Annotated in this window: 52 protein-coding genes and 2 pseudogenes (1 of these 54 running past the window's edge); 33 read left to right on the top strand and 21 right to left on the bottom strand. The window is 69.2% G+C overall.

What is annotated here, in order from left to right:
• Together flhA and A2790_RS13260 are read left to right on the top strand one after the other, a co-directional pair.
• Positions 1-1,162: the 3' portion of a flagellar biosynthesis protein FlhA gene (gene flhA, locus A2790_RS13265; RefSeq protein ID WP_293392606.1), read on the top strand. It extends 905 nt beyond the left edge of the window; 1,162 of the gene's 2,067 nt are visible here — the last part of the coding sequence; its start codon lies beyond the left edge, outside the window; it ends in the stop codon at positions 1,160-1,162.
• Between the two features lie 83 nt (positions 1,163-1,245).
• On the top strand, positions 1,246-1,605 hold the full coding sequence (locus A2790_RS13260) for a DUF4282 domain-containing protein (protein ID WP_293392383.1): 360 nt from the start codon (positions 1,246-1,248) through the stop codon (positions 1,603-1,605).
• Positions 1,606-1,672: 67 nt separating this feature from the next.
• Here A2790_RS13260 and A2790_RS13255 read toward each other — a convergent pair whose 3' ends face one another.
• From A2790_RS13255 to A2790_RS13240, 4 genes are all read right to left on the bottom strand, one after another.
• Positions 1,673-2,821, bottom strand: a complete 1,149-nt coding sequence (locus A2790_RS13255) for a P1 family peptidase (RefSeq protein ID WP_293392379.1) — start codon at positions 2,819-2,821, stop codon at positions 1,673-1,675.
• A gap of 80 nt (positions 2,822-2,901) precedes the next feature.
• Positions 2,902-3,309: a flagellar export protein FliJ gene (locus tag A2790_RS13250; protein WP_293392376.1), complete on the bottom strand. Its 408-nt coding sequence runs from the start codon at positions 3,307-3,309 to the stop codon at positions 2,902-2,904.
• A complete protein-coding gene (gene fliI / locus A2790_RS13245) occupies positions 3,306-4,643 on the bottom strand; it encodes a flagellar protein export ATPase FliI (protein ID WP_293392373.1) in 1,338 nt (445 codons plus the stop codon). The genes A2790_RS13250 and fliI overlap by 4 nt, the downstream gene beginning before the upstream one ends.
• A 65-nt stretch (positions 4,644-4,708) precedes the next feature.
• A complete protein-coding gene (locus tag A2790_RS13240) occupies positions 4,709-5,071 on the bottom strand; it encodes a hypothetical protein (RefSeq protein ID WP_293392370.1) in 363 nt (120 codons plus the stop codon).
• A gap of 285 nt (positions 5,072-5,356) precedes the next feature.
• Between A2790_RS13240 and ctrA the strand changes: the two genes are divergently transcribed.
• The 5 genes from ctrA (at position 5,357) to A2790_RS13215 (ending at position 10,769) form a co-directional block, all read left to right on the top strand.
• Positions 5,357-6,058 carry a response regulator transcription factor CtrA gene (gene ctrA / locus A2790_RS13235; RefSeq protein ID WP_068879128.1) on the top strand — a complete coding sequence of 234 codons (702 nt, stop codon included), beginning with the start codon at positions 5,357-5,359 and terminating at the stop codon, positions 6,056-6,058.
• 105 nt (positions 6,059-6,163) lie between these two features.
• Complete coding sequence (locus tag A2790_RS13230; RefSeq protein ID WP_293392365.1) at positions 6,164-8,548, top strand: M20/M25/M40 family metallo-hydrolase; 2,385 nt, start codon at positions 6,164-6,166, stop codon at positions 8,546-8,548.
• Between the two features lie 23 nt (positions 8,549-8,571).
• A complete protein-coding gene (arsC, locus tag A2790_RS13225; protein WP_293392362.1) occupies positions 8,572-8,922 on the top strand; it encodes an arsenate reductase (glutaredoxin) in 351 nt (116 codons plus the stop codon).
• A 127-nt stretch (positions 8,923-9,049) separates the two neighbouring features.
• Positions 9,050-10,369, top strand: a complete 1,320-nt coding sequence (locus A2790_RS13220; protein WP_293392359.1) for a M23 family metallopeptidase — start codon at positions 9,050-9,052, stop codon at positions 10,367-10,369.
• Positions 10,370-10,421: 52 nt separating this feature from the next.
• Positions 10,422-10,769, top strand: a complete 348-nt coding sequence (locus A2790_RS13215; protein ID WP_293392357.1) for a cytochrome c — start codon at positions 10,422-10,424, stop codon at positions 10,767-10,769.
• A gap of 56 nt (positions 10,770-10,825) precedes the next feature.
• On the opposite strand, the gene A2790_RS13210 is transcribed toward A2790_RS13215, so the two are convergent.
• On the bottom strand, positions 10,826-11,908 hold the full coding sequence (locus tag A2790_RS13210; RefSeq protein WP_068877239.1) for a Zn-dependent alcohol dehydrogenase: 1,083 nt from the start codon (positions 11,906-11,908) through the stop codon (positions 10,826-10,828).
• A gap of 118 nt (positions 11,909-12,026) precedes the next feature.
• On the opposite strand from A2790_RS13210, the gene chrA reads away from it, so the two are divergent.
• Positions 12,027-13,232 (top strand): chromate efflux transporter, encoded by a 1,206-nt coding sequence (gene chrA / locus A2790_RS13205; RefSeq protein ID WP_293392354.1) that lies wholly within the window; start codon positions 12,027-12,029, stop codon positions 13,230-13,232.
• On the opposite strand, the gene A2790_RS13200 is transcribed toward chrA, so the two are convergent.
• The 4 genes from A2790_RS13200 to ubiG all read right to left on the bottom strand — a co-directional run bounded on the left by A2790_RS13200 (position 13,229) and on the right by ubiG (position 17,536).
• Complete coding sequence (locus A2790_RS13200; RefSeq protein WP_293392351.1) at positions 13,229-14,155, bottom strand: alpha/beta hydrolase; 927 nt, start codon at positions 14,153-14,155, stop codon at positions 13,229-13,231. The two genes, chrA and A2790_RS13200, sit on opposite strands and share 4 nt — an antisense overlap.
• 88 nt (positions 14,156-14,243) lie before the next feature.
• Positions 14,244-15,857, bottom strand: coding sequence for a long-chain fatty acid--CoA ligase (locus A2790_RS13195; RefSeq protein WP_293392348.1), 1,614 nt, complete (start codon positions 15,855-15,857; stop codon positions 14,244-14,246).
• Between the two features lie 70 nt (positions 15,858-15,927).
• Positions 15,928-16,731 (bottom strand): FkbM family methyltransferase, encoded by an 804-nt coding sequence (locus tag A2790_RS13190; RefSeq protein WP_293392345.1) that lies wholly within the window; start codon positions 16,729-16,731, stop codon positions 15,928-15,930.
• A gap of 46 nt (positions 16,732-16,777) precedes the next feature.
• Complete coding sequence (gene ubiG, locus A2790_RS13185) at positions 16,778-17,536, bottom strand: bifunctional 2-polyprenyl-6-hydroxyphenol methylase/3-demethylubiquinol 3-O-methyltransferase UbiG (RefSeq protein ID WP_293392342.1); 759 nt, start codon at positions 17,534-17,536, stop codon at positions 16,778-16,780.
• 120 nt (positions 17,537-17,656) lie between these two features.
• Between ubiG and A2790_RS13180 the strand changes: the two genes are divergently transcribed.
• Entirely contained in the window at positions 17,657-18,904 is a 1,248-nt protein-coding gene (locus tag A2790_RS13180) for an aspartate kinase (protein WP_293392341.1), read from the top strand.
• Here the strand turns inward: A2790_RS13180 and A2790_RS13175 are convergent.
• Positions 18,901-19,800 carry a hypothetical protein gene (locus A2790_RS13175; protein WP_293392338.1) on the bottom strand — a complete coding sequence of 300 codons (900 nt, stop codon included), beginning with the start codon at positions 19,798-19,800 and terminating at the stop codon, positions 18,901-18,903. The two genes, A2790_RS13180 and A2790_RS13175, sit on opposite strands and share 4 nt — an antisense overlap.
• A 58-nt stretch (positions 19,801-19,858) precedes the next feature.
• A complete protein-coding gene (locus tag A2790_RS13170) occupies positions 19,859-21,277 on the bottom strand; it encodes an MFS transporter (RefSeq protein WP_293392335.1) in 1,419 nt (472 codons plus the stop codon).
• Positions 21,278-21,328: 51 nt separating this feature from the next.
• On the opposite strand from A2790_RS13170, the gene A2790_RS13165 reads away from it, so the two are divergent.
• Positions 21,329-22,012, top strand: coding sequence for a metalloregulator ArsR/SmtB family transcription factor (locus tag A2790_RS13165; RefSeq protein ID WP_293392332.1), 684 nt, complete (start codon positions 21,329-21,331; stop codon positions 22,010-22,012).
• On the opposite strand, the gene A2790_RS13160 is transcribed toward A2790_RS13165, so the two are convergent.
• Positions 21,939-23,663 (bottom strand): alpha/beta fold hydrolase, encoded by a 1,725-nt coding sequence (locus A2790_RS13160; RefSeq protein WP_293392329.1) that lies wholly within the window; start codon positions 23,661-23,663, stop codon positions 21,939-21,941. The genes A2790_RS13165 and A2790_RS13160 overlap by 74 nt on opposite strands.
• 135 nt (positions 23,664-23,798) lie before the next feature.
• Between A2790_RS13160 and A2790_RS13155 the strand changes: the two genes are divergently transcribed.
• The gene (locus tag A2790_RS13155; protein ID WP_293392326.1) at positions 23,799-24,473 is read left to right on the top strand and encodes a M24 family metallopeptidase; all 675 of its coding nucleotides are present in this window, start codon (positions 23,799-23,801) and stop codon (positions 24,471-24,473) included.
• Between the two features lie 4 nt (positions 24,474-24,477).
• Here the strand turns inward: A2790_RS13155 and A2790_RS13150 are convergent, their stop codons facing one another.
• Positions 24,478-25,824: a cytochrome P450 gene (locus A2790_RS13150; protein WP_293392323.1), complete on the bottom strand. Its 1,347-nt coding sequence runs from the start codon at positions 25,822-25,824 to the stop codon at positions 24,478-24,480.
• A gap of 181 nt (positions 25,825-26,005) precedes the next feature.
• Between A2790_RS13150 and ptsP the strand changes: the two genes are divergently transcribed.
• From ptsP to A2790_RS13130, 4 genes are all read left to right on the top strand, one after another.
• Positions 26,006-28,267: a phosphoenolpyruvate--protein phosphotransferase gene (gene ptsP, locus A2790_RS13145; protein ID WP_293392320.1), complete on the top strand. Its 2,262-nt coding sequence runs from the start codon at positions 26,006-26,008 to the stop codon at positions 28,265-28,267.
• A 48-nt stretch (positions 28,268-28,315) separates the two neighbouring features.
• Complete coding sequence (locus A2790_RS13140) at positions 28,316-29,455, top strand: helix-turn-helix domain-containing protein (protein WP_293392317.1); 1,140 nt, start codon at positions 28,316-28,318, stop codon at positions 29,453-29,455.
• A 45-nt stretch (positions 29,456-29,500) separates the two neighbouring features.
• A complete protein-coding gene (gene ispG, locus A2790_RS13135; RefSeq protein ID WP_293392314.1) occupies positions 29,501-30,643 on the top strand; it encodes a flavodoxin-dependent (E)-4-hydroxy-3-methylbut-2-enyl-diphosphate synthase in 1,143 nt (380 codons plus the stop codon).
• 84 nt (positions 30,644-30,727) lie between these two features.
• Positions 30,728-31,021 (top strand): hypothetical protein, encoded by a 294-nt coding sequence (locus A2790_RS13130; protein WP_293392312.1) that lies wholly within the window; start codon positions 30,728-30,730, stop codon positions 31,019-31,021.
• 71 nt (positions 31,022-31,092) lie between these two features.
• Here A2790_RS13130 and A2790_RS13125 read toward each other — a convergent pair whose 3' ends face one another.
• Positions 31,093-31,404, bottom strand: a complete 312-nt coding sequence (locus tag A2790_RS13125; protein ID WP_293392309.1) for a hypothetical protein — start codon at positions 31,402-31,404, stop codon at positions 31,093-31,095.
• 58 nt (positions 31,405-31,462) lie between these two features.
• Positions 31,463-32,041 (bottom strand): pyridoxamine 5'-phosphate oxidase family protein, encoded by a 579-nt coding sequence (locus A2790_RS13120; protein WP_293392306.1) that lies wholly within the window; start codon positions 32,039-32,041, stop codon positions 31,463-31,465.
• A gap of 86 nt (positions 32,042-32,127) precedes the next feature.
• Here A2790_RS13120 and prfA point away from each other — a divergent pair, with 86 nt between their 5' ends.
• Positions 32,128-33,204: a peptide chain release factor 1 gene (gene prfA, locus A2790_RS13115; protein WP_293392303.1), complete on the top strand. Its 1,077-nt coding sequence runs from the start codon at positions 32,128-32,130 to the stop codon at positions 33,202-33,204.
• Here the strand turns inward: prfA and A2790_RS13110 are convergent.
• Complete coding sequence (locus tag A2790_RS13110; protein ID WP_293392301.1) at positions 33,197-34,450, bottom strand: YihY/virulence factor BrkB family protein; 1,254 nt, start codon at positions 34,448-34,450, stop codon at positions 33,197-33,199. The two genes, prfA and A2790_RS13110, sit on opposite strands and share 8 nt — an antisense overlap.
• Before the next feature lie 122 nt (positions 34,451-34,572).
• On the opposite strand from A2790_RS13110, the gene A2790_RS13105 reads away from it, so the two are divergent.
• The 4 genes from A2790_RS13105 (at position 34,573) to A2790_RS13090 (ending at position 38,842) form a co-directional block, all read left to right on the top strand.
• A complete protein-coding gene (locus tag A2790_RS13105; RefSeq protein WP_293392299.1) occupies positions 34,573-35,895 on the top strand; it encodes an acetylxylan esterase in 1,323 nt (440 codons plus the stop codon).
• A 31-nt stretch (positions 35,896-35,926) separates the two neighbouring features.
• Positions 35,927-36,694, top strand: coding sequence for an MOSC N-terminal beta barrel domain-containing protein (locus A2790_RS13100; protein ID WP_293392297.1), 768 nt, complete (start codon positions 35,927-35,929; stop codon positions 36,692-36,694).
• Complete coding sequence (gene prmC / locus A2790_RS13095; protein ID WP_293392295.1) at positions 36,691-37,560, top strand: peptide chain release factor N(5)-glutamine methyltransferase; 870 nt, start codon at positions 36,691-36,693, stop codon at positions 37,558-37,560. Before A2790_RS13100 ends, prmC begins: the two co-directional genes overlap by 4 nt.
• A 241-nt stretch (positions 37,561-37,801) precedes the next feature.
• Positions 37,802-38,842 (top strand): DUF4167 domain-containing protein, encoded by a 1,041-nt coding sequence (locus A2790_RS13090; protein ID WP_293392292.1) that lies wholly within the window; start codon positions 37,802-37,804, stop codon positions 38,840-38,842.
• 35 nt (positions 38,843-38,877) lie between these two features.
• Here A2790_RS13090 and A2790_RS13085 read toward each other — a convergent pair whose 3' ends face one another.
• Together A2790_RS13085 and A2790_RS13080 are read right to left on the bottom strand one after the other, a co-directional pair.
• Positions 38,878-39,954, bottom strand: coding sequence for an alpha/beta fold hydrolase (locus A2790_RS13085; protein WP_293392289.1), 1,077 nt, complete (start codon positions 39,952-39,954; stop codon positions 38,878-38,880).
• A gap of 62 nt (positions 39,955-40,016) precedes the next feature.
• Positions 40,017-42,014, bottom strand: a complete 1,998-nt coding sequence (locus tag A2790_RS13080; protein WP_293392286.1) for a TonB-dependent receptor — start codon at positions 42,012-42,014, stop codon at positions 40,017-40,019.
• Between the two features lie 110 nt (positions 42,015-42,124).
• Between A2790_RS13080 and A2790_RS13075 the strand changes: the two genes are divergently transcribed.
• Positions 42,125-42,607 (top strand): Fur family transcriptional regulator, encoded by a 483-nt coding sequence (locus A2790_RS13075; protein WP_293392283.1) that lies wholly within the window; start codon positions 42,125-42,127, stop codon positions 42,605-42,607.
• A gap of 26 nt (positions 42,608-42,633) precedes the next feature.
• Complete coding sequence (locus A2790_RS13070; RefSeq protein WP_293392280.1) at positions 42,634-43,104, top strand: hypothetical protein; 471 nt, start codon at positions 42,634-42,636, stop codon at positions 43,102-43,104.
• On the opposite strand, the gene A2790_RS13065 is transcribed toward A2790_RS13070, so the two are convergent.
• A complete protein-coding gene (locus A2790_RS13065) occupies positions 43,101-43,889 on the bottom strand; it encodes an RcnB family protein (protein ID WP_293392277.1) in 789 nt (262 codons plus the stop codon). The two genes, A2790_RS13070 and A2790_RS13065, sit on opposite strands and share 4 nt — an antisense overlap.
• Positions 43,890-44,011: 122 nt before the next feature.
• Between A2790_RS13065 and A2790_RS13060 the strand changes: the two genes are divergently transcribed.
• Positions 44,012-44,569 (top strand): DUF924 family protein, encoded by a 558-nt coding sequence (locus tag A2790_RS13060; protein WP_293392275.1) that lies wholly within the window; start codon positions 44,012-44,014, stop codon positions 44,567-44,569.
• Between the two features lie 7 nt (positions 44,570-44,576).
• Here the strand turns inward: A2790_RS13060 and A2790_RS13055 are convergent, their stop codons facing one another.
• A complete protein-coding gene (locus A2790_RS13055) occupies positions 44,577-44,834 on the bottom strand; it encodes a hypothetical protein (RefSeq protein WP_293392272.1) in 258 nt (85 codons plus the stop codon).
• Positions 44,835-45,000: 166 nt separating this feature from the next.
• Here A2790_RS13055 and A2790_RS13050 point away from each other — a divergent pair.
• From A2790_RS13050 to A2790_RS13010, 9 genes and pseudogenes are all read left to right on the top strand, one after another.
• A pseudogene (locus A2790_RS13050) lies at positions 45,001-45,591 on the top strand (thymidylate synthase); the annotation flags it as partial.
• A 228-nt stretch (positions 45,592-45,819) separates the two neighbouring features.
• Entirely contained in the window at positions 45,820-46,728 is a 909-nt protein-coding gene (gene thyA / locus A2790_RS13045) for a thymidylate synthase (protein ID WP_293392270.1), read from the top strand.
• Between the two features lies 1 nt (position 46,729).
• Positions 46,730-47,968, top strand: coding sequence for a hypothetical protein (locus A2790_RS13040; RefSeq protein WP_293392267.1), 1,239 nt, complete (start codon positions 46,730-46,732; stop codon positions 47,966-47,968).
• Positions 47,969-48,065: 97 nt separating this feature from the next.
• Positions 48,066-49,247, top strand: coding sequence for a hypothetical protein (locus A2790_RS13035; RefSeq protein WP_293392264.1), 1,182 nt, complete (start codon positions 48,066-48,068; stop codon positions 49,245-49,247).
• Between the two features lie 217 nt (positions 49,248-49,464).
• Positions 49,465-50,202, top strand: a complete 738-nt coding sequence (locus A2790_RS13030; RefSeq protein WP_293392261.1) for a hypothetical protein — start codon at positions 49,465-49,467, stop codon at positions 50,200-50,202.
• A 205-nt stretch (positions 50,203-50,407) separates the two neighbouring features.
• Positions 50,408-50,878 (top strand): hypothetical protein, encoded by a 471-nt coding sequence (locus tag A2790_RS13025; protein ID WP_293392259.1) that lies wholly within the window; start codon positions 50,408-50,410, stop codon positions 50,876-50,878.
• 193 nt (positions 50,879-51,071) lie between these two features.
• Positions 51,072-51,341 (top strand): annotated as a pseudogene (gene thyA, locus A2790_RS13020) (thymidylate synthase); the annotation flags it as partial.
• A gap of 2 nt (positions 51,342-51,343) precedes the next feature.
• The gene (locus A2790_RS13015; RefSeq protein ID WP_293392256.1) at positions 51,344-51,655 is read left to right on the top strand and encodes a phosphoribosyl-ATP pyrophosphohydrolase; all 312 of its coding nucleotides are present in this window, start codon (positions 51,344-51,346) and stop codon (positions 51,653-51,655) included.
• A gap of 43 nt (positions 51,656-51,698) precedes the next feature.
• Positions 51,699-52,217, top strand: coding sequence for a dihydrofolate reductase (locus tag A2790_RS13010; RefSeq protein WP_293392253.1), 519 nt, complete (start codon positions 51,699-51,701; stop codon positions 52,215-52,217).
• Between the two features lie 54 nt (positions 52,218-52,271).
• On the opposite strand, the gene A2790_RS13005 is transcribed toward A2790_RS13010, so the two are convergent.
• Positions 52,272-54,716 (bottom strand): TonB-dependent receptor, encoded by a 2,445-nt coding sequence (locus tag A2790_RS13005; protein ID WP_293392251.1) that lies wholly within the window; start codon positions 54,714-54,716, stop codon positions 52,272-52,274.
• Positions 54,717-55,053: 337 nt separating this feature from the next.
• On the opposite strand from A2790_RS13005, the gene A2790_RS13000 reads away from it, so the two are divergent.
• Complete coding sequence (locus A2790_RS13000) at positions 55,054-55,965, top strand: SMP-30/gluconolactonase/LRE family protein (RefSeq protein WP_293392247.1); 912 nt, start codon at positions 55,054-55,056, stop codon at positions 55,963-55,965.
• Positions 55,966-56,060 lie beyond the last annotated feature (95 nt).

Raw genomic sequence — 56,060 nt, 5'->3', positions numbered from 1 at the left:
CCCCGGCATGCCGATCATCCCGTTCGCCTTGCTCTCGGTGGGCGCGGGCGTCCTCGCCTGGCGGCGGTCCCACGCCCCGCCCGAGACCGAGGTGGTGGACATCGCCCCCGCGCCGGCCGAGGCCGAGGATGAGCCGATCGCGCAGACGCTCGCCATCGACGAGATCAAGATCGAGCTGGGCTACGGCCTGCTGCCGCTGATCAACGACCTGGAGGGCCGCCGGCTCACCGACCAGATCAAGGCCCTGCGCCGCACCCTGGCCACCGACTTCGGCTTCGTGATGCCCAGCGTCCGCATCCTGGACAACATGCGCCTGCCTTCGCAGGGCTACTGCCTCAGGATCAAGGAGATGGAAGCCGGCGCGGGCGAGGTGCGCATCGGCCAGCTCATGGCCATGGATCCGCGCGGGGCCCAGGTGGAGCTGCCCGGCGAGCACATGAAGGAGCCGGCGTTCGGCCTGCCCGCCACCTGGATCGACGACGGCCTGCGCGAGGAGGCCACATTCCGCGGCTATACGATCGTCGACCCGGCCACGGTTCTCACCACGCACCTGACCGAGGTGCTGAAGGAGAACATGCCGGACCTGCTGACCTACGCCGAGGTCCAGAAGCTGATCAAGGACCTGCCGGCCGAGCAGAAGAAGCTGGCCGACGATCTGATCCCCAGCGTGGTCACCGCCACCACTGTCCAACGCGTGCTGCAGTCGCTGCTGCGCGAGCGCATCTCGATCCGCGACCTGGGCGCCATTCTGGAAGGCATCGGCGAGGCCGCGCCGCACACCAGCTCCATCACCCTGCTGGTCGAGCAGGTCCGTGGTCGCCTGGCCCGCCAGCTCTGCTACGCCTACCGCGGCGACGACGGCGCCCTGCCGATCGTGACCCTGTCGGCGGACTGGGAGAACGCCTTCGCCGACGCCCTCGTGGGGACGGGCGACGAGAAGCAGCTGGCGCTCGCCCCCTCGCGGCTCCAGGAGTTCATCCGCGGCGTGCGCGAGACCTTCGAGCGCGCGGCCCTGGCCGGCGACAGCCCCGTGCTGCTGACCAGCCCCACCGTCCGCCCCTATGTCCGGTCGATCATCGAGCGGTTCCGCGGCCAGACGCCCGTGATGAGCCAGAACGAAATCCACCCCCGCGCCCGCCTGAAGACGGTCGGGTCGATCTGACCGACGTTGCAGCCCGCCCGTTCGGCTGATAGCGGTTCGGGCCTGACCGGCGCCTCGCCCGGTTTTTGAGTCTCGGATTTCGGATGCGCCGACCCCTCCAGCGACCCCAGAGCACGAACGGCCAATTTCTCTGGGACCTGCTGACTTTCGAGCGCCTGATCACAGGCAATGTCGTCCACCTGGTCTACTGGGCGGGCCTGGGCATCATCGGCGTGATGGCGTTCGGGGTGCTGGGCGCCTCGGTGGGCGTGGCGATCCGCGAGGGCGGCTGGGGGATCCTGCTAGCCGTCGGCGTCCTGGGCGTGGGCATGCTCGGCGTGTTCATCGCCGTGCTGCTGTGGCGGGCGTTCTGCGAGTTCTACGTGACGATCTTCAAGATCAGCGAAGACCTCCACGTCCTGCGCCAGGACGTGGAAGCCGAACGCGCCCGCCAGGGGAAATAGGCCGCTATCTATTTGATTTGAGCGCAATCTCTTCGCCGAACTGGCTTCCACTTCGGCGGATTGCGCTCTAGCGCCGACGGATCGGCCCCGGGTCCAGCGCTTCGCCCCGCACGGGCTTGCCGTCCAGGTCGCGGCTTTCGATGGTGCGGGCCTTCAGCAACGAGTTGTAGATCGCTTCCTCCGTCGCGTCGGCCACGGCCACGAAGAGCGGCGAGAGCTGGTCGTTCGGAATGTCCGCCGTCGTCGAGGTCGCCCGCCGCCGGGCCGGGGTGCGCCGCACCTGGTCCGCCGTCGAGAAGGCGATGGCGTAGTCGCCCGATCCGTTGGTGAAGGCCGACCCGGTGCGGGCCAGGCCCGCAAAGCTGCGCTTGGCCAGGCGCTCGAGGTTGCGGTCGCTGAGCGGCGCGTCCGTGGCGATCACGATCATGATCGACCCGTCGGCCACGGACGGCGGGGCGCCCCCCGGCGCCGGGGCGTGTTCGTGCAGGTAGTAGCGGCCCGACCGCCGGCCGACGGGATCGCCGTCCACCGCCAGCGTTCCGCCGTAGTTGGACTGGACCAGCACGCCCACGGTGTAGCCGCCAAGCGCCGCGGGCAGCACCCGTGAGCTGGAGCCGACGCCGCCCTTCCAGTCGAAGGCCATCGTTCCGGTCCCGGCGCCCACCGCGCCCTGCTCCACCGGCCCAGGCTTGGCGCTGCGCAGGGCTTCCAGCACGTCCTCGGCGGTGATGGCGCGCTTGCGGATGTTGTTGAGGTAGCCGTCGTTCGTCTCGCCGACCACCACATTGACCGACCGCACCTGCTCGTTGCCCGGCTGGCCCAGGGTCCAGGTCACCAGGGCGTCGGCCGCGCGCCAGACCGACAGGGTGTTGGTGAGCACGATGGGCGTCTCGATCTCGCCCAGCTCCAGGATCTGGGTCGTGCCCGTGAGCTTGCCGAAGCCGTTGGCCACCGCGACGCCGGCCGGGACCTTGTCCTGGAACAGGTTTCCGCCGTGCGGGAGGATGGCGGTGACGCCCGTGCGGACATCGGCGCCTTCGATGCGGGTGACCTGGCCGACCTTGACCCCGGCGACATCGGTGATGGCGTTGGCCGGGCCGGGGGCGAACACGCCGGGCGCGACGCCGAGGTCGCGCGCGCTGGGCCGCTCGGCCGCCTGAGCGCTGTTCGCCATGAGGACAGCCGCCAGCACCGCGGCCTTCACGCCGTATCTCATCGAAACCTCGCCTGTGGGCTCAGTCCCGCAACGGATCGGGATTCGCCGGCGCCGTCACCGCGGCCCGGGGGGCGAGCGGCCTAGCCGGCCTTCTTGCGGAGGCCCAGTTCGTCCAGCGCCGCGGAATCCAGCCGGCCCTGCGCCTTGCGCGCCTCCAGCTTGAGGTTCTCGGCGATGTGCTCGTACTTCTTCTGGGTCTCGAAGGCTTCGGAGAGCGCGTCGCGGGCGCCCTGCTCCTCGATCAGGATGACGTCGATCTCGGACTGGATCTTGGCCTTGCGGAGCTTGAGGCCTTCGAAGAAGCCCGCGCGGTAGATGCCGGCGGTGGCCTCCTGGGCCGAGAACATGGCCTCCGCCTCGCCCTCCGCCTCCAGCATCGCCAGCCGCAGCTCGACGGCGACGCGGCGATCCACGATCTCGGCGAGGCGCTTCTGCAGGACCTCCGCCTCATAGGTGGAGAGCTTGATCAGCGACTCTGCCCAACTCACGCGGCGGCTCCGTTCAGGATATCGGCAAGGCCGGCGAAGGACTCTTCGAGGCCGGTGGCGTCGTTGGGATCCTGCGAGAGGAACCCTTCGACCGCCGGATTGAGGGCGATGGCCCGATCGATCAGCGGATCGGCGCCGGCGCGATAGGCGCCGATGCGGATCAGCTCTTCCATATTCGAATACGCAGACAGCGCTTCGCGGGCCTGTCTGACGACGAGCCGCTCCTCGGGCGTCTGGCAGCCGGGCATGGTGCGGCTGATGGACTTCAGGACGTTGATCGCCGGGAAGCGGCCGCGCTCGGCGATGGCCCGCTCCATGACGATGTGGCCGTCGAGAATACCGCGGACGGCGTCGGCGATGGGCTCGTTATGGTCGTCGCCGTCCACCAGGACGGTGAAGAGGCCGGTGATGGGGCCGGCCTTGGTGCCGTCGGGGCGGATGGGGCCGGGGCCGGCCCGCTCCAGTAGCTTCGGCAGCTCGGTAAAGACGGTGGGGGTGTAGCCCTTGGTCGTCGGCGGCTCGCCGGCGGCCAGGCCGATTTCGCGCTGGGCCATGGCGAAGCGGGTCACCGAGTCCATCAGGCAGAGGACTTCCATGTCCTGGTCGCGCAGGAACTCGGCGATGGCCATCGTCATGTAGGCGGCTTGGCGCCGCTTCAGAGCCGGTTCGTCGGAGGTGGCGACCACGACGATGGCGCGGCGCAGGCCCTCCTCGCCGAGCGTCTCCTCGATGAACTCGCGGACCTCGCGGCCCCGCTCGCCGATCAGGCCCACCACGACCGCGTCGCAGTCGGCGTTCTTGGCCAGCATGGAGAGCAGCACCGACTTGCCCACGCCCGACCCGGCGAAGACGCCAAGGCGTTGGCCGCGGCAGCAGGTGGTGAAGACGTTCATGGCCCGCACGCCCAGGTCCAGCCGCTCGCCGACGCGGGCGCGGGCGTGGGCCGAGGGGGGCGAGGCGCGGAGCGGATAGGCGGCGATGCCCTGCGGCAGCGGCCCCTTGCCGTCGATCGGTTCGCCGAAGGCGTCGACGATGCGGCCCAGCCACGCCTTGGTGGGGCGCACGGCCGAGCCCAGGGGCTGGATGCGGATCTCGGCGCCGGGCGCGACGCCCTCGACGGGGCCGAACGGCATCAGGAGGGCGCGGTTCTCGCGGAAGCCCACGACCTCGGCGGCCACGGGCTTCTCGGCGAAACGGTCGATTTCGGCGCGCGCGCCGACGGCCAGGCGGGACAGGCCGCCACGGGCCTCGATGAGGAGGCCGTTAACGGCGGCCACCCGCCCGGAAACCGTCAGAGGATCAAGCCGCTCGACCGCGGCCACCAGGCTCTTCACGCACGCCCCTCAGCTACGCTGGGGACATTGCCTCTTCAGGCTTAAGGGGGTGTGAAGAACAGGCTTCAGTGTAGCTCTGGCGTGGTCGTTTCGGCTGCGGCGCGACGACGCGTCTTCGCCTTGGCGACCACGGCTTCGCCGGTGGACTTGGCCTGTTCGATGAGCTCCTCGCCCTTGGTCCGGGCCTCTTCGATCAGGGCCTGGCCCTTGGCGCGGGCGTCGTCGATCACCGGGCTGGCCGCGGTGGCGATCCGCTCGCGGTTGCGCCAGGCCATGACGCCGGCCACGCCGACGACGGCGGCGCCGATCAGAAACAGGGGATTCTTGGGAACATACCTAAGCATCGGGGTTAGCGCGCCGAGCTGCTTCATCTGGTCGCGCCGCCACGGCATCCGGTACGGGGCAAGGGTTTCGGGATGGTCGGTCATGGGGATCTCCGGCCTCTATTGTCCCGGTCAGAACCCCTCGTAGCGCAAGGCGTTCCCACCCTCGCTTCGCGCGTCACGTCCAATCACAAAAGATTCAACGCGCCCAAGACTCGCCACGGAGCCGGCTCAGCTTGAGTCGGATTCCGAAATCAGATTAACGATTCGGAGGTCGGGACCAGCGACCATTAACCTGTCTTAAAGGACGGTAGGGCAGGTTAACGGCGAGGCATAACGCGGATTCACCAGAATTCGTGGGGGAATGCGGGGACGCGGCAGGAGAGGCCAATGCGCGTATTGTTGATCGAGGACGACAGCGCCACCGCGCAGAGCATCGAATTGATGCTCAAGTCGGAAGGTTTCAACGTCTATACGACGGACCTGGGCGAGGAAGGCGTCGATCTGGGCAAGATCTACGACTACGACCTGATCCTCCTCGACCTGAATCTGCCCGACATGAGCGGCATGGACGTCCTGCGGACGCTGCGCGTCGGCAAGATCAATACCCCGATCATGATCCTGTCGGGCACCGCCGAGATCGAGACCAAGGTGAAGACCTTCTCGGGCGGCGCCGACGACTACATGACCAAGCCGTTCCACAAGGACGAGCTGGTGGCCCGCATCCACGCGGTGGTGCGCCGCTCGAAGGGCCACGCCCAGTCGGTCATCAAGACCGGCGACATCGTGGTGAACCTGGACGCCAAGACCGTGGAAGTGAACGGCATCCGCGTTCACCTGACGGGCAAGGAATACCAGATGCTGGAGCTGCTCTCGCTCCGCAAGGGCACGACGCTCACCAAGGAAATGTTCCTGAACCACCTCTACGGCGGCATGGACGAGCCCGAGCTGAAGATCATCGACGTCTTCATCTGCAAGCTGCGCAAGAAGCTGGCCGCGGCCGCCGAGGGCAAGCATCACATCGAGACGGTCTGGGGCCGCGGCTACGTGCTGCGCGATCCGCAGGACATGGGCGCGACCATCGCCGCCTGATCCGGCTCGACCCGCGAATACCGAACGCCCGGCCTTACCGCCGGGCGTTTTCGTTTCCGGCGATACACTCTAGCGTAGCTCCAACGAGACTCGGGGGAGACGCGGATGGGTCGCTACCTGGCGCTGCTGATCGCGCTGATGCTCGGGTCGTGGATCGCCTTCAACGAGCAGCTCCTGCCGGAATCCCGGCCGGTCGGCGCCCCAGCCAGCGAGTTCTCCGCCGAGCGGGCGTTCGCCGACGTGACCCTGATGGCCGCCGCGCCCCACCCGACGGGCTCGCCCGCGAATGCGCGCGTCCGCGACGCCCTGGTCGGCCGGATGGCGAAGCTGGGCCTTTCGCCCCAGGTGCGTCCGGGGGTCGGCGTCCAGACTCCCCGGCGCGCGACGGACCGCATCTATGCCGGCGCCGTGGAGAACATCGTGGGCGTGCTGCCCGGACGGGACCGCAGCGCCCCCGCCGTCGCGCTGATGGCCCACTACGACAGCGTGCCCGCCTCGCCCGGCGCGGCCGACGACGCCATGGGCGTCGCGGTGGCGCTGGAAACGGTGCGGGCGATCAAGGCGCGCGGGACCCCCGCGCGCGACGTCATGGTGGTGATCACCGACGGCGAGGAAGCGGGGCTCCTGGGCGCCAACCACTTCTTCCGCCGCGACCCGCTGGCCAAGCGTATCGGGCTCGTCATCAACGCCGAGGCGCGCGGCTCGAGCGGCCGGGTCAACATGTTCCAGACCAGCGCCCAGAACGGCGAGCTGGTGCGGATGTTCGCGCGGACGGCCCGGGCCCCGTCGTCCTCGTCGCTGTCGGTGCTGATCTACGAGAAGATGCCGAACGACACCGACCTGACGGAGTCGCTGAGAGCCGGCATCGCGGGGCTGAACTACGCCATCATCGGTCGCCAGTTCGACTATCACAGCCCCACATCGACCCCGGCGAACCTGGAGCGGGGCTCGCTCCAGGACATGGGGACCCAGGTGCTGGCGGCGACCGCCGAGACCGCCTTCGCCGCACAGCTTCCAGGCCGGGCGCCGACGGTCGTCTATTCGAACCTCTTCGGCGACGTGGTGATCGCCTACCCCGTCTGGTTCGGCTGGGTGATCCTGTTGGCCGCAGCGGTGCTGCTGGCCTTCGCCGTCCGCTGGGCGCGGCACTCGGGCGAGTTCCCCGCCAGCGATATCGTCCGGGGCATGGGGGCGCTGGCCTTCGCCGGCGGCGGGACGGTGGCGGTCTTGGAGTTCGCCCGGCGGCTGACGGGCGCGGGCTTCGGCTTCATCGAGCAAAGGTTCCTGCTGGCCCAGTCGGCGCCGTGGGAATGGGCGATCATGATGCTTTCGCTCGGCTTCCTCATGCTGGCGGCCGGCGACATGGCGCGCGGCCGACGGTGGATGGCCGCGATCCCCCTGGTGCTGGGGCTGGCCGCCTCGGCGTTCGGCGAGATCGACTGGATCGGCATCGTCGCGGGCGTGGTCGCCGGCGCCATCGGGGCCTTCGTCTACAGCCGCCCGGCCAGCCGCAAGGGCGCCTGGGCCGGCGCGCTGATCCTGGGCCTGATCCTGGCCGCGATCCTCCAGATCGTCGCGCCCGGCGCGGCCTACGTCATCGCCTGGCCACTGCTGGTGGCGGCGACCGGCGCCGCCGCCACGGCCCTCAGCGCCCGGCGGGGCATCCTGCCCATCGGGCTTCTCGTGGTGCTGGCCGCCGCGACGCTGGGCTGGCAGGGCGGCATCTCGCACTTCGCCTACGAGGGCATGGATCTGATGCCCCTGTTCGCGATCCAGATGATCACCGCGGGCCTGGTCCTCTGGCCGCTGGCGCAGCCCGACACCGGGGCCCAGAAGGGCCTGGTGATCGGCGGCCTGCTGCTGGCCGGCGGGCTGGCCATGACGCTGATCATCCGGGCGGAGGATCCCTGGACGCCCCGCTACCCGCAGGTCAGCTACGTGGGCTACCACGTCGACCAGGACACCGGCCGGGCCTGGCGCTACAGCCCGCCGACGATGGGCGGCCCGTGGACCGACGCCGTGCTCAGGGCGGAAGGCGGGCCCGTCGAGCGGCTCTCGCATTGGGCCTGGCGCCAGCCGATGCTGGCGGCCAGCGCACCGCCCGTGGCCGAGGCGCCGCCAAGCCTGGAGCTCGGCAGGGCGCCGGACGGCAGCCTGCTGCTTTCGGCCGCGCCGCCGTCCGGCGCACGGACGCTGGAGTTGCGCCTGCGCTCCAGCGTTGGCGGCCAAGTGACGCGGGTCGCGGGCGTTCCCGCCGAGATGGCCCTGCCGCCCGGCCAGTGGGTCCGCGTTTACTGGCTTTCTGCGGGGACGGGGGTGGACATCGGCGTGCGACCCGCCGGGGCCGGCCGGCTCGACGTGCGCTATGTGGCCGGGTTCGACCGCTGGCCGGCGGGGGTCGCCCCCCTGCCCGCGCGGCCGGCCGACCTGATGCCGTGGGACAGTTCGGACTCCACCTTCGTCTCCGGGACCCGTTCCTTCACTTGGTGAACCGAACGGGCTAATGGGGCGGCATGACGAGCGTCACGATCTACCACAACCCAAGCTGTGGAACCTCGCGCAACACGCTGCAGCTGCTGCGCGACAAGGGCGTCGAGCCGACCGTGGTCGAATACCTGAAGGCCGGCTGGACCAAGCCCCAGCTCGAAGATCTGCTGAAGAAGATGGACGTCGGCGCGCATGCGATACTTCGCACGAACGGCACCCGCGCGGACGAGCTGGGCCTCACCGATCCCAGCGCGTCGGACGAGGCGCTGATCGCAGCCATGATCATCGACCCGATCCTGGTGAATCGCCCTATCGTGGTGACGGACAAGGGTGCGGCGCTCTGCCGGCCCGCCGAACTGGTCCTAGGTCTCCTCTGAGACAAATCGACCGGGTGCGCGGCTCGCCACGTTCCGGTCATTTAGAACGTCGACTGCTGGGGCGCCGGGGGGCGCTTTCCCGGCCCTGAGCGTCCAGGGCCGCGCATCGGTGGATACCGGGGGTGCGATGCAGATCTACAAGTCGGGCCGATTTCCCGTTCGTCTCGCGCCGGCCCTGACCGCGGGCGCGGTCGCCGTCTGCGCGGGCCTCGTAGGCTGGCAGGTCGCCGCGCGACTGGACAAGCCCGAGCCGGTCACCCTGGCGCCCGAGGCGGTCGCCGCCCTGCAGCATGCCGCCTTCACCCAGGCCGAGGCCCAGCCCGGCTATGCCCGCTCGCGAAACGTCGAGGTCAGGGTGCGACCGGGCGAGACGCTGGAGCGGGCCGTCGAGCGGGCCGGCGTCACCGCCGAGGAGGCGCGGCAGGCCGTCGAGACCCTCGGCCGGGCGATGGACACCATCGACATCAAGGCGGGCATGGCGTTCGACGCCGCCGTGGCCCAACCGCATGGCGAGGACCGGCCGGCGCGCCTGGTGGGCCTGGCGCTGCGCACCGGACCGGCCACGGCCCTGACGCTCACCCGCACCTTCGACGGGGCGCTGCGGCTGCGCGCGCTGGAGGAGAAGGTCACCGCCGAGACCACCGTCGCCGACGGTGAGATCAAGGGCTCGCTCTATGAGAGCGCCCAACGCCTGGGCGCCACCCCGGCCATCACGGCGCAGGTGGCCAAGCTGTTCGCCCACAAGCTGGACTTCCAGCGGGACATCCAGCCGGGCGACGACTTCCGCCTGGTGTTCGACCGCAAGGTGACCGAGAGCGGCCGGACCATCGAGACCGGAGATCTGGAGTACGCCGAGCTGCACGGGGTGAAGTTCTTCCGCTTCGAGCGCGACGGGGGCGAGGCGGAGTATTTCGACGAGCACGGCAAGAACATCCGCGGCTTCCTGCTGCGCACGCCGGTGGACGGGGCGCGTCTGACGTCCGGCTTCGGGAAGCGGCGCCATCCGATCCTGGGGTATGCGCGCGCTCACCAGGGCGTGGACTTCGGCGCGGGCTCGGGCACGCCGGTGCTGGCGGCCGGCGACGGCGTGGTGGTGCGCGCCGGGCGCTGGGGCGGCTATGGCAACTGGCTGCAGATCCGGCATTCCGGCGGCTGGGATACCGGCTATGCGCACCTGTCCCGCTACGCCAAGGGCCTCAAACCCGGCATGAAGGTCCGGCAGGGCCAGGTGGTGGCCTATGTGGGCTCCACCGGCATGTCGACCGGGCCGCACCTGCACTACGAGGTCTGGCAGCGGGGCAAGCGCGTGAACCCGGTCGGCGCCAAGGTTCCGCAGGGCACTGTGCTGGCGGGCGCCGAACTGGCGCGGTTCAAGGCGCAGAAGGGCCGGCTCGAGCGGCTGCTGGCCGACGGCGGCGCCAGCACCCAGGCGCTCGCCTCCCGCTGAGGCGTTTGACGCCGCGCAATGCGGGCGGGGCGTTGGCGGGGAAGCTGGCCGGATGAACCGGCCTCTCCACGCCTTCCTTCTGCTGGCTGCGTCTGCGGCGCTGGCCGCCGCCGCGCCTCCGGCCCCATCAGAGCCGTCACCCGAGGCGCGGGGCGAGGCTCTGGTGCAGCTCCACTGCGGCGGATGTCATGCCGTCGGACGCGAGGGCGCCAGCCGTGAGCCGGCGGCCCCGCCGTTCCGCGAACTCAACGCGCGCTACGATCCCGAGATGCTGTCGGAGGCCCTCGCCGAGGGAATTCTCACCGGGCACCCGCTGATGCCGGAGTTCCGGTTCGCTCCGGACGACGTGCGCGCCATCATCCTCTACTTGCAGTCCATCCAGACCCGTCGGCCCGCCTGAAACGCAAAAGGGCCGGCGGATCGCTCCACCGGCCCTTGTCGCTGTGTCCGCGAAGCTTAGGCGTCGAAGACGATGACCGAGCGGGCGACCGCGCCGGTCTTCATTTCCTCGAAGGCCTCGTTGACCTGCTCGAGCTTGATGCGGCGGCTGATCATGTCGTCGAGGTGTAGCTTGCCGGCCATGTAGGCGTCGACCAGCCGCGGCATGTCGACCGGGAAGCGGTTGGAGCCCATCAGCGAGCCCTGGATGCGCTTCTCGCCCAGGAAGGCGGCGCCCATGAGGCTGATGGTCTGGCCCACCGGGATCATGCCGATCACGTTGGCGGTGCCGCCGCGGGCCAGCATGTTGAAGGCCTGTTCGGCGGTGGCGGCGAGGCCGATGGCCTCGAAGCTGTGCTGCACGCCGCCACGGGTCATCTCCATGACGGTCTTCACCGCGTCCGGGCCGCCCAGCACGAAGTCGGTGGCCCCCATCGACTTGGCCAGGTTCTCCTTACCCGGCGCCATGTCGATGGCGATGATCCGGCCGGCGCCGGCGATCGCCGCGCCGTTGATCGCCGCCAGGCCCACGCCGCCGCAGCCGATGACCGCCACGGTGTCGCCCGGGCGGACGTTGGAGGTGTGAATCACGGCGCCCACGCCGGTCATGACGCCGCAGCCGATCAGGGCGGCGCGGTCCAGCGGCATGTCCTTGCGGATCGCCACGCAGGCGTTCTCGTGGATCAGCATCTGCTCGGCGAAAGACGAGAGGTTCAGGTACTGCAGCATCGGGCCGCTGGCGCTGGCCAGGCGCGGCTCATCCTCGTCGCGGCGCTTGGTCTCGGGCGAGACGCAGCGGGCCATATGACCGGTGACGCAGTGGTCGCAGTGGCCGCAGAAGGCCGAGAGGCAGGTGATGACGTGGTCGCCCGGCTTCACGCTGCGGACTTCCGAGCCCACAGCCTCGACGACGCCGGCGCTTTCGTGGCCGAGCACCGCCGGCATCGGGTGGGGGTACTTGCCCTCGATGAAGTGGAGATCGGAGTGACAGACGCCCGCCGCGGCGGTGCGGATCAGCACCTCTCGCGGGCCCGGCTTCGAGATCTGCACGTCCTCGATCTGAAGCGGCTTGCCCACTTCGCGCAGCACGGCGGCCTTCATGGTCTTCCCTCTTCCTTACTTGCTTTGCGAGAAGCCTTATCGCCGTTCAGATGGGGCTGGGAAGTCCCTATCGCCGAAACGGGTCGACACGGCGGCCGTACCCGACCATCTAGGCGTGATGGATGCCGCCCAGCCTGCCAAGGCCGTCTCCACGCTCGACGTGTTCCTGGCGTTTCTGAAACAGGGCCTGACCGCGTTCGGCGGCCCCGTGGCGCACCTGGGCTACTTCCGCAAGGAGTTCGTGGAGAGGCGGGGCTGGCTGTCGGAGGCCGCCTACGCAGACCTCGTGGCGCTCTGCCATTTCCTGCCCGGCCCGGCGTCCAGCCAGATCGGCATGGCCATCGGGATGCGCCAGGCGGGCCTGGCCGGGGCCCTGGCGGCCTTCGCCGGGTTCACCCTGCCGGCGGCGGTCCTGATGATCGCCTTCGCCGCCGTCTCGCCGGACCTGATCCTGCTCTACGGCGACGGGTGGATCCACGGCCTGAAGATCGCCGCGGCCGCCGTGGTGCTGCAGGCGGTGGTGCAGATGGCGCGCACCCTGGCGGTGGGCCCGGTGCGCGCGGGCATGGCGATCGGCGCCGCCGCGGGCCTGATCGTCGCGCAGAGCCCGATGGCCCAGATCGCGGCCCTGGTCGCCGGGGGCCTGTTCGGCCTGGCCATGCTGCGGGACCTCCCGGCCGAGACCGCACCCGACGATGCGTTCGAGACGGTTGACCGCCAGAGCGCGCTGTTCGCGCTGGGACTGTTCGTCCTGCTGCTCATCGGGCTGCCGGTGCTGGCCAGCCTGTTGAGCAATCCGGGGCTGGGCCTGGCGAGCGTCTTCTACCGCATCGGCTCGCTGGTGTTCGGCGGCGGGCACGTGGTGCTGCCGCTCATGGAGCGCGAGATCGTCGACCGACGCTGGCTCGACCAGGACACCTTCCTGATGGGCTACGGCGTGGTGCAGGCCCTGCCCGGCCCGCTGTTCAGCTTCGCGGGGTTCGTCGGGGCGGCGCAGCGCTATGGGCCCGGCGGGATCGTCGGCGGCCTGATCGCGCTCTTTGCGATCTTCCTGCCGAGCCTGCTGCTGGTCACGGGCGTGCTGCCGTTCTGGGACGGGCTGAAGCGCAAGGCCTGGGCGCGGGGCGTGCTGGCCGGCGTTGGGGCCGTGGTCGTCGGCGTGCTGGCGGCGGCGCTGTGGGACCCGGTGCTGATGGCTACCGTGCGGCGGCCGGCGGATTGGGCCCTGCTCGCCGCCGCATTCGTCTTCCTGCACGTGGCCAAGCTGCCGCCGTGGCTGGTAGTGATCGGCTTCGCGGTGGCGACGGGGACCCTGCTCGGCTAACTCACCTGCAGCGGCGCGGGCTTGCCCAGCTTGACCGGCCAGAGCTGGGGCAGCTTGGGCCAGCGGAAGGTCCAGCCGGCACCCCGCTGCGGGATGCAGGATTCCAGGGCCGCGATCAAGATCTCGGCGGGACCGTCGTTCAGGAAGTGGTTGGCGCCCTCTGTGCGGACCACGCGGATGGGTCGGCGGGTCACCGTCTCCTCGGCCAGCTTCTCGGCGGCCTCGAGCGGCGCGAAGTCGTCCTTGTCGCCGTGGATCATGTGGATCGGGATATTCAGCTTGGCGAGCGCGCGCTTGGCGTGGCGCAGTTGCGGCTTCTGCCCTGTCACCTCGATGACGGCATGGCGCAGGTCGCGCGGGATCATCTTCAGCGCCTTGCCGCCCAGGTCCAGCAGCCAGCGCGCCGTGGGCCCGGCTTCCCCGAAGAAGCCGGACAGCAGGACCAGCCCCGCGACCTTGCCCGGGTTCTGCTCGGCCATGATGGAGGCGATGGCCGCGCCATAGCTCTGGCCCACCAGCAGCACCTTCTGGCCGGGCCGGGCCTTGAGGACGGGGGCCAGCGCCTCGGCCTGGACGCGTATGTCGGTGACGGGGTGCAGCGGCTCGGAGGCGGCGTAGCCCGGCCGGTCCACCACGATCATCTCGCGGTCCGGCGGCAGCTCGGCCAGGGTCTCGGCCCAGTATTCGGCCCAGGACGGGGCGCCGGTGATCACCACGATCTTCCACGGCGGCGGCAGGACTCGCGGCGTCTCCAGCGCCGAGATGCGCCAGCCGTGGCCGCCGCCGGAGACGAAGCTGGTCCGCCGGACCACGTCCTCGGGATAGTCGGCCGAGGTCGGAACGTGCTCGGTTCGACCCTTGGCCGCCGCTTCGACCGCGGCCCAGCCCATCGCAATCAGTCCCTTGGGACGTTTCCTGGCCAAACCCGACCTCCGACTGGCTCTACAGTGTCACCTGGGAAGCCTAACGCACGGTGCAAGCCAGGAGTTCTGTGAGCTTTTGGTCATGCGCTCATTGGGCGGGCGCCTGTGTCGCCAGCGCCTCACGCAGCTCGCGTTTCAGCACCTTGCCGGTGGGGCCGATGGGCAGGGCCTCGACGATCCGGACCTCGTCCGGCGTCCACCACTTCGCCACCCGCTCGGCGACATGGGCCTTCAGCGCCTCGGGATCGGCGGTCTGGCCGGGGCGCAGGGTGACCAGCAGCAGCGGCCGCTCGTCCCATTTCGGATGCGGCATGCCGACCGCGGCGGCCATGGCGACCGCGGGATGGGAGCAGACGGCCTCTTCGAGGTCGAGGGTCGAGATCCATTCGCCGCCGGACTTGATCACGTCCTTGGCCCGGTCGGTCAGGCGCAGGTAGCCCTCGGGATCGATGGTGGCGATGTCGCCGGTGTCGAACCAGCCGTCGGCGGTGAAGGCGGCGGCGCCGTCCTGCTTGAAATAGGCCGAGGCGACCCAGGGGCCGCGCACCTGCAGGGCGCCGGCGCTCTTGCCGTCGCGGGGCAGCGGCTGGCCGTCCTCCCCCACGATCCGCAGCTCCACGCCCCAGAGGCCCCGCCCTTGCTTCAGCTTGCGCTGCAGCGCGGCCGCCGGCGTCTCGGCCGCGTGGGTGGGCAGGGCGGTGTTGATGACGCCGAGCGGCGAGGTCTCGGTCATGCCCCAAATCTGGCGGACCTTGCCGCCCAGCCGGTCCTCGATGCGCGCGATCAGGGCGGCGGTGGGCGCCGAGCCGCCGACGGCGGTGGTCTTCACCGTCGTGATCTGGCCGCCGGTCTGGTCGAGGTGGTCGGCGACTCCCACCCAGATCGTCGGCACGCCCAGCAGGAAGGTCACCCGCTGGGCCTCGATGAGCTCGGCGATGCTGGGCCCGTCCAGCGCCCGGCCCGGCAGCACCAGCTTGGCCCCGACCAGGGGTGCGGCGTAGGGCGTGCACCAGGCGTTGGCGTGGTACATCTGGGCGCAGGGCATCACCACGTCACGGGCCGACAGGTCGAAGGCGTCGGGCAGCGCCAGGGCCAGGGCGTGCAGCACCGTCGAGCGGTGGCCGTAGAGCACCCCCTTCGGATTGCCCGTGGTGCCGGAGGTGTAGCAGAGGCCCGAGGCCTGCCGCTCGTCGATGTCGGGCCAGGCGAAGTCGTCGTCCTGCGCCGCCAGCAGGTCCTCGTAGACCAGGACGCCGGGCGGGGCGTGGGCGGCGTCGGTCATCGCCACGAAGGTCTTCACGGTCGCCATCCGCGGCCCGATCTCGGCCACCAGATCCGAGAAGGTGATGTCGAACAGCAGCAGGCTGTCCTCGGCGTGGTCGGCGACCCAGACTACCTGGTCCGGATGCAGGCGCGGGTTGATGGTGTGCAGCACCGCCCCGATGCCGGTGACCGCGAAATAGAGCTCGAAGTGACGATGCGTGCTCCAGGCCAGGGTCGCCACCCGGTCGCCCGGCTTCACGCCCAGCGCCAGCAACGCCTTTGCCATCCGCTTGGCGCGGGAGAGCGCGTCCGCATAGCCGTAGCGGTGGATCGGCCCCTCGACCGTGCGCGTCACCACCTCCCGGTCGCCATGGTAGAGCGCAGCGTGCTCCAGGATCGACGGCAACGTGAGCGGACGATCCATCATCAGGGCGAGCATGGGCAGGCGTTTCCTTCGCGTTTGCCCCGCAGGCTAAGGCGCCCGCAGCCTGCGGCGAAGGCCCCGCGCGCTACGCCGCCATCCGGGCCTTGAAGACGCCGTCCGGGAGGCGGGCGGCGCGGTTGGGGTGGATGAAGAAGTAGTCCTTCCAGGGGAGGCCTTCGACCAGGGTCGTCCGCTCCTCGAGCCGGTCGCCGTTCAGCGCGAACATGCGGTACCCGCGGTCGCGGAAGATATCGAGCACCGCCTCGCCCGAGGCGCCGAAGCGGGCCTGGAGCATGTCGGGGTGGATCTCGAGCAGGACGTGCGGAAGGTCCCGGTCGAGGATCTTCACCGCGCCCATCAGCGCCCGAAGTTCCGCGCCCTCGATGTCCATGCGGATGAAGTCGACGCGGTCGATCCCATGCTCGGCGCAAAAGGCGTCGAGGGTGATCACGGGCGTCGGCTGGACGTCCATGCCGGTGTCGTCCAGGTCCGGACGGGCGGGGCCGTTCGGGCGGGTCTCGGCCACGTAGGCGTAGGCGCGGCCCATGCGTCCCGAGGTCTTCTTGGGGGTCACGAGCAAGAGCTCGCCGGGCTTATCGGCCACGGCGGCGTGGATGGCGGTGACCTGCTTGCCGATCCGGTGCCAGGCGATGGCGACTTTCAGCACCTCGAAGGCGAAGGCCGACGGCTCGAAGGCGTAGATGCGCGCCTTGGGCGCCACCTGGGTCATCACATACGAGTGGCGCCCATCGCTGGCGCCCACGTGCAGGCACACCGGCGCGCCCGAGAGCAGATCGGCGAGGTACGGGGTCTCGGGCTCATGCTTGGCCCATGTCTTGTTCCGCCGCCAGGCGCGGAAGGCGTGCCCGAGCACGCGAAGCGAAGGCATGGAATCTCCTAAACCGCCCCAAGGCCCTGCGAACCGGCGCGCCCCGTCACGCCGCGTCGCGGACCACCGTCATCATGTAGTTCACGTCCGTGTCGGCCGATTCCGTCCATCGGCCGGTCAGCGGGTTGAATACGACGCCGAAGGGGCCGTCCACAACGACCGGCTCGGACGACAGGAAGTCGCGGATTTCGTTGGGCTTCAGGAATTTCGACCAGTCGTGGGCGCCAACCGGCAACCAGCGCAGCACATATTCCGCCCCGATCTTGGCCAGGGCGAGCGCCTTGAGCGTGCGGTTGAGGGTGGCGACGACCATCAGTCCGCCGGGTTTCAGCAGCCGTGCGCAGTCCTGGAGATAGGCCGCCGGATCGGCCACGTGCTCGATCACCTCCATGTTGAGGATCACGTCGAACGGCGGCTCGCCCGCCGCCAGCAAGGCCTCGGCGGTGGAGGCGCGGTAGTCGATCTCCAGGCCCTGTTCGGCGGCGTGGGTGGCGGCGGTTGCGATGTTGCGCTCGGACGCGTCGACGCCGGTGACCTGGAATCCCAGCCGGGTCATGGGCTCGGACAGCAGGCCGCCGCCGCAGCCGATGTCGAGCAGGCGCAGGCCCTCGAAGGGCCGTCGCGCCGCCGGGTCGCGGCTGAAGCGGTACAGCGCCTGGTCGCGGATGAAGCCCAGCCGGACCGGATTGAACTTGTGCAGGGGCGCGAACTTGCCGCGGGGGTTCCACCACTCCGCTGCGATCTTCGAGAACGTCTCGACCTCGGCAGGATCGATGCTTGAACGGGCGGCGCCTTGGGAAGTCATGCCCCCTTCTACCCCGCCCGGCGGCGAAAACGAAAGATTCCGGGCGTTGCCGTACGCGTCGCGCGTCGCTAGAAGGCTGCGCCCTTCGGCGGCGCAGCAACGGGTACCGATCGCAAGTCCATGTCACGCCTGGTGATGAAATTCGGCGGCACCTCGGTGGCCGATCTGGAACGCATCCGGCGCGTGGCGCGGCTGGTGAACGCCGAGGTCGAGGCCGGTCACCAGGTGGCCGTGGTGGTCTCGGCCATGGCGGGCAAGACCAACGAATTGGTCGCCTGGACCGACGGCGCCGGCGCCGCGGCGCAGGGGCTGCCGCCCTCGGACGACGAGTACGACGTCGTGGTGGCCTCGGGCGAGCAGGTGACGGCCGGGCTCCTGGCCATGACCCTGCGCAACATGGGCCTGAAGGCCAGGTCCTGGCTGGGCTGGCAGATCCCGATCATCGCCGACGACGCCCACGGCCGGGCCCGCATCGACGAGATCCCGCCTGAGAAGCTCGGCGCCGCGCTGGACGCCGGCGAGGTCGCGGTCATCGCGGGCTTCCAGGGCGTGACCCGGGATGGCCGCATCGCCACCCTGGGCCGCGGCGGCTCCGACACCAGCGCGGTGGCCATCGCCGCGGCGCTGGAGTGCCCGTGCGACATCTACACCGACGTGGACGGGGTCTACACCACCGATCCCAGGATCGAATCCAAGGCCAGGAAGCTGGCCAAGATCTCGTACGAAGAGATGCTGGAAATGGCGTCCCTGGGCGCCAAGGTCCTGCAGACCCGCTCGGTCGAGATGGCCATGGCCTACAATGTGCCCGTCAGGGTGCTTTCAAGTTTTGTCGAGCCCGGCGAAGCGCCCGGCCAGGGCACCATCGTGTGCGACGAGGAGGAGATCGTGGAGAAGCGGATCGTGAGCGGCGTGGCCTACAGCCGCGACGAGGCGAAGATCAGCCTCTTCGGCCTGCCCGACCATCCGGGCGTCTCGTCGGCGATCTTCGGCGCCCTGGCCGACGCCAACGTGAACGTGGACATGATCGTCCAGAGCCACGCGCGCACGGCGGACACGGCCAACATGGAGTTCACCGTCGGCAAGCGCGATGCGCAGCGCGCCGTGGAGATCATCCGCGCCAACCAGCCGCAGATCGGCTTCGAGGACGTCCGCGTGAACGAGGACGTGGCCAAGGTCTCGGTGATCGGGGTCGGCATGCGCAGCCACGCGGGCGTCGCCAAGTCGATGTTCCAGGCGCTGGCGGAAAAGGGCGTGAACATCCAGGTGATCTCGACCTCCGAGATCAAGATCAGTGTGCTGATCGACGCCGCCTACACCGAGCTGGCGGTGCGCGCGCTGCACGCCGCCTACGGCCTGGACCAACTCTAGGCCCCATCCCAGGCGCGGATCACGCCGCGCTCGGCGAGACCGGCCAGCAGGCGCTGGACGTTCGCGGCGTTCTCGGCCAGCAGCCGGCGCATGCCCGGCCGGTCGAAGGCTTCCTCCGGGATCAGCAGGCCCGCGGCGGTGCGGATGCACAGCCCCTCCTCGACCAGCTCCGCGCCGTGCCGCCGGACGGTCTCGGGGGAGAGTTTCAGCGTCATGGCGATCTGGCGGACGGAGGTGGCGCGGCGGTGGCCGTCCGCCCGGCCCTCGTCCCGAAGCGCGGCAGCCAGCAGGGCGACCAGGGCCAGCAGCGAGATCACATTGCCCGCCTCGCGCATCAGCCCCTCGGAGGCGCGCAGGATGTAGTCGGCCAGCAGTCGGGCGGCGGCGCGGATGGGAATGTCGTCGGTGTCGAACGCCGGCGGCGGGAGTTGTTCGACCAGTCCGGCGGCGTCCATCTCGCGATAGAAGCGGCGCAGGCGCTCGTGCCCCTCCACCACCGACTGGATATAGCTGGGGGAGGCCAGGAAACTGGCCGGGACGACCGCGCCCTCGGCCGAGAGATTGCAGACCTGGGCGGCGGCCAGGCGGCGGATGCGGCGGCGCACGGTCTCGAACGGCAGGCCCAGGGACGCGGCGACCGCGTTCATGCTGACCGGCCGGCGCGCGCCATCGGGCGCGGGGGTGTCCAGGGAGCCATACCGCGCCCGGGCGTCGTGGTCGCGGGTGAGCGGGGCGATGTTGGCCTGGTTGATCGCCAGGACCAGCAGGGCGTCCAAGGGATCGAGCCCGCCCACGCCCGTCGCCATCTCGTCGAGCAGGAAGGCGAACGACAGCCCCGCGAGCACTCTGTCGCGGCGGGTCATGATTTCGGGATCGCGCTCACCGGTGGGACTCACGCGGCGGATCAAAACCGCGCTTGGGTCGAAATGCAATCCTGGGGCGACCCGAAGACTCCTAGGAGGCGACGCTTGTTGCCGAACCGGTCATCCGGAACGTCGCCCAGGCGCCGACGAGGGCCAGCGGGATCACCGCGGCGAACACCCAGAAGCCGGCGCCGCGGGCGCTGGCGTCGGTGAGTCCGTCCGAGAAGCCGACGAGGTTGGCCGCGACGCCCGAGATCGCCGCGCCAGCCGCGCCGCCGGTCTGGCGCACCGCCATGATGGCCGAGGAGCCGATGGCGCGATCCTCGTCCGAGAGGGCGGCCAGCAGCCGGCGGCTCATGAAGGCCCAGGAGAACCCAAAGGCCGCGCCCAGCAGCGACCCGCCGGTCAGCACCCACGCGATGTGCCCGTCGGCCATGGTGAGGGCCAGGATCACCAGGCTGATCACAAGCAGCACCACGCCCAGACGCGTCCAGCGGGTGTCCCAGACGCCGGTCGCCCCGGCCACGGCCATGGCCGAGACGGTCCAGGCCATGGACTCCGCCCCGATGGCATAGCCGGCGACGAGCGGCGAATATCCGCGCAGGTGCTGCAGGATCGGCGGGCCGTAGATGGCGAAGCCCATGGAGGCCGCGGTCAGGGCGAACATGGCGAGGTAGCCCGAGCCGCAGACGGTCGAGAGGTCGCCCGCCCGGTGCGGCAGCAGGCGGATGCGGGCCCGGGCGTCGATCCGGACGACCAGCACCAGGACGGCGAGGCCGGCGACCACGAGCCCGATGGAGCCAAGGGCGGTCGGCGCGAGATCGGCGACGGCGATGGCCGCGACGGCCAGGCCCAGCACGCCCAGCTGCAGCCAGGGTATCCCCGGCCCGCCGGACGGCTTGGACGCCCCGCCCAGCAGCCAGAGCGTCGCTGCGCTGAACACGCCGGCCTGGGCCGCGAACAGCCAGAAGACGTCGCGCCAGTGGCCCGCCTCGACCACCACCCCGCCGAAGAGGGGCCCCAGCACCGTGGCGATGCCCCAGACGAAGGTGACGGCCGCGAACACCCGGGCCAGGTGGCGCTCCGGGAACAGCATGGCGATGGCCACCATGGCGAAGCCCGAGATCCAGCCGGATCCCAGGCCCTGGACGAGCCGCCCGGCCAGGAACCAGCCCACGTCGGGCGCCGCCGCGCTCATCACGCAACCCAGAACCATCACCACGCCGGCCAGCGCCGTGGCCGACCGCAGGCCGAACATCTCGGAAAGGCGCCCTGAGCTGGCGCCGGCCAGGATGGCGCCCACGAAGAAGCCCGCGGTCGCCCAGGAGAAATAGGCGTAGCCGCCCAGGTCGGCGCCGACGCTGGGCAGGATGGTGGCGGTGACTAGGCTGTCGGCGGCGTTGAGCCAGACGCCCAGGCAGATCAGGGCGAAGCGCGGAAGGCGCCTCTCGGCCAGCAGGTCGCCCCAACTGTTGGCGCGCGCATCGCTCTTTTCGACAACCTCGGACATGTCAAATCTGGTAGACGGCGCCTGCTGATTTTGCAATCATCAGATTGTCAAATGCATACGCCCGCCGACCGCATCCTTTTTCAACTGAAGAGCCGGGGTCCCGCCGAGACCCTGGGCCTGGCGGGCGCGCTGAATATCAGTCGCCAGGCGGTCCTGCAGCACCTGGAGCGCCTGGTCGGCGACGGACTGGTCTGCCACCGCGACGAACGCCGCGGCGTGGGCCGGCCACGGCGCATCTGGTCCCTGACGCCCGCGGCCCAGGCCCGGTTTCCCGACACCCACGCCCAGCTCACCCTGGAAATGCTGGCCGCCGTGCGCGCCGAGTTCGGCGAGGCAGGGGTCGAGCGGATGATCGCCCGGCGCGAGACCGCGACGGCGGAGAGCTATGACCAGGCGATGGCCGACGCGGAGGGCCTGGAGGCCCGCGTGGCCCGCCTGGCCGAGATTCGGACGGCGGAAGGCTATATGGCCGACTGGTCGCCCGACCCTGGCGGCGGCTTCCTCCTCGTGGAAAATCACTGCCCGATCTGCGCGGCGGCGGCCGCCTGCCAGGGATTCTGCCGCGCCGAGTTGATGGTGTTCCGCCAGGTGCTGGGGCCCGGTGTTGAGATCGAACGCACCGACCACATCCTGGCCGGCGCCCGCCGTTGCGCCTACCGGATCACCGCTTTGCCGGCGCCCCCGGAAGCTGCGGCTCGAACCCCGGCTGCCAGTGGTTCGCCGTTCCCGAGGTGATGTACCAGCTGACCAGCACGGCGCAGATCAGGGCCCCCGGGACGTAGGAGTTCGTCCGCCGGTAGGTCCAGGCGCCGATCACGCCGACGATCGCCAGCAACGGCACGAACTGGATGGCGACGATGACGTTCAGCGGCTCGGTCGGCGTGGCCAGGAGGCCGGTGGCGAAGAGGGTGGCGTACTCCCACGCCACCAGAACCAGGAAGCCCAGGGCCATGGCGATCTTGCCCCAGCCGAGGGCGGCCATGGGCCCCTCGCCCTTCACCGGGATGGCGGCCGCGAAGGCGCGCATGGCGACTAGGAAGAATAGGCTCCAGAGGATCAGGTAGCCGGGCAGCTGCATGGCCCGCACGGCGTCCAGCGGCTTCAGCCCCAGGACCCAGAACCGGTAGTCCACCTTGAAGAGGTGATCGACCAGGGCCAGGGAGCCGTAGGCCACCGCCATGGTCACCACCGTGGCCGCGATCGCCACGCCCCAGCGGTTGGTGAAGGTCGCTTTGCGGCGGATCACCAGGCCGATCAGCAGGGTGAGCAGGGCCGTGCCCAGCGCCCAGACCAGGAGCTGGTTCTGGACCCACTGCGGGAAGATCGCCATCGGGAAGAAGAGCTGCCCCACCTTCATCAGCGGGAAGTAGGTCAGCGCCGGCAGGGCGGCGGTGATGGCCAGGGAGGTCCACCATCGCCCGTCGCGGCGTTCCATGACGGGCTCGGCGGGATGGTTCAGGTCGGCGAAGAACCGGCTGCTCAGCAGGAGGTCGAAGGTGGCCAGGATCAGGCCGATCAGGCCGATGAAGGCGACTAGGGTGCCAACCTCCTTCCAGACCCAGACCTGCCCGGTGAGCGAGGGCGTCCCGCTGGGCTTCAGGGTCGCCTCGAACCAGTCGACGGCGCGGCCGACGCCGGAGCCGGAGAAGTGCTCCCAGGGGTGGGTGATCGGGGGATTGTAGAGCACGCGGGCTGTACCCTTGGCGACGTCTCCGTAGATGCGGCCTTCCATGACCGGGGCGGTGACGCCGAAGAGGGCCTGCAGCTTCTTGGATTCGCCGATCTCCGAGCCCTTGGGCACGCCCCACATCAGGCCGGCGAACTCGTCGTACTGGCCGAAGACGACGGCGAGGTTCTTCGGATCCGCCGGCGCCTTTGCGCCCAGCAGGCCGGGAGTGGAGCCCTCCAGCACGATGGACCGATAGGCGTCCGGCTGCTCGGCGGCGGCCGCCAGGATCGGCCCGCCGCCCATGGAGTGCCCTTCGAGCCCGACGTTGGCCCTGTCCACGAACGGCAGGCTTCGGAGATGGCGCAGCGCCGCCGGGCCGCCGAAATCGGCCGTGCCGACGATGCCGCCGGAATAGCCGTGGCCCGTCATGTCCATGGCCAGCACCACGAAGCCGCGGCGGCTGAGCTCGATGGCGAACGGGCTCTGCATCTCGCGGGTGTTGATGTAGCCGTGGCTGGCCAGGACCGCCGGGGCGGGCCTGGCCGCCGTCGCCGTGGCCGGGACGTACAAGAGGCCGGAGACGGTCACGCCTTGTTCGGCGGCGATCCGGACCTCGGAGACCTTCACCGCGCCGTTGGAGGTCTGCACCCGGTGGGCCAGGAACGCGCCCCCCAGGATCAGCGCCCAGGCAAGCGCAAACGCGAGCCACTTTCGCATGGCCATCCCCTCCCCGCCCTTATCGTTGCAAGGACGATGCGCCGGGCCGCGCGCAAGCTCAAGCGGCGTCGGAGGGGCTCGCGCGGCGCGGCAGATTGATATAAGGATTTCTTTATATCACCTTCGGAGTCGTCCATGTCCGCCGTAAATCCCCGCCGCGAAGCCGTCGGCGAGGCCTTCTCGCTCCCTGCCATGGTCAAGGCCCGCGACCTGACGTTCGAGGCGGTCCGCCGCATCGCCGCGCAGATCCGGCCCGGCGTCACCGAAGGCCGCGGCGACGCGATCGCCCAGGAAGTGTTGGAGGCCATGGGCATGGACCGGCTCTGGCACCGGAACGTGGTGCGCTTCGGCCCTGGCACCATCGAGACCTTCCATGCCGACTTCCAGCCGGACTACGTGCTGCAGCCGAACGACATCTTCTTCGTGGACCTGGGCGCCGTCTGGGACGGCCACGAGGGCGATGCAGGCGACACCTTCGTCGTGGGCGACGATCCGAAGATGCACGCCTGCGCCCAGGCGGCGCGGGACCTGTGGGACGAGGTGGCGGCCCAGTGGCGGGAGCACGGCGTCACGGGCGAGGCGCTCTATCGGTTCGCCACCGACCGCGCCGAGGCCAGGGGCTGGCGGCTGAACTGGGAGGTGAAGGGCCACCGGGTCTCGGACTTTCCGCACGCGATCTACAAGGCAGGCGCCCTCGGCGATTTCGACGGCGTGCCGGTCTCCGGCCTGTGGATCCTGGAGATCCAGATCGCCCATCCGACGCGGCCGATCGGCGCCTTCTACGAAGACCTGCTGATCCGGGCGGGCTGAGGGGTCAGCGCAGGCGCAGGGTCATGGGCATGCCGCCGTGGGGCCGCATGGAGACACGCATGACCGGGCGGATGCGGTGGCCCGGGTCGGGCTCCAGGCTCGCGCCGCGGACCAGCGTCGCCAGGATGGCGACGGCTTCGGTGAGGGCGAATGCCTGGCCGATGCAGACCCGCGGCCCCCCGCCGAACGGCAGATAGGCGAACCGGGGCCGGCCGGCGCTCTCGGCCGGGCCGAACCGGTCGGGGTCGAAGGCGTCGGGGTCGCTCCACAGGCGGCGGTGCCGGTGGATCGCGTAGATGGGGATGAAGATGAAGGTCCCCTTGGCCACCGGGTGGCCGCCGGCCTCGGTGTCCTCGGCGCACATGCGGCTCATCAGCGGCAGGGACGGATAGAGGCGCATCGCCTCCTGCACGACCTGGCGGGTGAAGGTCAGGCGCGCGACGTCGGCGTCCGTCAGGCTCTCCTCGCCGGCCACCTCCGCCACCTCGGCCCGGACCCGCGCCGCCGTCTCCGGATCGCGGCCCAGCAGGTAGAGCGACCAGGTCAGAGCCAGGGCCGTGGTCTCATGGCCGGCGGCGATGAAGGTCAGGAGGTTGTCGCGCAGCAGGACGTCGTCCATCCGCCGGCCGCTCTCGGGGTCCTGCGCCTGCATCAAAAGGTCGACGAGGTCGCCGCGCGACGGCTCGCGGCGGCGGCGTTCGACCATCCGGTCGACCATGGCCTTCAGGAACACCATGGCCCGCTGGCCGCGCGGCGCGAGGGCCACCCGGGTCCAGGTCGGCCACTGGAGCAGGTCGGCGGGCGTGATCTTGCCCAGGGTCTCCAGGTAGTCGGTGATCTTGCGGGCCGCCGCCTCGACGTCGATCCCCTCGCCGCCGGACAGCATGGTGTCCAAGATCACCTGGAAGGTGATGGCGGTCATTTCGGTGGCGATGTCCAGCCGGGCCCCCTCGCCCCGCTCGCGCCAGCGGGCGAGCGCCGCCTCGGCGGCGGCGACCATGGCCGGAGTCATGGCGGCGACATTGTCGGGCCGGAAACCCGGCGCGGCGGCCCGGCGCTGCCAGCGCCAGTGTTCGCCCTGGGCGGTCAGCAGCCCCTCGCCCAGGGCCGGCTTGGTCACCCGGTCGAACATCCAGTCCTTGGGAAAGGCCTCGACCTTGTCGAGCAGGATGTCCTTCAGCATCGCCGGGTCGCAGGCGTAGAGGAAGGTCTGGCGCTCGTCGCCCCGCTGGTAGAACGGCTCCTCATAAACCGCCCGGGGCCAGGCCTCGATCGGGTTGTCCAGGAGCTTCCACAGCGCGTGGAAATAGGGCAGCGGACCGTCCGGCGGCTCCACCGCGGGTGGGATCAATCGGGACCTGGGGAGATCGTCGAGGGGCACCTATCTAAGCTAGTGACGGTCCGCGGCCGCCGCCATGCCCCATGGCTGTGCAGTTGCATCGAGCGCCGCAAAACCGGCCTTTGGGTCTCGGTTCTGAAAGATAAAACTGTTAGGGACCCGGCAAAGGGTAAGGGAGGATCGTTCGCGTAGAATGGCCGCATCCGTCGCCATACGTGGACAGCGGAGCCTGCTTCGGCAGATCCGCGAGGCGCTCGCCGGGGGTGGCCCCGCGCAGCAGCGCCTGGACATGGTCGTGCGGATCATCGCGCTCTCCATGGTCGCCGAGGTGTGTTCGATCTACCTGCGGCGCGCCAGCGGCGAGATGGAGCTGTTCGCCACCGAAGGCCTCGATCCGAACGCCGTCCACGTGACCCGCATGAAGCCGGGCGAGGGCCTGGTCGGCGAGATCATGCGGATGGGCCGGCCGTTGAACCTGGCCGACGCGCCCGAGCACCCCGCCTTCTCGTACCGTCCGGAGACCGGCGAAGATCCCTACCACGCCTTCCTGGGCGTGCCGCTGCTGCGCGGCGGGCGGGTGATCGGCGTCCTGGTCGTCCAGAACCGCACCGAGCGGGTCTATTCCGAGGACGAGGTCGAGGACATCCAGATCGTCGCCATGGTGGTGGCCGAGATGGTCGCCTCGGGCGAACTGATCAGCGTCGGCGAATTGGAAGGCGTCGAACTCGCGCCCCGGCGGCCCGAGCGGATCAAGGGTTCCAAGTTCGCCGACGGCCTGGCCTATGGCGTGGCCGTCCTCCACGAGCCGCCGGTGGCCTCCTCGCAGCTCCTCTCCGACGACGTGGTCGCGGAAGAGGCCCGGCTGCAGGCGGCGCTGGAGGCGCTGAAGGCCCAGATCGACAAGATGCTGGAGGGCCAGCACGGCCTGGTCGACGCCTCGTACGACGTGCTCGACACCTATCGCATGTTCGCCCACGACCGGGGCTGGAACCGCAGCCTCGAAGACGCGGTGAAGAACGGCCTGACCGCCGAGGCCGCGGTGGAACGGGTCCGTTCCGAGCACCGCGCCCGCCTGGGCCAGGCGCGCGACCCCTATCTGCGCGAACGGCTGCACGACCTCGAGGACCTGAACGACCGGCTGCTGCGGCACCTGTCCGGGGACGGCAGCGTGGCGCGCGACCTGCCCGAGAACGCCATCCTGGTCGCCCGGAACCTGGGGCCCGCCGACCTCTTGGAATACGACCGCACCAAGCTGCGGGGGCTGTTGCTGGAGGAAGGCTCCTCCGCCTCGCACGCCGCCATCGTCGCCCGGGCGCTCGACATCCCCTGCGTCGGCCGCCTGAACGGCCTGCGCGACAAGGTCTCGGAGGGCGACCCGGTCATCGTCGACGCCGAGACGGGCGAGGCCTATCTGCGCCCCCGCCCCGACGTGGCCACCGCCATCAAGGCGCGGATGGACGTGCGCCGGCAGCGGCAGGCCGAGTTCGCCAAGCTGAAAGACACGCCCGCCTTCACCCGCGACGGGGTGAAGGTGACGCTGCTGATGAACGCCGGCCTCGACGTGGACCTGGAGAGCCTGGCCGACACCGGCGCCGAGGGCATCGGCCTGTTCCGCACCGAGTTCCAGTTCATGGTCTCGGAGGAGATGCCGCGGTTCAACGCCCAGACGGCGCTTTATTCCCGGGTCATGGACGCGGCCGGCGACCTGCCGGTGACCTTCCGCACCCTGGATCTCGGCGGCGACAAGGTGCTGCCGTACATGGAGGCCGAGCGCGAGGAGAACCCGGCCCTAGGCTGGCGCGCGATCCGGATGGGCCTGGACCGCCCGGGCCTGCTGCGCCTGCAGCTCCGCGCCCTGATCGCCGCTTCGAAGGGCCGGCCGCTGCGGATCATGTTCCCGCTGGTGGCCAGCGTGGACGAGTTCCGCGCCGGCCGGGCCCTGGTCGAGACAGAGGTCGCCTGGGCCCAGCGCCGCGGCCGCCCGGCGCCGTCGCGCCTGGACGTGGGCGCGATGATCGAGGCGCCGTCCCTGATCTGGCACCTGGACGCCCTGCTGCCGATGACCGACTTCGTCAGCGTCGGGACCAACGACCTGATGCAGTATCTGTTCGCGGCGGACCGGGGGAACCCGCGCGTGGCCGATCGCTACGACTTCCTGTCGCCGCCGGCCTTGCGCGCCATGGAGGCGATCCAGCGCGCCTGTGCCGAAACCGGCACCCCGGTCAGCGTCTGCGGCGAGATGGCGGGCCGCCCGCTGGAGGCGTTCGCGCTCACCGCCCTCGGGTTCGAGCGGCTCTCCATGCCCCCGGCCGGCATCGGCCCTGTGAAGCAGATGGTGCTGAGCTGCGATCGGGAGGCCGCCCGGCGCGGTGTTTCGGCCCTGCTGAAGTCGTCGGCCGGCTCGGTTCGGAACGAGATTGAAACCCTCGCGCGCAAACTCTACCTCGCCGTCTGATCCTCGCCCGAATCCCTAGACACTGTGGCGGCGACGGCAGGAGCCCGCGTGTTACGCAAACGCACATCCAAGAAGGCCGAGACGGCGCGCGGACGACTTCGCGCGGCGCTGAGCTTCGGCGGCCCGGATGCGCCGCCGCCAGCCGAGCCGGTCGATGCGGGGCCGCCTGCGCCCGTCGACCCGCTGCACGCCCACGAGACCTTGGGCGAGGCGCTGCGGGCGATCCGCCAGGACAAGGGCCTGACCCTGCCGGAGGTGGCCGAGCGGACCCGGGTGCGGCGCTCCTACCTCGAAGCGATCGAGGCGATGCAGCTGGACGCCCTGCCGTCCCGGCCCTTCACCATCGGCTACATTCGCGCCTACGCCACCGCCCTGGGCGTCGACCCCGACCTGGCCACGGAGCGGTTCAAGAGCGACGAGCCGGTGCTGGAGGAGGCCCTGCGCGCGCCGGTGGGCATGATCGACGAGAAGGACCCGCGCGTCGCGGCCTTCCTGATCGGCGCCCTGATCATCATCGCCGCCATCGTGCTGTGGAACGTGGCGCAGCGGGCGATGATGGCCGCCGCCCCACCCCCGCCGCTGGCGCCGCCGGCCCAGACCGCCAAGGCGCTCACCCAGATGAAGTCCGGGACGGTGGAGCTGGGGTATCCCCTGCCCGCCCCGGTGGAATCCACCACGCCTCCGCCCTACGAGACGCCGGGACTGGCGGCCGCCATGGGCCTCAAGGCCGACCCGAATGCGCCAGCCGCCGCCGCCCCGCCCCCGACGCGGCTGGGCGAGCCCCCGCCCGTGGACCTGGCGTCGCTGCCCACCGTCTTCACGCCCAAGGGCCGCATCTATGATTCCTCCAACCCGTCGGTGGTGACGGTGCAGGCGATCAAGGCGGGAGCCCTGATCGTGCGCGGGCCCGACGGGTCGGTCTATTTCGCCCGCCAGCTGGCCAAGGGCGAGGCGTACCGGGTTCCCCAACTCGCCGGCCTGACGCTCGACGTCTCCTCGCCCCAGGACTTCCAGGTGTTCGTGGCCGGTCAGTCCAAGGGCGTGCTGCCGGCGCAGCAGGTGCTCGCGTCCAAGCTCGCAACGACGACCCAGCCGGCCGTCCCGTCGGCCGCCGTCCAGTCGCGGCCCGCAGCGCCAGTGGTGATCCAGCCGCCGCCCCCCGCCGCCAAGCCGGCCCCGCGGCCGTAGCCCGCAGTTGGGTTTCCCTTCGGGACCGACTATTTTCCGCGGGCCATGACCACAGAAGCCCACACCAGCGTCCGCCCCTGGCGCGCCATCGACCGCCGAAAGAGCCGCAAGATCCGCGTGGGCGACGTGGAGGTGGGGGGCGACGCGCCCATCACCGTCCAGTCGATGACCAACACGCTGACGGCCGACGCCAAGGCGACCATCGAACAGATCCGCCAGCTGGAGGAGGCCGGCGCCGACATCGTCCGCGTCTCCTGCCCCGACGAGGAGTCCACGGCCGCGTTCCGGGAGATCGCCCGGGCCTCCAAGGTCCCACTGGTGGCCGATATCCACTTCCACTACCGGCGCGGCATCGAGGCGGCCGAGGCGGGCGCGGCCTGCCTGCGGATCAACCCCGGCAACATCGGTTCCGCGGCCCGGGTGCGCGATGTGATCCAGGCGGCCCGCGACCACGGCTGCTCCATGCGGATCGGGGTCAACGCCGGCTCCCTGGAGCGGGACCTGCTGGAGAAGTACGGCGAGCCCTGCCCCGACGCCATGGTCGAGAGCGCGCTGAACCACGCGCGCATCCTGCAGGACCACGACTTCCACGAGTTCAAGATCAGCGTGAAGGCCTCCGACCCGTTCATGACGGTGGCCGCCTACCAACAGCTGGCCGAGGCCATCGACTGCCCGCTGCACCTGGGGGTCACCGAGGCCGGCGCCACGCGCACGGGCACCGTGAAGAGCGCCATCGGCATCGGCTCTCTGCTCTGGGCCGGCATCGGCGACACCATCCGCGTCAGCCTGGCCGCCGACCCGGTCGAGGAGATCAAGGTCGGCTTCGACATCCTGAAGAGCCTCGGCCTGCGCCACCGCGGGGTGAACATCATCGCCTGCCCCTCCTGCGCGCGGCAGGGCTTCAACGTCATCCAGACGGTCGAGGCGCTGGAACAGCGGCTGGCCCACATCGCCACCCCCATGAGCCTGTCGATCATCGGCTGCGTGGTGAACGGGCCGGGCGAGGCCCTGATGACCGACCTCGGCTTCACCGGCGGCGGCAAGGGCGCCGGCATGGTCTATGTGGCCGGCAAGCCCGACCACAAGCAGGACAACGACGGCATGGTCGACCACATCGTCGCCCTGGTGGAGGCCCGCGCCGCCCAGATCGAGGCCGAAAAGACCGCTGCCCTGCAGGCCGCGGAGTAACATCATAAAAGTGACGCCTGCGTCACTCTTGCGCAGTCCGGCCTTACGCGCTTAGGTGCGCGTCCAATTCTTGGGAGGGACGAGATGTCCGCGGACGGCAACTGGAAAGTCACCATCAACACCCCGATGGGGGCGCGCACGATGAACGTGGGCATCACCACCAGCGGCGACACCTTCACCGGCAAGGTGGATAGCGAAATGGGCTCGCAGGAAGTCACCGGCAAGGTCGACGGCGACAACCTGACCTGGAGCTCGGACATCACCAACCCGATGCCGATGAAGCTCGAGTTCACCGCCAAGGTCGAAGGCGACAAGATGACCGGCAACTGCAAGCTGGGCATGTTCGGCAACGCCGCCCTGACCGGCGAGCGCGTCTAAGCCACCACGTCGCAAGACGTAAGAAGGGCCCGCTCCGTCGCCGGAGCGGGCCCTTTTCGTTGGCTGGAAGGCTACTGCGGCGTGACGGCGTCGGCAGCCTGGCTGGCCGCGCTGGTCACACCTTCGGCCGCGCCGGCGGCGCTGTCCGCGACGCTGGAGGCCGCGCTGGTAACCGCTTCGGTCCGCATCGCGTCGTTGCGGTTCGACTGCAGCAGGAAGAAGGCGACGATCGCCACCATCGCCAGCACCGCTATGCCGATCAGGACTCCGCCGAGGCCGGAGCCCCGCCCGGCGTCCACATAGGTCGTTCCCGCGGCGTCGCGCTCGACCACGCGCTCGCGGGTCAGGCCGTCGCTGCGTTCCGTCACGCGTTCGATCGCCATTTTTCAATCTCCGTATGTCACCGGGGGCCGTAACACCCGGAGGCGCGGAGCGTTCCGCTCAGCGGCGCCTGGGCGGGACCACGTCGGCGAAGTCCGGAAAGGCCTTCCACTTCGGCTCCAGCGGCTCCGCGTCGGCGGCGGGCGCGTAAGGCGAAGGCGCTTCCGTCGTCATCCGCGGGATGTAGCGCGGGCAGTTGGGAAAGATGTCCGCGGGCGTCACCTTCACCAGCAGCTGCGCGCCCGGCATGTGGGCCATGGCGGGATCCTCGGTGACCACTTCGGCGCGGCCGTTCACCCTCAGCCGCCCGGCCTTCTCGCCCATGGCGATGAACAACAGACCGACATGCGGGTTGACGGCGATGTTGCCCAGGCTCTTGAACATGCCGTTGCCGTCGTAGTCGGGGAACACCAGCAGGTCCGGCGCGGCCACGTAGGCGAACCCCGGCGGCCCACCCTTGAACGAGCAGTCCGGCCGTCCGTCGGCGTCGGCGGTGGCCAGGAAGAAGAACGGCTGGGCGGCGATGAAGGCGGCGTCGGCCTCGGTAAACCGGTCGTGGCGCAGCTTCTCGTCCAGGCGGTCGGCCAGCGCGCGGCTGCCGAAGGCGTCCTGCAGCGCCCGATTGCCTTCGTGGTACATGGCGGTCCTCCTCGCGCGACCATAGCCCGGATTTGGCGCCCGGGCCGGTTCCGGGTAGAGGAAGCGCCCTTCAAAGGACCGAACCGTTGCGACTTCCCCAGGCCAGGCTCGACCAGGTGCTCGACCGCTTCCGCGAGATCGAGGCGCGCATGGGCGCGGCCGCCGACGGGGCCGAGATCGTCCGCCTGTCCAAGGAGCACGCCGAGCTGAAGCCGGTGGCCGATGCGGTGCTGAGCCTGGAGAAGGTCCGCGCCGAGGCGCCGGAGCTGGAGGAAATGGCCGCGTCGGGCGATCCCGAGATGGCCGACCTCGCCCGGGTGGAGCTGGAGGCGCTGAAGGAGCGCATCCCGGCGCTGGAGCATGAGGTGGCCCTGCTGCTGGCCCCCAAGGACAAGGACGAGAACGCCTCGGCCATCCTGGAAGTGCGGGCCGGCACGGGCGGCGACGAGGCGGCGCTGTTCGCCGGCGACCTGTTCCGCATGTACCAGCGCTATGCCCAGACCCACGGCTGGCGGGTGGAGATCGACTCGGTCACCGAGGGCGAGATGGGCGGCTACAAGGAGATCGTGGCCGCGATCACCGGTGACGGCGTGTTCGGCCGGCTGAAGTTCGAGAGCGGCGTCCACCGGGTGCAGCGCGTGCCGGCCACCGAGGCCCAGGGGCGCATCCACACCTCGGCCGCCACGGTCGCCATCCTGCCCGAGCCCGAGGACGTGGAGATCGAGATCCGCGACCAGGACCTGCGGATCGACACCTATCGCTCGTCCGGCGCCGGCGGCCAGCACGTGAACAAGACCGACTCCGCCGTGCGCATCACGCACTTGCCCACCGGCATCGTGGTGACCAGCTCCGAGAAGTCGCAGCACCAGAACCGCGCGCGGGCCATGAAGGCGCTGAAGGTCAAGCTGTACGACCAGCAGCGCGAGGCCCTCGACACCGCCCGCGCTGACGCCCGCAAGAGCCAGGTCGGCTCGGGCGACCGGTCGGAACGCATCCGCACCTACAACTTCCCGCAGGGCCGGGTCACCGACCACCGGATCAACCTGACCCTCTACAACCTGCCCAAGATCATGGAGGGCGAGGCCCTCGACGACGTGATCAACCCCCTGATCGCCGAAGACCAGGCCGCCCGGCTGGCGGCGCTGGAAGACGAGTTCAACTAGGGCCGGGGCTTTCCGGCTTGCCGTGACGACGCAAGTTCTGCGCCTGGCGGCGGAGGACGCCCAGGAGCTGGCCCGCGCCTTTGCGGAAGCCGATGAAGCGGAGGCCGACGGTGTCGGCCATGGCGGCGCCGCGCTCGCCCATCGGCTTGGGCGGGCCGGTGGTGGAATCCATCGCCGTCTGGTGTTCGATCTCAGCGTTCAGCTCGGCGCCCATCAGCACCACCATCACCGAGAACCAGATCCACAGCATGAAGCCGATGACCGCCCCCAGGGAGCCGTAGGTGGCGTCGAGCCGCGCGACGTTGTTGAGGTACCAGGAAAAGCCGGCCGAACCGGCCATCCAGAGGAAGGCGGCCGCCGCACTGCCGGGGATCAGCCAGCGCCAGCGCGCGAGCCGCCGGCTGGGCCCGTAGCGGTAGGCGATGCAGAACGCGGCCGCGGCGACGACGTAGACCAGCGGCCAGCGGGCCGCGATCAGCAAGTCGTCGCGGATGCGGAGCGCCTCCAGGGCCAGCGGCGCGGCGACCAGGATGCCGCTTACCAGGGCCAGGAACAGCAGGAGGGCCAGGGTGAAGCCATAGGTCAGGGCGGTCCGCAGCAGATAGTTGCGCTTCTCCGTCTCGTCGTAGGCGATGTTCAGGCCGTCGAAGAGCGACTTCATCCCGGCGCTGGCGCTCCAGATCGAGAACAGCAGGCTGATGATGAAGGCGGCCGAAAGGCCCGCCGCCTTCCCGTTGGCCAGCCGCAGCATCTGCTCGCCGATCAGCCGCACCGCCTCAGGCGGGAAGATCGCCGAGAGCTGCACCAGCTGGTCCTCGACCAGGCTCACGTCGGCGATCAGGCCGTAGAGCGAGACGAAGACGCCCAGCGCCGGGAAGATCGCCAGCAGGGTGTAGTACGTCACGCTGCCCGCCACCACCGTCAGCCGGTCCTGGCTGATCTCGCGCCACGTCCGCCACAGGATGTCCTTCCAGCCCTGCAAGGGAATGTGGTGGGGGCGCTCGGCCACCCGCCCGCGGCCGGGCTCCTGGGCCTCGAAGTGCGCGGGCTCGGCGACTGTCTGCCGGCTGAGGCCCGGCTGCGGCTTGGGCTCGATCCGCAGGGGTTGCGGCGCGGTCTTCTGGCGCGCCGACGTCCACCAGGCCGAGGCCGCCACGGCGGCCAACGCCCACGGCGCCGCCGCCAGGACCGCGGACGCCACGGCGCGCTTGCGGCCCGCCGGCCGGTGAATGGTTGCGCTCGACAAGGCCTGCCTCCAACTCCCGCAGGCTCAACCGCCCACGGCGCCGCCCGTTCCCCGCCTTACCGATCGCTAACTCGACTTGGCCCGGCCGCCGACGATCATGGCGGGATGGAACGGAGGCGTGCATGAAGCCGGTCGCGTGGATTTTCCTGTTGGCCACAATGGCCTGGGCCGGCGCGGCGGGAGCGCAGGAAGCCGCCACGCCGACCGAGGGCGATTGCCACGTCGGCGTCTATCGGCTGACCGACGGCGCCCTGGTGGACGTCGGCCCCACGAGCGACGGGGCGCTGCGCTGGCGTACGCTGGATGGCCAGACCGGACGGCTTGCCAAGGACAACGGCGCCTGGCGGAGCACCCGTGGCTGGACGGGCGCGGACGACGGCCTGGCGATCGCCTTCGGCCCGTGCGGCGAAGGAAAGATCAGCTTTTCAGGCCGGGCCGGAACCCGGGTGGCGCTGGAGGTTCGCGACACCACCTTCAAAGGGTCGGGCGGCACGATGCTGGCGGGGCGGCTGGTGCTGCCCAAGGGCGGGAAGGCCGTGCCTGTCTCGGTCCTGGTTCATGGATCCGAGAGCTATTCGGCGCGGGCGTTCTACTTCGAGCCGCGGGCCTGGCCCGCCCTGGGGGTGGGCGTGTTCGTCTATGACAAGCGCGGTTCCGGCGGTTCGCAGGGCAAGTACACCCAGGATTTCCACGTGCTGGCCGACGACGCGGCGGCGGCCGCGCGGGAGGCGCGGCGGCTCGGGGGCAAGCGCATCTCCCGCCTGGGCTTCGACGGCGGAAGCCAGGCGGGCTGGATCATCCCGCTGGCCGCGACGAAGGTCGATGTCGACTACGCGCTGGTGCGCTACGGCATGGCGGAGAGCCCCCTGGCCGAGGACCGCGGCGAAACCCTGCGCGGCCTCAAGGACAAGGGCTACGGACCGGACGTGCTGGCCAAGGCCGCGCAGGTCACCGACGCCACGGCCAAGGTGGTGGTCAGCAAGTTCACCGCGTTCGACGATCTGAACGCGCTTCGCGCGAAGTGGTCGGACGAGCCGTGGTGGAAGGATCTGGAAGGCGAGTTCACCGGCCAGATCGCCAAAGCGCCCGAGGCCGCCGTCCGCGCCATCGGCCCCGCCCAAGACAAGGGCACGACATGGGAACACGACCCGATTCCTGTGTTGCGCAGCGTCGAGGCGCCCATCCTGTGGCTGATCGCAGGCGAGGACCTGGAAGCGCCGCCCGAAGAGACCGCCGCCCGCCTGGTGGGCCTGGCGAAAGAGGGCCGGAGGATCACCGTGCTGCAGTTCCCGCGAACCGACCACGGCATCCGGGAATTCGACGTCGTGGCCGGCAAGCGCGTCTACACCCGGTACGCCGAGGGCTATTATCGAGCGGTGCTGGACTTCACCCGCACCGGCAGGGCGGCGGGAACTTACGGGGCGGCGCAGCGCCTGGCGCCTTGAGCCATGGCCGCGATTCCGCCAGAAGCCGACCATGAGCGGCCATGTTGCGGCGATCTATCGCCATCCGGTGAAGGGCTTCACGCCCGAGCCCCTGCCCCACGTGGACCTCGCCCCGGGCGAGGGCTTTCCGCACGACCGCATCTGGGCCGTGGAGAACGGGCCGTCCGGGTACGATCCCGACGCCCCGGCCTTCACGCCGAAGCAGAAGTTCACCGTCCTGGCCGCGATCCCGAAGGTGGCGGCCGCGCGCACGCGCTACGACGAGGCCAGCGGCGTCCTGACGGCCGAGGCGCCGGGCGCGCCGGTCTTCTCCGGGCGACTGGCCGACGACCACGGACGGGCGGCGTTCGCCGCGTGGCTGACCGATTTCCTAGACGGGGACGACCTTCGTGGGCCCCTCCAGGTGGTGGATGCCCGTGGCGGTTTCCGCTTCACCGATCATCCCCTGGGCCAGGTCTCGGTGATCAACATGGCCAGCGTCCGCGATCTCTCGCAGAAGATGGGCGTGGAGCTGGACCCGCTGCGCTTTCGCGGCAACCTCTATGTCGAAGGCTGGCCCGCGTGGGCCGAGAACGAATGGAGCGGCCGTGAGTTGATGGTGGGCTGGGGCCGGGCCAAGGTGTTCAAGCCCATCGTCCGGTGCGCGGCGACCGGCGTTGACCCCGCCACGGCGGTGCGCGACCTCGACGTGGTGAAGGCTCTGTTCGACAATTACGGCCACATGTTCTGCGGGATCTACATCCAGATGACGTCTGCCGGCCGCGTGGCCCTGGGCGACGCGGCGACGGCGCCGCAATGACCCTGAACCTCCTCAAGGCCTGGCAAGGGGCCAAGAAGCGCCTGGAGGCCGCGGGCGTCTCCAGCCCGGTGATCGACGCGCGCCTTCTCGTGGAGGCCGCCGCCGAAGCCACGCGGATGGACATCGTCACCGATCCCTATCGCGGCCTCACCCCGGAGCACGAGGCGACGCTGGAGGACTACATCGCCCGCCGCGAGCGCCGCGAGCCGGTCAGCCACATCCTGGGGCGCAAGGGCTTCTGGAAGATCATGCTGGGCGTCACGCGGGACGTGCTGACGCCCCGGCCGGACACCGAGACCGTGGTGGAGTTCGCCCTGCGCGACTTCCCCGAGCATGCGCCGTGGCGGATCCTGGACCTGGGCATCGGCTCGGGCGCGATCCTGCTGGCGCTGCTGGCCGAGCGGCCCGCCGCCAAGGGCCTGGGCGTGGACGTCTCGGAAGAGGCGCTGGCCGTGGCGCGGGACAACGCCGCCTCCCTTGGCCTGGCGAACCGGGTGGCCCTGCTGCGCGGCGACTGGACCGCGGGGCTGGAGGATGCGTCCTTCGACCTGGTGGTCTCCAACCCGCCCTACATCGCCACCCACGTCATCGAGACCCTGGAGCCCGAGGTGCGCGACCACGAGCCGCGCCTGGCGCTCGAGGGGGGCGCCGATGGCCTCGACCACTACCGCATCCTGGCGCCCGAGATCCTGCGCGTGCTGAAGCCCGGCGGCCGCTTCGCCGTGGAGATCGGCTACGACCAGAAGGACGCCGTGGAGGCCCTGTTCAAGGCGGCCGGCGCGGTGCTGGTGCAGACCGTCCGCGACCTCGCCAATCGCGACCGGGTGGTGGTCGGCGAGAAAAAGCCCTTGGAAACGGCGGGCTGACTCGCTACATCAGATCACGTCTCCACCCAAATTCGTCGGTGTTGCAGGTAGATGCGTCCCCATGAAGGACGCCCGCCCGGCCCGACAGGCGCGACGCTTCCTAGCCTCTCGCTGATGAGCTTCCGGGCGGAAGACGGGGAAAACACACGTCTTCACATGACTGACCGGGCCAAGGCTCGACCACGCTGAAGGCCAAGGCGCCGATAGGGGCGCTAGGGAAGAACCGAACGGTTTCCGAATTATGAGAGATTTCAAGGGTATGAAGCGCCAGCGCGGGCGCAATCGGGGCGGCGGCGGCGGCGGCGGCGGCAAGCCGCAGCAGCACAACGCCAACCGTGCGTTCGATTCGAACGGCCCCGACGGCGTGAAGGTGCGCGGCAACGCCCAGCACGTGTTCGAGAAGTACCAACAGCTTGCGCGCGACGCGACCTCCGCCGGCGACCGGGTCCTGGCGGAAAACTACCTGCAGCACGCCGAGCACTATTTCCGGCTCCTGCGCGCCATCCAGCCGAACCGGCCGGCCAGCGAGATCTACAACCGCGACCAGTTCGCCTCCGGCTACGACATCGATTTCGAGGACGAGAGCGGCCAGCAACAGGCGATGGCCGCCGACGAGGCCGCCGCCGAGAACGAAGCCCGCGAGGACGGCGAAGGGCGCGATCAGAACCGCGACCGGGACCAGAACCGCGACCAGAACCGCAACCGCGACCGCGGCGAATGGCAGGGCCGCGACCGGGACGATCGTCCCCGGGATCGCGACCGTGACCGCGGCGACGGGTCCCGCGACCGGTGGCGCGACCGCGACAACCGCGATGGCCGCGACCAGAACCGCAACCGCAGCCGCGATGACCGACCCAGGGATGACCGGCCGCGCGACGACCGTCCCCGGGACGACCGGCCCCGCACCGAGAGCGACGAGCGTCCGGCCGACGACCGGCCGCGCCTGGACCGCGAGGAGCGCGCGCCCCGTGAGGACCGCGCCCCGCGTGAGGACCGTCCGCGCCGCGAGCGCAATCGGGACCGCGACCGCGACGACCGGCCCGAGCGCGATCCGCTGGCGGTCGTGCAGCCGCAGGGCGACCCTGCGCCCCAGGAACGTGGCCCGATGCTGCGCGACTCCGAAGGCGGCGCCAGCCACGCGCCGGCCTTCCTGCAGGCCGTGACCCGGCCGGCCCCCGCGGCCGACGCCGGCGAAGAAAAGCCCAAGCCGCGCCGCCGCCGCGCCCCGCGCAGCTTCGAGGGCGGCGAGGCCGCGCCGGCCACCGCCGATTCCGAGGACTAGGATGGTCCCTCCCCGCTGAGGGAGGGATCCGCCCCCTATTCCGACCGCTTCAGCAGCGCCGCCAGTTCGTCCTTCCAGAGCGCCGCCCAGGTGTGGGTGCCATGGCCGCGGGTTTCCTCGCTGGCCGGGATCAGGACGAACCGCGTGGTCTTGAGGCGCCTGGCCTCCCGCTCGGCGATGCCGAGCTCCGGCGGATTGATGAAGTCGTCGGCCGAGTTCACCCAGGTCATGGGCGCCGTGATCTTCTCCAAGTCCTTCGACGGGTCGTAGGTCCGCGAGGCGTCCAGCTGGTAGATCATGTCGTTGGCGTCCACCGGCGCCATCCGCCGGGCCAGCTCCGGCCCGATCCACGCATCCACCGCCCCGCGCGTCGGCAGCTGGGTCTGCATCGGCAAGGGGGAGGCGCCGGCGAGGATGAGCAGACTCTGCGCAGTCCGCAGGCCCTGGACCGGCTGGGCCACGTAGTCGCCGCCGTTCCAGGCGGGATCGGCCTGGACCGCGTCGATGGCCATCTTGCGCCAGAGCCGGTTCCGTCCCGCGATCTCGACCGGCAGGCAGGCCATCGGCATCAGCGCCTGCGACGCCTGAGGCCAGGTCTCGGCCCACAGGAAGCCGTGCATACAGCCCATGGACGTCCCCATCAGTAGCCGCAGACGATCCACCTTCAGGCCCTTGGTCACCAGCTCGTGCTGGGCCGCGACCATGTCGACGTAGTCGTACTTCGGGAACTTCATCCGCAGGCCGTCCGACGGCTTGGACGAGCCGCCGTGGCCGATGTTGTCCGGCAGGATGATGAAGTACTTCGCCGGGTCCAGCAGCCCGCCCGGCGCGAACAGCACTTCGGCGAACTGCGGGCTGAGGAACTGGCGCCCGGTCCCGCCGGTGCCGTGCAGGATCAGGACGGCGTTGGTCACCTTGCCCGACGCGTCGGTCTTTGGCGCGCCCAGGGTGTGGTAGCGGACCTTCAGCTCGGGCAGGGTCTCGCCGGACCGGAACCTGAAGTCACGGATGACGTAGTCGTGCGTGGCCGGTTCGGGCGCCGCCGCCGCGGCCCCGAGCGACAGCAGCGCGGCCGCCGCCGCCATGGTGAAACTCCGCCAGATGCGCCGCATGCCGCTCTCCCCTTGGACGGCGGCACTCTATCCGATCGGCATCCCGCGGCCAGCCGCAGGCCCTAGAACCGATACCCCACGCCCATCCGGAACGTGCGGCCCGGGAGCGGGACGATGTCCTTCAGGAACGAGGCGTGCTCGCGCGCCTCGACGTTGGTCAGGTTGTGACCGTCCACGAAGACCTTGAGGTCGGCGTTGTTCGCGAAGGGGCGCACCACCAGCGAGGCGTTGAGCATGGTGTAGCCGTCGGTGGGCAACTCGAAGCTGGCCACCCGATCCTGCTTGCCGACGGTGTGCACCTCGACGGTCCCGGTCCACCAGCTGTCCTCGTAGACCCCGCGGGCGGTCAGCGACCACGGCGGGATGCGCACCGCCGGACCAGCATCGGTCTTGCCGCGCACGTAGTCCCCCGCTGCTTCCAGGCGGAAGCTTTTCTCGCCCGAGCGCCAGGGCGTGTAGCCGATCTCGGCCTCGGCCCCGTAGAACTTCGCTCCGCTCTGCACGAAGTTGAAGACCGGGAAGCCGGACTCGTCGTCGATCGCGCCCGTGGGGACCAGGTCGATGAAGTTGTCGTAGTCCGCGTAGAAGCCGTGCAGGTCGAGGGTCCAGGCCTCGCTCGCGTAGTGGGCCGTGGTGTCCAGCGAGTACGAGACCTCCTTGTCCAGAGAGGGATCGCCCACCTCGAAAGCCCCCGTCGCGGGGTGCGCGCCGAACGAGCTCAGCTCCTCCTCGGTAAGGCCGCGGCTGGTGCGCGACAGCGAGGCGCCGAAGAACCAGCCCTCCGCCGGCCGCACGAAGGCGCCGATGGACGCGGAGATGTTGGTGAAGTCGCGGTCGGCCCGCTCGTTCTTGATCGAACGGCTGTCGATCCGGATCCCGCCCTCGACGCCCCAGCCGTCACGGTCCAGCCGCTGCAGGGTGAAGACGCCGATCTCGTCGATCTTGGTGGCGGGGATCAGGGCCTCTTCGCCGAGGGCGTCGAAATCGCGGTGCAGAGCCTGGACGCCCACCGCGCCCTGCCAGCCGCCGCGGTCCGGCTGCACCAGCTCGATGCGCCCCTCGTAACCCTCGGACAGGAAGGTGGTGCCGCGCTCATCGCCCTCGAACTCGGTGTGTTCGTAGTCGGAGTAGCCGCCGCTGAACTTCACGCTCTCGAACGGGCCGAAGGCGAAGTTGAGGCCGCCGCGCGCGTCGACGCGGGTCTGCTTCAGCTCGATGTGGACCTCTTCCTCGGCCGCGCTGCCGTAGGAGCTGTCGGTGTGCTTGACCGCCACGCCGCCCCAGCCCGGCTCGCCGGCCCACGACAGGCCGCCGCCGAAGGCGTCCAGGTCGACGTAGGTGTTCGGCGCCTTGGTCCGGGCGCGCGACGGCGCGGGCAGGCCCAGCTGATCGGCCAGTTCCTGCGACATCGGATCGACCGGGATCTCGTAGTCGTCGCTGCGCCGGTGGGTTCCGTCCAGCGTGAGCGTGAAGCCGCCGCCGAAGCCGGCGGCCACGGCGCCGGAAACCGCCTTGCCCTCGTCGCCCGTGCTGTACGAGCCGAGCACGCGGCCGTGCACCCCCTCGCGGTAGGTCGACGGGATCCGGTTGTCGATGATGTTGACGATGCCGCCGATGGCCGAGCCGCCGTAGGCCAGCGCCGAGGGGCCCCGCAGCACCTCGATGCGTTCGGCTTCCTGCGGGTCGCTGGCCACCTGGTGGTCGGGCGACAGGCCCGAAGCGTCGATCAGGCCGACGCCGTTGGTCAGCACCAGGACGCGGGGCCCCGAGAGGCCACGGATCACCGGCCGGCTCGCGCCCGGCCCGAAGAACGACGAGCGGACGCCGGGAAGATTGGCCAGCACGTCGCCCAGGCCCGACGAAGGAGCCAGGTCCAGCTGCTCGCGCTTCACGACATTGACGCTGGTGGTTGTGGAGTCGATCGAGACGACGTAAGGCGCGGCCGTGACGACCACCTCCGCCAGGTCCTTGCCACCGCCGGCGTCGTCGGCCGCGAACGCGGGGGGAGAGGCGAGCAGCGCGAGAACGCCGGCGGCGGCAAAGAGGGGAACGCGAGACATAGAGCGCCTTTTCGAGGGCAGGCTTGAAACGAGGCGTCACTGTTATGAAATAACATAACCACTCGTCAAGCGCGTTGCCGCTCGGCGCTGAACTGGGTTAGCTGAGGACCATGAGCGGCGCCTGCCACCATCACGAAGACCACGACCACCACGGCCTGCACGGCGCGGCGCTGGGCCGGGCGCTGGAGGCCGCCGAGATGCGGTGCGCCGACACCCAGGAGCGATTGACCCCGCCCCGCCGGCGGGTGCTGGAGCTGCTGCTGGCCGCCGATGCGCCGCTGAAGGCCTATGACCTGATCGCAGCCTACGGCGGCCAGGGCGAGCCCGCCAAGCCGCCCACCGTCTATCGGGCGCTCGAATTCCTGGAACGCCTGGGATTTGCGCACCGGATCGAGAGCCTGAACGCCTATGTCCCCTGTCGCATCGAGGGCGGGCACATGGCCGCCTTCCTGATCTGCGACTGCTGCGGCGAGGCCGCCGAGTTCGAGCCGGACTTCGGCCCCACCCTCGCGGCCTCCCGGGCCGCCGGCTACGAGGTGCGGCAGGTGACGCTGGAGGCCCGCGGCCTCTGCGCCGGTTGCCGGGAGCACTAGCGCTGCACAGGCGTTCCTGACCTCGCATGCGCAGGCGGATCTACCTGGATTGCGACGGCGTGCTGGCCGATTTCGACCGCGGCGCCCAGGCGGTGCTCGGCATGCCGCCCCGCGCCTTCGAACAGCGCTATGGGATCAAGGAGTTCTGGCGGCGGCTGGCCAAAGCGCCGGACTTCTTCGGAACGCTGGAGCCGCTGCCGGACGCGATGCGGCTTTACCAGGCGGTGCGCCACAAGGAGCCCGTGATCCTCACCGGCCTGCCGCTGGGCCGCTGGGCAGAGCCGCAGAAGCGGGCCTGGGCCGAACGCCATTTTCCAGGCGTGCCGGTGATCACCACCCAGGCGGCGCTGAAGCGCGAGCATTGCCACCCGGGCGACGTGCTGGTGGACGACCGCGACAAGTATCGGCGTCTCTGGGAAGAAGCGGGCGGCGTCTTCCTGCACCACAAGGACGCCCGCAGCTCCATCGCGGGGCTGCGGGCGCTGGGCTACATCTAATACCAGAAGACGTTGCGGACGACCTGGACGATCCGGCCGCTGAATTCGTCGATCAGCAGGGCGTCAGGCCCCGAGCGCACCCACTCATAGCCGGGCGGCGGCAGGGGCAGGTCGTACTGCCACGGGTCGACGATCCAGTAGCCGGGGCCGTACCAGGTGCGCGGGAAGAATTCGCCGAAGCTCCAGCTTCGCAGATAGAAGCCGCTGGGTGGGCGCCAGGCATAGCGATAGCGGTGGGAGCTGAAGTAGGCGGGCGGGTAGCGGCCGCGCTCCCAGCGCCGGCGATCGTCGCGCCGATGATCCCGGCGGTCCCAGTCGCGCCGGTCGTCGCCGCGGCGGTCCCAGTCCCGCCGATCGTCGTCGCCCCGGCGGTCCCAATCGCGGCGGTCGCCGTCGCCACGCCGATCCCAGTCTCGCCGGTCGCCATCGCCCCGCCGGTCGCCATCCCGGCGGCCATCGCCGCGGCGGTCGTCGCCCCGCCGCTCGACCCCGGGCTGCCCGGATCGACCGTCGCCGCGGAAGCGTGGCCGGTCCGCCTGGGGCGCCGTCTGGGCCCGAGGCGCCTGGGGCGCCTGCACGGCCTCCGGCGCGCGAACCTCGCGGCCGCTCCGGTCCGGACGTGCGGCGCCCATGCGGTCGGGCTGCGCCTGGTCGCGCCGTTCGAGGCGTTCCTGCCGCCGCTCGGCGCGGTCGCCGCGGTCACCCCGCTCGCCCCGCTCCTGCGCCATCGCGGGCGCCGCCTGGGCCATCAGCACGGCGGCCAGGGCCGCCATCGCCATCTTCATCGTGTTCGATCCAATCCTGGACCGCGCAAGGCGGCCCGATAGTCCCTTGCATAGAAGGATCGGGCCGTCAGGCTGAACCAGGGTTGAACGACGCTGCCGACCGCGCCAAGTCAGGACTTCCGATGGAGGACCGCCCCTTGGCCGCGACGCCGAACGATATCCTGGGCTTCTGGAAGCACGCCGGCCCCAAGCAATGGTACGCCGCCAACCCCAAGTTCGACGACGCGATCCGGCTGAAGTTCGAACCGGTTCACCACGCCGCGGCGCGGGGCGAATACGACAAGTGGGCCGAGACCCCCGACGGCGCCCTGGCGCTGCTGATCCTGCTCGACCAGTTCCCGCGCAATCTCTACCGCAAGTCGGCCCACGCCTTCGCCACTGACCCCAAGGCGCGCGCAATCGCCCGCGCGGCCACCGATAAGGGCTGGCACCTGGAGGTGGAGCCCGAGCTGCGGCAGTTCATGCTGCTGCCGTTCGAACACTCGGAAGACATCGCCGACCAGGACCTGGGCCTGGCCCTCGCCGCCGAGCTGGACGACCCGGAAGTCACCAAGTGGATGATCATCCACCGCGACATCATCGTTCGCTTCGGGCGCTTCCCGCATCGCAATCCGATGCTGGGGCGCACGACCACGGCCGAGGAACAGCAGTTCCTCGACGATGGCGGCTTTGCGGGATGAGGCGGCCCTAGTTGGGCTTGTCGGCCCCGACGTCGTCCTTGGTGCTCTCGGCGGCCTTGGTCACGCACACCTTGCGCGGCAGGCGCGAGCCGCTGGGCGTGGCGTTGTAGCAGGTCCGCGAGGGGCCCTTGGCCTCGGACTTGGCGGACTTCTCCGGCTTGGCGGCCTGCGACTGGGCGGCCTCGGTCTGGGCGGGGGCTTCGCCGGCCTGGGTGGTCTCGGGCGCGGCGAACATCACCAGCGCGGCCAGGGCGGAAATCAGCATAGAAGTTCCATCCTACATAAAAACTGTAGGGCGGCTCTTAACGGCCGTTAACACACTGGCCAAGCCTGGATGCGACGAACGGTCATGTGGGCGAAGTACGCTGCTTGTGGAGAAGGCAGCGGGTGACGCTGTTCGCCCGCCGCCGAATCGCCCAGGCTCGACTCAGATGAACGCTCACGTCGCCATCGCCGCCCCGTACCAGGCCGGCCCGGACCATCCGGAGCGGCAGTACCTCGATCTGCTCGCCGACATCCTGGCGAACGGCGTCGAGCGCGGCGACCGCACGGGCACCGGCACCCTGGGGGTCTTCGGCCGACAGATGCGGTTCGACCTCAGCCGGGGCTTCCCCCTGCTGACCACCAAGAAGCTGCATCGCAAGTCGATCATCCTGGAGCTCCTCTGGTTCCTGCGCGGGGACACCAACGTGCGCTGGCTGCAGGAGCGCGGCGTCAGCATCTGGGACGAATGGGCCGACGCCGAGGGCGAGCTGGGCCCGGTCTACGGCAAGCAGTGGCGCTCGTGGACGGCGCCGGACGGCCGCGTCATCGACCAGATCGTGAACCTGGTCGAAGGGCTGAAGACCAACCCCAACAGCCGCCGTCACATCGTCTCGGCCTGGAACCCGGCCGAGGTGGAGGACATGGCGCTGCCGCCCTGCCACTGTCTGTTCCAGTTCTTCGTCGCGGATGGGAAGCTGAGCTGCCAACTCTACCAGCGCTCCGCCGACGTCTTCCTGGGCGTTCCGTGCTTTTCCATCCACTAACGAGCGGTATGCCCACGGCCGTCGCCCATCGATTGTAAGAAAAGCCGACCCGTTCCGAGGGGATAGCCAGCCGCTGCCCTGCGACGGACTCTCCCACAGCTGACCATACCGGTATGCACAAGTTTCCCGACGAGGAAGATTGCGCCGGCACAGCGAATCACGAAGCTCAGACCGAAGCCCCCCGGTGCCACCGCGGTTGGCGCTCCTTCGAGGACGGTTTGTATGCCCATCGCCAACGACGGCTCCGCTGAGCGGCAGTACCTCGAGCTTATCGAAGAAATCCTCACGAACGGCGTCTACCGCGACGATCGCACTGGGGTGGGGACCTACTCGATCCACGGAGCCACGATGCGCTTCGATCTTTCTGAGGGGCATATCCCTGTCCTGACCACGAAGAAGACGGGGTACAAGCTCGCGATCAAGGAGATGCTCTGGTTTCTCTCTGGGGAGACTAACATTCGTCCTTTGCTCAGGTCAGGCGTGAGCATTTGGTCTGATTGGCCACATCAGAAGTACGTCAAGGCAACAGGCGAGGACATCCCGATGGATGTGTTTGAGGCCCGCATCCTTGCCGAAGACAATTTCGCTGAACGATGGGGCGATCTCGGCCCCGTGTATGGTTCGCAATGGCGGCGCTGGAAGGGAGCGGACGGTGCCGAGCATGACCAGCTCTCCGCCCTCGTCGAACAAATCAAAACAAATCCGAACTCTCGAAGACTTCTGTTCCATGGTTGGAACGTAGCTGAAGTTGACGAGATGGCCCTGCCGCCATGCCATCTCCTATATCAGTACTTCGTTGCGGACGGACGGCTCTCAAGCACCGTCTATCAACGTAGTGTCGACGTTGGGCTCGGACTGCCCTTCAACATCATCGGCGCCTCGATCCTACTGCGCATGCTTGCGCAGCAATGCGACCTAGAGCCAGGCGAGTTGTTCTGGGTCGGGCATGATGTCCACATCTACGCCAATCACGCTGAGAGCCTGACTATCCAGCGCGGCCGGAGCCCCAGAGAATTCCCCAAGCTGCACTTCCGGCGCCGTCCAGAGTCGCTTTTCCAGTACGAGATCGACGACTTCGAGGTGACGGGGTACGCGCCTCACCCGGCGATATCGATGGCGGTTGCCGTCTAGGTTGGGAAAATCAATCAGCGCGGTGACGGCAGCCGAGCGCGTGGTGCTTGCGCTCAATAGTCACGCGGAAAATGGCACACTCCCATTAGCCGGCGGCCTGATTGACCGTTCTGCCATCGCGACCCAGCTTGGGCTTCCGGCGGAGGTCCAACAGACCGCTGAGGTAGAGGCCGCTTTCCACAAGGCTGATCAGCTCGCTGGCCACTTGCTCCCTTCCCGCACGCTGGGGCTCAGGGAAGCCCAGGCAGCTGCAAGGCACGCCGCTGCTGCTACGGTCGACGCCCATCTACGGCTGATGGAAGCGAATGGCGAGTGGATGCCGGTCAGCCGAGGCAAAATCTCTCGGTCCGGAATCTGCGATCCGTTAGGCCTTTCCGAGTCGCTGCGCCGGTCCCCCGAGGTTGAGGCCGTCTTCCATGCCGCGGACGAACGAGCGGGTCGGGAGGCAGGCCCATCTTCGCAGTTTGATCAGTTTGCGCCCCGCCTACAGGAGTTGCTCACCGGCGCCGACATAGAGCTGCGCAACGGGCGCGTACCATTGGTCTGGGCTGCAAAAGCCCTCGGGCTCAAGCCCTATCAGGTGCGCAACGCTCCGGCGCTCCGCAAACAATTGGACGGCTTCAACCGCCCCGATCTAGCTGCGGTAGGGGTGCCAAAAATCCCCAAGGTCCGGCGCGAGCGAGCGGTAGCGTGGCTAGGTCTCCCCTCACGACAGATGGGTGGATACGCGCAGCTTACCATCGACCAAGACAGGCTTTGCAGGGATGCGCACCTCAATTCCCGCGCCACAATGTTCTGCGGTTCTCTGGTCCACGATGCCGCAATCGCGGTGGGACTTCGACCGGCCAGCCCCACAGCGCCAAAGCCATACGCCAAGAAGTTGTGCACTTGGATCCAACTGCGAGACATGTTGGCTCCGCTTGATCGCATTTACGAACTGCGCGGTCTGCCGGGCGTGGACGCGCCGAACTTCGAACCGTTTCCATACGGTATCGCGCCGGCGGCACGCCCAGTCGGCGAGTCTGTTGGAAGAACCCCGACGCCGCCGGCGCGGCAATACATGTTTCTGCTCGACCGCAGCATGCGCTGGGTTGCCGACTACGGTCCCAGCTTAGTCGACGCACTGGAGCATCATCAGCGCGGCGAGCTCTTCGTCCCACCTTCGGAATTGCAGGACTTGCCCGCAACACCTTTCCCACTTGCCCAATTCAGAAAGGCGAAGGACGGGCAGGTAGTCTAACGCGTCGCGTTACAGGGACTGGCCTGGTTGGCGAAAGGCGCTCGGCGTCGACATCGTCATCGAGAAGCGTTTCATCAGAACCTTCACCGATGCGCAGGTGCAGATGGGCCTGTTGAAGTCGGGCGACGGCCCCGGTTTCGACGCTTTCGTGCAGATGTTCCAGGACAAGATCCAGGCGCTTTTTGGTGACGATCGGCCGGATTGTGTGATCGTCTGCATTCCGGAGGCCGTGGGCGACCTTCGCGTGGAAAACCCCGGCCTGTCGTCAACGGAACGCGAGGCTCTTCGCCGGCTCCAGGCCGAGGAAGAGGGAGATCAGCTCAACCTCTTCGCCCCGACACCCGAAGAACTGAAGGCCGCGGAGGATCTCCGCATGCAGGCCGACGAACTACTGTTCCGCACCTTCTACCGTGCATTGAAGGCTCGGGTCATGGATCACCCGAACCCGATTCCACTGCAGGTCATTCGCCGCGACACGGTTGAGCGGGCCGACGACAAGGGCCAAAGCCACGCCACCCGAGCCTGGCACCTAGGAGTATCGCTACTCTACAAATCCGGACGAACGCCCTGGCAGCCGGCGGACCTGCCCGCCAACACCTGCTTCATCGGCATCTCGTTCCACTACCTCAAGCGGAGATCTGGCGGCTTGGTCTATGCGAGCTTGGCTCAGGCAGTCTCGACCGAGTTTGAACCGTTCGCCCTCAGCGGCGCCTCGATCGATCAGGACCAGAGGCGCGATCGAAGACCATATCTGAATGAGGACCAGGCCAAAGGCTTACTCGCGGACATCCTCCGGGAATACGAGGCGCGGGCCGGCGTTAGTCCGGACCGAATCGTTTTTCACAAGACCTCCGCCTACGAACCCGAGGAGATCGCCGGCTTCCAGCAAGCCGCGGCCGGTCGGGTCGCCTCCTGCGAGCTCATTTGGCTCCGGCCGACATCGTTCCGCCTGGTCCGGAAGGGTCAACAGGAACCTTGGCGCGGCACACTCTGTACGGTTGGCGACGAGAACTACCTCTTCACCATGGGGTTCATGCGATGGTGGCGCGAGTATCCCGGCCCCCACATTCCGGCTCCGGTGGAGATCGGCAGCGCCCTTCCGACGGATCTGCGGGAACGCGCCCGCGAAATACTGGCGCTGACTAAGATGAATTGGAACAGCAGCGAGGGGGTCTCACGCTATCCCGTCACCTTGTCATTCGCGCGCAAAGTCGGAGAGATTATGGCGGAGTTGCCGGAAGGAAAGTCTCCCAACCCATCCTACAGGTTCTACATGTGATCTGCAGGGAAGTCGGGTGACAGGCGGACCCCGACTCGTGGGTCTGCCGGCCTCGAGCAAGCGCCTTCGCCGAGTTGAAGTCACAGCACTTAAGGCCGCTGCCGGGGGCGCTATGGACTGCTAGCTGCCCACCAAGCGGAGCGCTTGCGATCAGCCAATTCCACGGAATATGAACGACGCCCACGCTCGTTCTGACCCCACAGCGTAGGTGGCGCCGATGTTCGATTTCGACCGCGTCGGCGCGGTCCGCAGGTTAGTGACCAGCTATCTCCGTAGCCCGTCGATCAGCCACATGCGCGACCCGCATTCCGTCGACCGACTGGTCGAGCAGATTCTCGGGGCAATCGACCGGGAGCCCTCGGTCTGGCGCAAATGGTTGGCCGAGCGCGAGACGTTCCTGCAGGCCGCAGCTCCCTACTGGCTGCCGCTCGAGGATCTGCGGAACTTCCTCAATGGTCTACCTGGGCCGCCCCTGACACTCACTGACGTTGAGCAGCGCGTACGGGCCATTAACGATTCGCCCTTCACCTCTCGCCGCGACGAAGAACTGCGGCCTGGGTGCGAGGCGCTCTATGCCCGGGAGAAGGCCGAAGGGACCGAGTTGGCCGCCATCGTCGGAGCCCTGGAAGACTTCGTCTATTTCGAAGGACTGAAACTCGAGGCGGCGCGGGCGGACGCTCGGCGCCGGCGCATTGAGGACGAACGCCTCGCCCTTGAGCAGGGGTTCCTGTCCGGCGCCGATTGTAAATGGACGGCGATCCAGAGATCCCCAGAGCTCTACACGCGGATCAACGGGCGGGCCTACCGGCTGAGCCCGACCAAGGACAAGCGCTGGGAGCTGTACAGGATTCAGACGGTGGAAGACGGCGGGGCCAGGATCGGCCTGTATGGCTCCCGGGGCGACGCGAACAAGGTGCTCGCAAAGCTCGCTTACGACCCCGAAGTCTGGTGGTGATCATCGCGGCGGCCGATCTGCCGCAGAGAGACGAAGGTCAGCTCACTTGCCGAAGACGACGCTCAAGCGCGTGGAATAGGCTCGGAGCTCGAAGACCCGGCACCCGGTTAGCAGGTCGGCATGTCAGCCTTCCGGGCACACGCCAACGTCTGTTTTTGGCGAGCCACGACCTGACGCAACCTCTGCCCATGCTAAGCTTGGTCTTATGGACGAGTTTGACCTGCCGGCGGAGATCGAGCCGCTGTTGGCCGCGCGCGATAGCTTGAAGCAGCGTTACGCTGCGTCCGGGCTACGGTTTACCTTGGACGGCAACTTGGTTGGCGACATCGGGGAGGCAGTGGCTGCCGAGTTGTTCGGCCTAGAGCTCACCGCCAGGTGCGGTCCCGCAGTCGACGGCTTTGCACCTGGGCCAGACCGCAAATCAGTACAGGTGAAGGCCAGTGGCACATTTCGAGGACCGGCATTCCGAAAACTGGAGATCGGCGCCGACCACCTCCTCTTCTTCCACTTCGACTTCGATCAGCGTCGAGGGATAGTGATCTTCAATGGGCCTGAGTCAGTTGCCCTATCCAAAATGCCATCCAGCTGGACCGGTCAGCGATCAATTTCCTTGAAACATCTTCGCGAGACCCACGGCGCATTGGCCGATCAGGACAAGCTGCCTCGAATACGATGAGTCTCCTCTTGGGACCCGATCCCAAAGACACAGCTCAGTGCCGAGCATGCCTGCCGGCATACTCGGAGTAAGATTGGCTGCCGAGCCGCCCTGCGTCGCAAAGGCCCGATGCGATGCGCAAAGCAAAAGCTTCACGCATCAGGCCCTTGCGAGACTCACCGCCGCAGCCATACCGTTCTGGGTGGAAAGAAATCCGTTCAACATCGCCAGCTACGCCCTGCTGACCCTGATGGTCGCCAAGGTCTGCGGCCTGGAGCCGGGAGAGTTCGTCCACACCCTGGGCGACGCGCACCTCTACCTGAACCACCTGGACCAGGCCCGGCTGCAGCTCACCCGAGAACCGATGCCCCTTCCGGTCATGCACATCGCCGACCGGACCGACCTGTTCGCCTTCGAGTACGACGACTTCAGGCTCAAGGGATACAGCGCCCACCCCTCGATCTCGGCCCCCATCGCGGTCTAGCCATGAACCCGCCGCTCACACTCAGGGAAGTCACCGAGTCCGCGGCGGAAATCTCCGACATCTATGCCGGCAAGTACGGCATCGCCCGGGACGACGACTGGTACCTCCTGAAGCTGCAGGAGGAGCTGGGCGAGCTCGCCCAGGCGCACCTGCGCCTTTCCAGCCGCGGCCGGGGCGAGGCCTGCGAGCACGACCGCGCCGACGAGGCGGCCGACGTCCTGTGCATGCTGCTGCTCTATTGCCGCCGCTTCGGCATCGACCCGGACGCGGCGGTGCGCCGCAAGTGGCTGCAGTGGCTGGAGCCGGCGGCCTGACGCGCCATTGGTGGCTTCCCGCGGCGTGAGCTAGAGACACGCCATGTCCAACGTCATCCTCTCCGCCGGCCCTATCGCCCGCGCCCGCAACGGCGTCATCGGACGTGGCGGGACCCTGCCCTGGCGTCTCAAGTCGGACCTGGCGATCTTCCGCGCCATCACCATGGGCAAGCCGGTGATCATGGGCCGCAAGACCTGGGAGAGCCTGCCGAAGAAGCCGCTGGTCGGCCGGACCAACATCGTGCTGAGCCGGGACGGGTCGTTCGAGCCGGCCGGGGCCGTGGTCTGCGAGGACTTCAGCGAGGCGGTGTCCATCGCCAAGGAACAGGCGGACGAGGACGGGGCGGCCGAAGTCTGCGTGATCGGTGGCGCCTCGCTGTTCGAGCTGGCGCTGCAGAAGGCCCGGCGGCTCTACCTCACCGAGGTGGAGGCGGAGGTCGAGGGCGACGTGGTGCTGAGCCCCATCGACGAGAGCCGCTGGACGGAGGTGCGATCCGAGCGGCACGAGGCGTCGGACGTCGACGAATACCCCTTCACCGTCCGCGTCCTGGAGCGGCGCTGAGGAAAGGCGGCCCGGGACGGATACGCCCCGGGCCAGGGGGAGGAACCCCTTCGCTCAGTATGCGAAGGTCAGCGAAGCCCCATAGGTGCGGGGCTGCCCCGGGAAGCGGACCACGACGTTCGCGTTCGAGCTGACGGCGGTCCAGTAGTAGGTGTTGGTCAGGTTGCGCACCCAGAGCTGGGCGCGCCAGCGGTCGTCCAGGCGGTGGACGCCGATGCTCGCGTTGACCAGGCCGTAGTCCTTGATCACGAACTTCGGGTCGCCCTCGAGGTCGGCGTGGCTGTCGTCCTGCCAGCGAGCATTCATCGCCACCTGCAGGCCGAGATCGCCCGTCAAGTCGCGGTTATAGAGCGCGGTGATCGCCCCCGACCGCTTGGGGCTGTAGAGGAACGGGGCGCCGTCGAAGTCCTGTGGCTGGCCGGCCGAGTTGATCCCCACATAGTTCTGCACCTCGGTGTGCAGCAGGGTGCCCGAAGCGATCAGCGTGAATTCCGGCGTGACCCGCCAGGTCACCTCGCCGTCCAGGCCATAGGCCTCGCCCTTTGGCACGTTCTGCAGCCGCGACAGGGCGGTGTAGATCGGGTCGGCGAAATAGACGCTGAGCTGCTTGTCCTCGTAGTCGTAGTAGAACGCGCTGACGTTCACCTGCATGCGGCGTTGGAGCAGGCCCGCCTTGAGGCCCGCCTCGTAGGCCGTCAGCATCTCCTGCTTGGCCGGAGCGTTCTGGGTGGAGATGTTGGCCGCGTTCACCGGCGTGGCGCCGGCCTTCGCGCCGCGCGAGACCGAGCCGAACAGCAGGACGTTCTCGGCCGGCTTCCAGTCAAGCGCCACACGCCAGGCGACGTTGTTCTCGTCCAGCTTCGAGATCACCGGGCCGAAGCTGAGGGTCGCCGGGTTGAACGTGTTGCACTGGTTCTGCCCGATGGGAGCGACGACCGCGCCATAGACCTGGAAGAAGAGCGCGCGGTTCACGACGTTGACGTTCGGCAGCATGCTGCCCTGGAAGTCGCGCGAGCAGCCGTTGTAGTCCTGCTTGTCCTCGGTATAGCGGATGCCGCCGGTGATCTTCAGGCTCTCGGTGATCTCGTAGTCGGCGTTGGCGAACAGGCTCCAGGTCTTGGTCTCGATGTCGCCGCGGTCGACGTAGGTGCGGAACGCCTGCGCCATCTGGGCGGCGGTATAGCCGCCGCCGTTGAACGGCGTGGCCAGCAGGCCCGAGCCCGCGAACCGGATCAGGCCAACATTCGAGTTCTGGCCGAGCAGGGTGCGGTTGGAATCGACGATTTCGTCGCGGGCCACATAGCCGCCGACCAGCCAGTTCACCCGGTCGGTAGAGCCCTCGATGCGGAGCTCCTGCGACAGGGACTCGATGTCCCCGCGGGCGTTCTGCAGCAGGATCTCGTAGGGGGCGCCGCTCCAGTCGAACAGCGCGCGCCGCTTCAGGTCCTGGAAGCCGGTGAGCGAGACCACCCGCATGTCGTCGTTGAGGTCGTAGGCGATGCGAAGCTTCAGCGCCGTGAACTCATTGTCCTCGCGCAGCGGGCCGGCGAGGCCCGCGCCGATACCGATGTCGGCGCTGCGCGCGGCGCGCGGCGCCCAATCGGCCTGACTGGCCTTGGTGGGCTGGTTGGCGGCGATGTAGGCCGCGAGGCCGGGCGCCAGGAAGGGGCTGTTGGCGGTGGCGGGCGTGAAGCCGATGCCCTGGGCGGCCACGGTGTCGGACTGGTTCTTCCAGTAGCTGACCGAGGCGTCCACCGAGAGGCGGTCGTTAGGCGTGAAGGCCAGCGAACCGCGCACGCCCCAGCGGTCGACCTCGCCTTGCCGCTCGCCGCGCGAATTGGAGACCTGCCAGCCCTTGTCGCTGTTCTCCACGCGGAAGGCGAACCGGCCCACCAGGTTCGGCGCGATCTGGCCGTTGACGAAGCCATCGAGGTTGTAGGTCTTGTAATTCCCGGCCTCCGCGGTGACCTGGGCGGCGAATTCGTCCGTGGGCTTGCTGGTGACGAAGTTAACCAGGCCGGCCGTGGTGTTGCGCCCGTAGAGCGTGCCTTGCGGCCCCTTCAGCACCTCCACCCGCTCCAGGTCGAAGATCGGCCCGGTCATCATGAAGGGATAGGCGTAGGCGACCTCGTCCACGTAGGTGCCGACGGTCGAGGTGGCCGACAGGTTGATGGTGTTGAAGCCGATCCCGCGCAGGGTGTAGGTCGGCACCCCCTGATAGCTCTGCGAGACGGAGAAGCTCGGCGCGAAGGCCGAAAGGTCCCGGGTGTCGGTGACGTGCAGTTGCTCCAGCACCTCGCCCCGCACGGCCTGGATGCCCATGGCCACGTCGTTGGCGCTTTCCTCGCGGCGTTGGGCGGTGACCACGATGGCGTCGACCAGGGCCGGCTCATCCGCGGGCGGCGGCGGGGTCTGGGCCCAGGCGGCGGACCCTCCCAGCAGGGCGAGAGCGGAAGCGCCCAGCACGAGGCGACCGCGGCGGCGGTGGGTATCTGACATCATGACCTCCCCGGGCCGCCGCCGACGTGGGCGCACGACCTCATGCTGCGGACATGAATCCGCAAGCTCTTGTTACGCAGTGGCGCAGGTGGCGCCGGCTGATCGCGGGATAGGTGCAGTCGCCCGCAGCTCACGACAAGCTATCGGAAGTGACAGGGTGAAGTATTCGAACATCCGTTTGTGTCGAATATCACACGCCGTTTGACCCAGCGTCACGACGAGTATTTCACCGGGAGGCGCACGGTGACGTAACGTCAGGACCACTCAAGGCCCCTTCCCTCCCCCCGCGGCGCGGACGCTATAGTCCGCGCAAAGACACACGAGGGAGGATGCGGCCATGGACATCGAACTGATCTGCGAGGGGCTGGAGTTTCCGGAGGGGCCCATCGCCATGGCCGACGGCTCGGTCATCCTCACCGAGATCAAGGGGCGGCGACTCACGCGGGTGAAGCCGGACGGGACCAAGGAGCTGGTCGTGGAGACCGGCGGCGGGCCGAACGGGGCCGCGATCGGCCCAGACGGCGCCATCTGGATCACCAACAACGGCGGCAGCTTCGAATGGCTGGACCAGGGCGGCCTGACCATCCCCGGCCCGACCCCCGCTTCGCACACCGGCGGCTACATCCAGCGGTTCGACCTGAAGACCGGAAAGCTGGAGACGGTCTACGATAGCTGCGGCGGCAAGCGGCTCGTGGGCCCCAACGACATCGTCTTCGACCGGCAGGGCGGGTTCTGGTTCTCCGACCACGGCTGCTCCACGCCGGACGGGCGGAAGAACGGGGCGGTCCACTATGCGAAGACGGACGGCAGCCACATCAGCCAGCAGCGGGGCCACCTGATCTCGCCCAATGGCATCGGCCTCTCGCCCGACGAGAAGACCGTCTATGTGGCCGACACCATGCTGGGCCGTCTCTGGGGCTTCGACGTAGCCGAGCCGGGCGTGCTGGGCCCGCCAGACGGGTTCGCGCCGGGGCGGGTCATCTGCAACCTGCCGGGCTATCAGCTACTGGACAGCCTGGCCGTCGAAGCCGGCGGCAAGGTCTGCGTGGCCACCATCATCAACGGCGGGATCACCGCGTTCGACCCCAACGGAACCACCGAGCACTATCCGGTCCCCGACCTGGTGGTGACCAACATCTGCTTCGGCGGCCCCGACATGACCACCGCCTGGATTACCGCCTCGTCCACCGGCAAGCTCTACCGGGCCAAGTGGCCCCGGCCCGGGCTGAAGCTGAACTTCAACGCCTAAACTGCGCTCCTCCCCCGTCGCGCAGACGGCGGGGGAGGGGGACCACGAAGTGGTGGAGGGGGCGCGAAGCTCCGGCCTCCGGGCTTGAGGCCTTG

The sequence above is a fragment of the Phenylobacterium sp. RIFCSPHIGHO2_01_FULL_69_31 genome (assembly GCF_001824475.1).
GTDB lineage: Bacteria > Pseudomonadota > Alphaproteobacteria > Caulobacterales > Caulobacteraceae > Phenylobacterium.
This window is presented reverse-complemented; position numbering and strand designations above follow the sequence as displayed.

What these genes read in the sequence shown, in the direction of transcription:
- A2790_RS13065 (WP_293392277.1), bottom strand. Translation starts at nt 43,889, where the DNA reads ATGAAGATGGCGATGGCGGCCCTGGCCGCCGTGCTGATGGCCCAGGCG.
- A2790_RS13230 (WP_293392365.1), top strand. Translation starts at nt 6,164, where the DNA reads ATGGGTCGCTACCTGGCGCTGCTGATCGCGCTGATGCTCGGGTCGTGG.
- A2790_RS13155 (WP_293392326.1), top strand. Translation starts at nt 23,799, where the DNA reads ATGTCCGCCGTAAATCCCCGCCGCGAAGCCGTCGGCGAGGCCTTCTCG.
- A2790_RS13010 (WP_293392253.1), top strand. Translation starts at nt 51,699, where the DNA reads ATGTCCAACGTCATCCTCTCCGCCGGCCCTATCGCCCGCGCCCGCAAC.
- A2790_RS13165 (WP_293392332.1), top strand. Translation starts at nt 21,329, where the DNA reads ATGCATACGCCCGCCGACCGCATCCTTTTTCAACTGAAGAGCCGGGGT.
- ptsP (WP_293392320.1), top strand. Translation starts at nt 26,006, where the DNA reads ATGGCCGCATCCGTCGCCATACGTGGACAGCGGAGCCTGCTTCGGCAG.
- A2790_RS13215 (WP_293392357.1), top strand. Translation starts at nt 10,422, where the DNA reads ATGAACCGGCCTCTCCACGCCTTCCTTCTGCTGGCTGCGTCTGCGGCG.
- A2790_RS13170 (WP_293392335.1), bottom strand. Translation starts at nt 21,277, where the DNA reads ATGTCCGAGGTTGTCGAAAAGAGCGATGCGCGCGCCAACAGTTGGGGC.
- prmC (WP_293392295.1), top strand. Translation starts at nt 36,691, where the DNA reads ATGACCCTGAACCTCCTCAAGGCCTGGCAAGGGGCCAAGAAGCGCCTG.
- A2790_RS13130 (WP_293392312.1), top strand. Translation starts at nt 30,728, where the DNA reads ATGTCCGCGGACGGCAACTGGAAAGTCACCATCAACACCCCGATGGGG.
- A2790_RS13240 (WP_293392370.1), bottom strand. Translation starts at nt 5,071, where the DNA reads ATGACCGACCATCCCGAAACCCTTGCCCCGTACCGGATGCCGTGGCGG.
- A2790_RS13100 (WP_293392297.1), top strand. Translation starts at nt 35,927, where the DNA reads ATGAGCGGCCATGTTGCGGCGATCTATCGCCATCCGGTGAAGGGCTTC.
- A2790_RS13005 (WP_293392251.1), bottom strand. Translation starts at nt 54,716, where the DNA reads ATGTCAGATACCCACCGCCGCCGCGGTCGCCTCGTGCTGGGCGCTTCC.
- A2790_RS13055 (WP_293392272.1), bottom strand. Translation starts at nt 44,834, where the DNA reads ATGCTGATTTCCGCCCTGGCCGCGCTGGTGATGTTCGCCGCGCCCGAG.
- A2790_RS13085 (WP_293392289.1), bottom strand. Translation starts at nt 39,954, where the DNA reads ATGCGGCGCATCTGGCGGAGTTTCACCATGGCGGCGGCGGCCGCGCTG.
- A2790_RS13220 (WP_293392359.1), top strand. Translation starts at nt 9,050, where the DNA reads ATGCAGATCTACAAGTCGGGCCGATTTCCCGTTCGTCTCGCGCCGGCC.
- A2790_RS13075 (WP_293392283.1), top strand. Translation starts at nt 42,125, where the DNA reads ATGAGCGGCGCCTGCCACCATCACGAAGACCACGACCACCACGGCCTG.
- A2790_RS13125 (WP_293392309.1), bottom strand. Translation starts at nt 31,404, where the DNA reads ATGGCGATCGAACGCGTGACGGAACGCAGCGACGGCCTGACCCGCGAG.
- A2790_RS13000 (WP_293392247.1), top strand. Translation starts at nt 55,054, where the DNA reads ATGGACATCGAACTGATCTGCGAGGGGCTGGAGTTTCCGGAGGGGCCC.
- A2790_RS13030 (WP_293392261.1), top strand. Translation starts at nt 49,465, where the DNA reads ATGTTCGATTTCGACCGCGTCGGCGCGGTCCGCAGGTTAGTGACCAGC.
- A2790_RS13105 (WP_293392299.1), top strand. Translation starts at nt 34,573, where the DNA reads ATGAAGCCGGTCGCGTGGATTTTCCTGTTGGCCACAATGGCCTGGGCC.
- A2790_RS13260 (WP_293392383.1), top strand. Translation starts at nt 1,246, where the DNA reads ATGCGCCGACCCCTCCAGCGACCCCAGAGCACGAACGGCCAATTTCTC.
- A2790_RS13190 (WP_293392345.1), bottom strand. Translation starts at nt 16,731, where the DNA reads ATGCCTTCGCTTCGCGTGCTCGGGCACGCCTTCCGCGCCTGGCGGCGG.
- thyA (WP_293392270.1), top strand. Translation starts at nt 45,820, where the DNA reads ATGCCCATCGCCAACGACGGCTCCGCTGAGCGGCAGTACCTCGAGCTT.
- A2790_RS13210 (WP_068877239.1), bottom strand. Translation starts at nt 11,908, where the DNA reads ATGAAGGCCGCCGTGCTGCGCGAAGTGGGCAAGCCGCTTCAGATCGAG.
- A2790_RS13120 (WP_293392306.1), bottom strand. Translation starts at nt 32,041, where the DNA reads ATGTACCACGAAGGCAATCGGGCGCTGCAGGACGCCTTCGGCAGCCGC.
- A2790_RS13160 (WP_293392329.1), bottom strand. Translation starts at nt 23,663, where the DNA reads ATGCGAAAGTGGCTCGCGTTTGCGCTTGCCTGGGCGCTGATCCTGGGG.
- A2790_RS13090 (WP_293392292.1), top strand. Translation starts at nt 37,802, where the DNA reads ATGAGAGATTTCAAGGGTATGAAGCGCCAGCGCGGGCGCAATCGGGGC.
- ctrA (WP_068879128.1), top strand. Translation starts at nt 5,357, where the DNA reads ATGCGCGTATTGTTGATCGAGGACGACAGCGCCACCGCGCAGAGCATC.
- chrA (WP_293392354.1), top strand. Translation starts at nt 12,027, where the DNA reads ATGGATGCCGCCCAGCCTGCCAAGGCCGTCTCCACGCTCGACGTGTTC.
- A2790_RS13070 (WP_293392280.1), top strand. Translation starts at nt 42,634, where the DNA reads ATGCGCAGGCGGATCTACCTGGATTGCGACGGCGTGCTGGCCGATTTC.
- A2790_RS13180 (WP_293392341.1), top strand. Translation starts at nt 17,657, where the DNA reads ATGTCACGCCTGGTGATGAAATTCGGCGGCACCTCGGTGGCCGATCTG.
- A2790_RS13025 (WP_293392259.1), top strand. Translation starts at nt 50,408, where the DNA reads ATGGACGAGTTTGACCTGCCGGCGGAGATCGAGCCGCTGTTGGCCGCG.
- A2790_RS13015 (WP_293392256.1), top strand. Translation starts at nt 51,344, where the DNA reads ATGAACCCGCCGCTCACACTCAGGGAAGTCACCGAGTCCGCGGCGGAA.
- A2790_RS13195 (WP_293392348.1), bottom strand. Translation starts at nt 15,857, where the DNA reads ATGCTCGCCCTGATGATGGATCGTCCGCTCACGTTGCCGTCGATCCTG.
- ispG (WP_293392314.1), top strand. Translation starts at nt 29,501, where the DNA reads ATGACCACAGAAGCCCACACCAGCGTCCGCCCCTGGCGCGCCATCGAC.
- arsC (WP_293392362.1), top strand. Translation starts at nt 8,572, where the DNA reads ATGACGAGCGTCACGATCTACCACAACCCAAGCTGTGGAACCTCGCGC.
- A2790_RS13080 (WP_293392286.1), bottom strand. Translation starts at nt 42,014, where the DNA reads ATGTCTCGCGTTCCCCTCTTTGCCGCCGCCGGCGTTCTCGCGCTGCTC.
- A2790_RS13255 (WP_293392379.1), bottom strand. Translation starts at nt 2,821, where the DNA reads ATGAGATACGGCGTGAAGGCCGCGGTGCTGGCGGCTGTCCTCATGGCG.
- A2790_RS13060 (WP_293392275.1), top strand. Translation starts at nt 44,012, where the DNA reads ATGGAGGACCGCCCCTTGGCCGCGACGCCGAACGATATCCTGGGCTTC.
- ubiG (WP_293392342.1), bottom strand. Translation starts at nt 17,536, where the DNA reads ATGACTTCCCAAGGCGCCGCCCGTTCAAGCATCGATCCTGCCGAGGTC.